Source organism: bacterium (assembly GCA_016786595.1).
Lineage (GTDB): Bacteria > Bdellovibrionota_C > UBA2361 > SZUA-149 > JAEUWB01 > JAEUWB01.
This window is the reverse complement of sequence record JAEUWB010000045.1, coordinates 57,672-115,342: the sequence shown is the minus strand read 5'-3', so window position 1 is coordinate 115,342 and position 57,671 is coordinate 57,672. Positions and strand designations below refer to the sequence as shown.

The 57,671-nt window shown below is 43.4% G+C and carries 47 protein-coding genes (2 of these 47 cut by a window edge); 30 read left to right on the top strand and 17 right to left on the bottom strand.

Annotated features, from left to right (window positions below; genetic code table 11):
• Nucleotides 1-997 carry the 5' portion of a leucyl aminopeptidase gene (locus JNK13_07015; protein MBL7662486.1) on the bottom strand. It extends 575 nt beyond the left edge of the window, so the window shows 997 of its 1,572 coding nt (coding positions 1-997); the start codon lies at nt 995-997; the stop codon falls past the left edge of the window.
• Nucleotides 998-1,086: 89 nt separating this feature from the next.
• Here JNK13_07015 and JNK13_07010 point away from each other — a divergent pair, with 89 nt between their 5' ends.
• From JNK13_07010 to JNK13_06990, 5 genes are read left to right on the top strand one after another with little or no spacing between them, the layout of a single operon-like run.
• Nucleotides 1,087-1,851, top strand: a complete 765-nt coding sequence (locus JNK13_07010) for an ABC transporter ATP-binding protein (GenBank protein ID MBL7662485.1) — start codon at nt 1,087-1,089, stop codon at nt 1,849-1,851.
• Nucleotides 1,848-2,609, top strand: coding sequence for an ABC transporter permease subunit (locus JNK13_07005; protein ID MBL7662484.1), 762 nt, complete (start codon nt 1,848-1,850; stop codon nt 2,607-2,609). The genes JNK13_07010 and JNK13_07005 overlap by 4 nt, the downstream gene beginning before the upstream one ends.
• On the top strand, nt 2,606-4,120 hold the full coding sequence (locus JNK13_07000; GenBank protein ID MBL7662483.1) for a Gldg family protein: 1,515 nt from the start codon (nt 2,606-2,608) through the stop codon (nt 4,118-4,120). Before JNK13_07005 ends, JNK13_07000 begins: the two co-directional genes overlap by 4 nt.
• A gap of 5 nt (nt 4,121-4,125) precedes the next feature.
• Nucleotides 4,126-5,487: a DUF4340 domain-containing protein gene (locus tag JNK13_06995; GenBank protein ID MBL7662482.1), complete on the top strand. Its 1,362-nt coding sequence runs from the start codon at nt 4,126-4,128 to the stop codon at nt 5,485-5,487.
• A complete protein-coding gene (locus JNK13_06990) occupies nt 5,484-7,940 on the top strand; it encodes a PBP1A family penicillin-binding protein (GenBank protein ID MBL7662481.1) in 2,457 nt (818 codons plus the stop codon). The genes JNK13_06995 and JNK13_06990 overlap by 4 nt, the downstream gene beginning before the upstream one ends.
• A gap of 179 nt (nt 7,941-8,119) precedes the next feature.
• On the opposite strand, the gene JNK13_06985 is transcribed toward JNK13_06990, so the two are convergent.
• The gene (locus JNK13_06985) at nt 8,120-9,841 is read right to left on the bottom strand and encodes a hypothetical protein (GenBank protein ID MBL7662480.1); all 1,722 of its coding nucleotides are present in this window, start codon (nt 9,839-9,841) and stop codon (nt 8,120-8,122) included.
• 90 nt (nt 9,842-9,931) lie between these two features.
• Between JNK13_06985 and JNK13_06980 the strand changes: the two genes are divergently transcribed.
• A complete protein-coding gene (locus JNK13_06980) occupies nt 9,932-11,608 on the top strand; it encodes a hypothetical protein (GenBank protein MBL7662479.1) in 1,677 nt (558 codons plus the stop codon).
• The gene (locus tag JNK13_06975) at nt 11,605-13,842 is read left to right on the top strand and encodes a type IV secretory system conjugative DNA transfer family protein (GenBank protein MBL7662478.1); all 2,238 of its coding nucleotides are present in this window, start codon (nt 11,605-11,607) and stop codon (nt 13,840-13,842) included. The genes JNK13_06980 and JNK13_06975 overlap by 4 nt, the downstream gene beginning before the upstream one ends.
• A gap of 39 nt (nt 13,843-13,881) precedes the next feature.
• Here the strand turns inward: JNK13_06975 and JNK13_06970 are convergent, their stop codons facing one another.
• A complete protein-coding gene (locus JNK13_06970; protein ID MBL7662477.1) occupies nt 13,882-14,490 on the bottom strand; it encodes a hypothetical protein in 609 nt (202 codons plus the stop codon).
• 259 nt (nt 14,491-14,749) lie between these two features.
• On the opposite strand from JNK13_06970, the gene JNK13_06965 reads away from it, so the two are divergent.
• From JNK13_06965 to JNK13_06930, 8 genes are all read left to right on the top strand, one after another.
• Nucleotides 14,750-15,199: a peptidylprolyl isomerase gene (locus tag JNK13_06965; GenBank protein MBL7662476.1), complete on the top strand. Its 450-nt coding sequence runs from the start codon at nt 14,750-14,752 to the stop codon at nt 15,197-15,199.
• Between the two features lie 6 nt (nt 15,200-15,205).
• The gene (locus tag JNK13_06960; GenBank protein MBL7662475.1) at nt 15,206-15,730 is read left to right on the top strand and encodes a hypothetical protein; all 525 of its coding nucleotides are present in this window, start codon (nt 15,206-15,208) and stop codon (nt 15,728-15,730) included.
• A gap of 87 nt (nt 15,731-15,817) precedes the next feature.
• Complete coding sequence (locus tag JNK13_06955; GenBank protein MBL7662474.1) at nt 15,818-17,035, top strand: DNA photolyase; 1,218 nt, start codon at nt 15,818-15,820, stop codon at nt 17,033-17,035.
• 3 nt (nt 17,036-17,038) lie between these two features.
• Complete coding sequence (secA, locus tag JNK13_06950; GenBank protein MBL7662473.1) at nt 17,039-19,717, top strand: preprotein translocase subunit SecA; 2,679 nt, start codon at nt 17,039-17,041, stop codon at nt 19,715-19,717.
• Nucleotides 19,718-19,827: 110 nt separating this feature from the next.
• Entirely contained in the window at nt 19,828-20,712 is an 885-nt protein-coding gene (locus JNK13_06945) for a zinc ABC transporter substrate-binding protein (GenBank protein ID MBL7662472.1), read from the top strand.
• A 14-nt stretch (nt 20,713-20,726) separates the two neighbouring features.
• Nucleotides 20,727-21,545 (top strand): ABC transporter ATP-binding protein, encoded by an 819-nt coding sequence (locus tag JNK13_06940; GenBank protein ID MBL7662471.1) that lies wholly within the window; start codon nt 20,727-20,729, stop codon nt 21,543-21,545.
• Nucleotides 21,546-21,547: 2 nt separating this feature from the next.
• The gene (locus JNK13_06935) at nt 21,548-22,369 is read left to right on the top strand and encodes a metal ABC transporter permease (GenBank protein MBL7662470.1); all 822 of its coding nucleotides are present in this window, start codon (nt 21,548-21,550) and stop codon (nt 22,367-22,369) included.
• 193 nt (nt 22,370-22,562) lie between these two features.
• Entirely contained in the window at nt 22,563-23,060 is a 498-nt protein-coding gene (locus JNK13_06930; GenBank protein MBL7662469.1) for a hypothetical protein, read from the top strand.
• Nucleotides 23,061-23,187: 127 nt separating this feature from the next.
• Here the strand turns inward: JNK13_06930 and JNK13_06925 are convergent, their stop codons facing one another.
• The 3 genes from JNK13_06925 to JNK13_06915 all read right to left on the bottom strand — a co-directional run bounded on the left by JNK13_06925 (nt 23,188) and on the right by JNK13_06915 (nt 25,821).
• Nucleotides 23,188-23,793: a nucleotidyl transferase AbiEii/AbiGii toxin family protein gene (locus tag JNK13_06925; protein ID MBL7662468.1), complete on the bottom strand. Its 606-nt coding sequence runs from the start codon at nt 23,791-23,793 to the stop codon at nt 23,188-23,190.
• A 268-nt stretch (nt 23,794-24,061) separates the two neighbouring features.
• Entirely contained in the window at nt 24,062-24,442 is a 381-nt protein-coding gene (locus JNK13_06920; protein MBL7662467.1) for a helix-turn-helix transcriptional regulator, read from the bottom strand.
• 305 nt (nt 24,443-24,747) lie between these two features.
• Complete coding sequence (locus tag JNK13_06915) at nt 24,748-25,821, bottom strand: hypothetical protein (protein MBL7662466.1); 1,074 nt, start codon at nt 25,819-25,821, stop codon at nt 24,748-24,750.
• Nucleotides 25,822-26,718: 897 nt separating this feature from the next.
• Here JNK13_06915 and JNK13_06910 point away from each other — a divergent pair.
• Nucleotides 26,719-27,906, top strand: coding sequence for an ATP-binding protein (locus JNK13_06910; protein ID MBL7662465.1), 1,188 nt, complete (start codon nt 26,719-26,721; stop codon nt 27,904-27,906).
• A gap of 66 nt (nt 27,907-27,972) precedes the next feature.
• On the opposite strand, the gene JNK13_06905 is transcribed toward JNK13_06910, so the two are convergent.
• The 7 genes from JNK13_06905 to dnaA form a co-directional block, all read right to left on the bottom strand.
• Nucleotides 27,973-28,122 (bottom strand): hypothetical protein, encoded by a 150-nt coding sequence (locus JNK13_06905; protein ID MBL7662464.1) that lies wholly within the window; start codon nt 28,120-28,122, stop codon nt 27,973-27,975.
• A 246-nt stretch (nt 28,123-28,368) separates the two neighbouring features.
• Nucleotides 28,369-29,364, bottom strand: a complete 996-nt coding sequence (locus tag JNK13_06900) for an NAD(P)-dependent glycerol-3-phosphate dehydrogenase (protein ID MBL7662463.1) — start codon at nt 29,362-29,364, stop codon at nt 28,369-28,371.
• Complete coding sequence (gene gyrA / locus JNK13_06895; GenBank protein ID MBL7662462.1) at nt 29,361-31,874, bottom strand: DNA gyrase subunit A; 2,514 nt, start codon at nt 31,872-31,874, stop codon at nt 29,361-29,363. The genes JNK13_06900 and gyrA overlap by 4 nt, the downstream gene beginning before the upstream one ends.
• Before the next feature lie 212 nt (nt 31,875-32,086).
• Complete coding sequence (gyrB, locus tag JNK13_06890) at nt 32,087-34,555, bottom strand: DNA topoisomerase (ATP-hydrolyzing) subunit B (protein MBL7662461.1); 2,469 nt, start codon at nt 34,553-34,555, stop codon at nt 32,087-32,089.
• Between the two features lie 183 nt (nt 34,556-34,738).
• The gene (recF, locus tag JNK13_06885) at nt 34,739-35,887 is read right to left on the bottom strand and encodes a DNA replication and repair protein RecF (protein ID MBL7662460.1); all 1,149 of its coding nucleotides are present in this window, start codon (nt 35,885-35,887) and stop codon (nt 34,739-34,741) included.
• 18 nt (nt 35,888-35,905) lie between these two features.
• Nucleotides 35,906-37,024 (bottom strand): DNA polymerase III subunit beta, encoded by a 1,119-nt coding sequence (gene dnaN, locus JNK13_06880; GenBank protein ID MBL7662459.1) that lies wholly within the window; start codon nt 37,022-37,024, stop codon nt 35,906-35,908.
• A gap of 320 nt (nt 37,025-37,344) precedes the next feature.
• Nucleotides 37,345-38,793 (bottom strand): chromosomal replication initiator protein DnaA, encoded by a 1,449-nt coding sequence (gene dnaA / locus JNK13_06875; protein MBL7662458.1) that lies wholly within the window; start codon nt 38,791-38,793, stop codon nt 37,345-37,347.
• Nucleotides 38,794-39,366: 573 nt separating this feature from the next.
• On the opposite strand from dnaA, the gene JNK13_06870 reads away from it, so the two are divergent.
• From JNK13_06870 to JNK13_06860, 3 genes are all read left to right on the top strand, one after another.
• Nucleotides 39,367-39,744 carry a hypothetical protein gene (locus JNK13_06870; GenBank protein MBL7662457.1) on the top strand — a complete coding sequence of 126 codons (378 nt, stop codon included), beginning with the start codon at nt 39,367-39,369 and terminating at the stop codon, nt 39,742-39,744.
• A gap of 114 nt (nt 39,745-39,858) precedes the next feature.
• Entirely contained in the window at nt 39,859-40,632 is a 774-nt protein-coding gene (gene atpB, locus JNK13_06865; protein ID MBL7662456.1) for a F0F1 ATP synthase subunit A, read from the top strand.
• Between the two features lie 48 nt (nt 40,633-40,680).
• On the top strand, nt 40,681-40,992 hold the full coding sequence (locus JNK13_06860) for an ATP synthase F0 subunit C (GenBank protein MBL7662455.1): 312 nt from the start codon (nt 40,681-40,683) through the stop codon (nt 40,990-40,992).
• 255 nt (nt 40,993-41,247) lie between these two features.
• Here the strand turns inward: JNK13_06860 and trxB are convergent, their stop codons facing one another.
• The gene (gene trxB / locus JNK13_06855; protein MBL7662454.1) at nt 41,248-42,171 is read right to left on the bottom strand and encodes a thioredoxin-disulfide reductase; all 924 of its coding nucleotides are present in this window, start codon (nt 42,169-42,171) and stop codon (nt 41,248-41,250) included.
• A gap of 67 nt (nt 42,172-42,238) precedes the next feature.
• Here trxB and JNK13_06850 point away from each other — a divergent pair, with 67 nt between their 5' ends.
• The 10 genes from JNK13_06850 (at nt 42,239) to JNK13_06805 (ending at nt 48,339) form a co-directional block, all read left to right on the top strand.
• Complete coding sequence (locus tag JNK13_06850; GenBank protein MBL7662453.1) at nt 42,239-43,147, top strand: hypothetical protein; 909 nt, start codon at nt 42,239-42,241, stop codon at nt 43,145-43,147.
• Nucleotides 43,140-43,880, top strand: coding sequence for an SDR family NAD(P)-dependent oxidoreductase (locus tag JNK13_06845; protein MBL7662452.1), 741 nt, complete (start codon nt 43,140-43,142; stop codon nt 43,878-43,880). Before JNK13_06850 ends, JNK13_06845 begins: the two co-directional genes overlap by 8 nt.
• Before the next feature lie 4 nt (nt 43,881-43,884).
• Entirely contained in the window at nt 43,885-44,058 is a 174-nt protein-coding gene (locus JNK13_06840; GenBank protein ID MBL7662451.1) for a hypothetical protein, read from the top strand.
• 88 nt (nt 44,059-44,146) lie between these two features.
• Nucleotides 44,147-44,809 (top strand): hypothetical protein, encoded by a 663-nt coding sequence (locus JNK13_06835; GenBank protein MBL7662450.1) that lies wholly within the window; start codon nt 44,147-44,149, stop codon nt 44,807-44,809.
• A 2-nt stretch (nt 44,810-44,811) separates the two neighbouring features.
• Nucleotides 44,812-45,183 carry a 5-carboxymethyl-2-hydroxymuconate Delta-isomerase gene (locus JNK13_06830; GenBank protein ID MBL7662449.1) on the top strand — a complete coding sequence of 124 codons (372 nt, stop codon included), beginning with the start codon at nt 44,812-44,814 and terminating at the stop codon, nt 45,181-45,183.
• A gap of 4 nt (nt 45,184-45,187) precedes the next feature.
• Complete coding sequence (locus JNK13_06825; protein MBL7662448.1) at nt 45,188-45,874, top strand: aminopeptidase P family protein; 687 nt, start codon at nt 45,188-45,190, stop codon at nt 45,872-45,874.
• A gap of 19 nt (nt 45,875-45,893) precedes the next feature.
• Nucleotides 45,894-46,316 carry a YjbQ family protein gene (locus JNK13_06820; GenBank protein MBL7662447.1) on the top strand — a complete coding sequence of 141 codons (423 nt, stop codon included), beginning with the start codon at nt 45,894-45,896 and terminating at the stop codon, nt 46,314-46,316.
• Nucleotides 46,317-46,403: 87 nt separating this feature from the next.
• Nucleotides 46,404-46,712 (top strand): hypothetical protein, encoded by a 309-nt coding sequence (locus JNK13_06815; GenBank protein MBL7662446.1) that lies wholly within the window; start codon nt 46,404-46,406, stop codon nt 46,710-46,712.
• 306 nt (nt 46,713-47,018) lie between these two features.
• Entirely contained in the window at nt 47,019-47,720 is a 702-nt protein-coding gene (locus tag JNK13_06810) for a pirin family protein (protein MBL7662445.1), read from the top strand.
• Between the two features lie 85 nt (nt 47,721-47,805).
• Nucleotides 47,806-48,339 carry an ORF6N domain-containing protein gene (locus JNK13_06805; GenBank protein MBL7662444.1) on the top strand — a complete coding sequence of 178 codons (534 nt, stop codon included), beginning with the start codon at nt 47,806-47,808 and terminating at the stop codon, nt 48,337-48,339.
• On the opposite strand, the gene JNK13_06800 is transcribed toward JNK13_06805, so the two are convergent.
• The 3 genes from JNK13_06800 to rpsN form a co-directional block, all read right to left on the bottom strand.
• Nucleotides 48,326-50,527, bottom strand: coding sequence for a transglycosylase domain-containing protein (locus tag JNK13_06800; GenBank protein MBL7662443.1), 2,202 nt, complete (start codon nt 50,525-50,527; stop codon nt 48,326-48,328). The two genes, JNK13_06805 and JNK13_06800, sit on opposite strands and share 14 nt — an antisense overlap.
• A 6-nt stretch (nt 50,528-50,533) precedes the next feature.
• The gene (locus JNK13_06795; GenBank protein MBL7662442.1) at nt 50,534-56,443 is read right to left on the bottom strand and encodes a large extracellular alpha-helical protein; all 5,910 of its coding nucleotides are present in this window, start codon (nt 56,441-56,443) and stop codon (nt 50,534-50,536) included.
• 115 nt (nt 56,444-56,558) lie between these two features.
• Nucleotides 56,559-56,864, bottom strand: coding sequence for a 30S ribosomal protein S14 (gene rpsN, locus JNK13_06790; GenBank protein ID MBL7662441.1), 306 nt, complete (start codon nt 56,862-56,864; stop codon nt 56,559-56,561).
• Between the two features lie 316 nt (nt 56,865-57,180).
• On the opposite strand from rpsN, the gene JNK13_06785 reads away from it, so the two are divergent.
• Nucleotides 57,181-57,671: the beginning of a DEAD/DEAH box helicase gene (locus tag JNK13_06785; protein ID MBL7662440.1), read on the top strand. The gene runs 952 nt beyond the window's last position; the window shows 491 of its 1,443 coding nt (coding positions 1-491); it begins with the start codon at nt 57,181-57,183; its stop codon lies off the right edge, out of view.

Genomic DNA, 57,671 nt, shown 5'->3' with positions numbered 1-57,671 from the left:
AAACTTCCTTTCCACTGAGGCTTGTTAAATATGACATCGTCCCAAGCACCGCTGCAGCACCAGACATGTCACATTTCATATCTTCCATGCTCTTGGCCGGCTTAATTGAGTAGCCTCCACTATCAAAAGTGACCCCTTTACCAACTAGGGCAATGGTTTTTTTCTTCGTTTTCTTAGCTGAAGTTTTTCCCTTGTAGTGCAAGTGAATTAAATAAGGCGGGTAATCACTGCCCTTACCAACCCCAAGAATGCCTCCCGCCCCAAGTCGCTCCAAGCCACGACGGTCATAGATTTTGACTTTGACTCGCCCCTTACTAGCACGTGCGATTTTCTTGGCATGAGTTACAAGATCTGCAGGAACCAAATCACTTGGCCCAAGGTTTACAAGGTCGCGCGCAAAACAGGTTGCTTCGGAAATCGCGCGTGCTGAATCTAAAACCTTACGGCTCTCAGCAGGAGATAGATTTAGACCAAAGATAATAACTTGTAGGGAAGCTTTGGTTTTATCTGTAGCTTTACGATATTGATTAAATTCATAAGCTCCAAGAGCTAGCCCTTCAGCTATGGCCTGAAGAATTTGGCTAGAAATCGAGCCCTTAACTTGGGAAAGATCGATCACTAAATGTTCAGATTTTAAACTCAGAGCTTGTCGTAGCGCATCACCACCAAGTCTACGCCATTCATCTAAGCTCGGCCCGGTAAGACTTAATGCCTGATGCGAAAGTCCAGAGATTCTTAAGCTGCATTTCCCAGCAGGCACATTCAGGCGCTTGCCAGCAAGAACTTTATAATCTGTGCGCTTGACCTCGCGAGTGATGGCACCATTCAATTCGTGCTCATATTTTTTAAGATACTTGAGACTTGTCTCATCGGCACCGGGAAGCATCCCGCCTTTTGCCCCCTTAATATTAGACTTAAAAACCGGGACAACAAAGATGTCTCCTTGTGAGAATTGACTAGAGTTTATGTGAAGATTGTTTTTTGCTGAGATTTTCATATATTTATACCAAATCAATTGCCCTACTGATTTAGCATAATTTGGCAAAAGAACCAGGCAAGAACAAGGTGTTGAAATAATCGCAGTAAATGATAACCACAGAGCTTCTATCAAAATCTTATGGTTCCCAATTTGCTGTAAAGCAGGTCTCATTTCAAGTTGATTCTTGCCGAGTCGTTGGCTTACTTGGTCAAAACGGCGCCGGGAAAACAACACTACTTGAGATGCTGGCCTCGCTCTTGCGGCCCGATAGCGGGAAGATTGAAATCGCCGGAATTAATTTATACAAAAACCCTCGAGCAGCTCGACACTTAATTGGCTATTTACCCGACCAACCGCCGCTCTACCCTGAGCTAAAAGTTAACGAGTATTTGAATTTTGTAGGGCGTTTGCACCAAATCTCAAAACCCGAGCTCAATTATCGCATTGAAGAGGTTTTAGAACGCTGCCTTCTGACTGAAGTAAAAAATAAATTGATTCACACTTTATCCCGTGGCTTTAAGCAAAGAGTCGGACTAGCACAAGCAGTTTTGCACAAACCCAAACTAATTCTGCTTGATGAACCAACTTCAGGGCTTGACCCTCAGCAAATTGTTTTAATTCAAGACTACATTCGTGAACTTGGAACAAGGCATACAGTGATTTTAAGTTCACATCTACTTGCCGAAGTCCAAACGACCTGCACTGAGGTGCTTGTTATGTCACATGGAGAGATTTCAGCTCGAGGGAGTGTTGCTGAATTGACCCGTGAACATTCTTTAGAAGATCTATTCTTTAAGGCAACTTCAGGAATTAGAGAAAAAAATAACGCTGACCACAATCTTCAGCTGATTAAACAAGGCCAACAAGCATGAAACCAGTTCTAGTAGTTGCCAAAAGAGATTTCAGTTCGTTTTTCTATGCACCGCTGGGTTGGGTAGTGATTACTAGTGTTTTATTTTTATCTGGGTACTTTTTCTTTTCATTTGTCGCTCAGTTTAACCAGGCAGTGGTGCAAACTGCGAAAATTCCAGGGATTGCGCCGCAAACACAAATTTGGATCGTTTACCCATTCTATAAAACACTAAGTGTAATCTTATTATTTATGCTGCCACTGCTTTCCATGCGCTCTTTTGCCGAAGAAGCTCAGCGGGGAACACTCAAGCTTTTATTTACATCAGCAATCTCCAACCAAGAGCTCGTCTGGGGAAAGTTTCTTGGAACTGTTTTTATTACACTAGTAATTCTCTCTACCGCATTTATTTTTCCACTACTGCAAGTCTTTTTAAGTGCCACCGAGGTTGCTCCACTTTTCACAAGTAGTCTGGGGATTGTGCTCTATGCCTTAGCTCTCTCAGCACTTGGACTATTTGTTTCGGCAATAACCAAAAGCCCATTACTGGCGGCACTTTTAAGCTTTATCTTATTTTTTATGTTATTTTTAATTGAAGGTGCTGTGGGAAAACTCCCACCGCTATGGGCTCCGATTATTTCCTACATTTCACCGACTGCCCAACTGGATAGTTTTTTAAAAGGAGTGCTTGATTCTAAAAATATCATTTACTTTTTTAGTGTAATCGCTTGCGGCGTTTTTTTGGCTGAACGCGTAGTTGAAGTAAAAAGGCCCTCATGAGTGAGCTAAATTCTTACAATCGCCAAGCTCTGCGCAGTATCTCTCTAGGAGTTGCTGGAATTGTTTTTCTTGGCATGGCCTTGGTACTAAGTCTAATCTTTAAGCGTGAAATATATTATCTGACAACGATTCACTTTGTCGCAGGCGTAATCTGTTTAGGGATATATTTTTTCGCACACGGCTTAAAGATTTTTCGCTCAGAAAGGCGGCAAAAACACTTAGTCCATAGCATTCAAGCTTCAATTTATAGCGGGATTTTTTTACTACTTGTTGCAATCATTAACTACGGGGGAGCAAATTATTCACTGCTGCGTATCGATACTACTCGACAAGGCGTAAATACTCTTGCTCCACAAACCAAAGAATTACTAAAAAATCTAGACTCAGAATTAACAATCCGCACATTTTTTTTAAACCGCATGCCTCCTGGTTTTGTGCGCGATCTAGTTCAACAACTTTCCGCAGAATCCAAGCAAATTAAAGCAATTTTTCTCGATCCTGAGCAAGAACAGGAACAGGCACTTCGATTTTCAATTCCGCGACCAGAAGTGGCAGTCGTTAGTTATAAAGAAAAGTCAGTTTTGGTTGATAAAGAATTAAGTGAACAAGAATTCGTAAATGCCCTTGAACGCTTAGTGCAAACCAGAGAAAGATTTCTACAAATTGCAGTTGATTTAAGTGATGTTTCGGAAAAAGGCTTCAGCACGCTGAGTGATTCACTTAAAGAGGAAGGATTCACAACTTTGGACAAATTAGAGTTTCGTGCTAGTCCAAAATCAGCTGCACCTTTACTACTCGTCTCCGGCGAAAGAGACGAGACTCTATTCAGAGAGCAAGCTTTAGCTCATTTTAAAGCTGGCGGTTCGGGGGTGCTACTCTATGAACCGCTTAAGTCTAATTTACTGAATACGATTGCGGAAGAATTTGGCTTAAAACTTGGTTCAGATTTGGTAGTTGATTCCAGTGAAGAGGATGGGTCTTATGGAATTCGACCTTTAGTCAAAGAGTTTAGCATTCATGAGATTACGGAAGCTTTAAAGGGAGCCGTGCGCCTGACTTCAGCAAGCTCCATTCTTGTTAACAAGTCTTTGCCTGAAATGAAAATTGTCAAACTCTTACAAACTAGTCCTGAGAGTTGGGCTGAGACAAATTTAACAAAACTCTTAAGTGACTCCGCGGAAGCAGGATTAGACGAGACCGATATCAAAGGCCCAATTACAGTAGCTGCAGCAATTGAACGAGATGGGCAGCGTGTTGTTGTGATCGGAGACTCGGATTTTGCACGAAATAAATCAATCCGTGAGCATTTTAATCGCGATTTAGTGCTCAATGCCTTGCGTTGGACACTTGGAGAAAAACCACCAACTGTCATCCGCGCAAGAACATTTGCTGAATCGCGCACAGAAATTCCGGCGTCAACAATCCAGCGACTTTTTCTGCTAACTACAATTATTATTCCTGAGTTGATTTTGCTGAGCGGATTGATTTTTTGGATTAAACGTAAAAGTTAAATTTTATGTCGCTCGCTAAATCACTCTATATGCTTGCACTTGCTTTTGGTTTACTGCTGCTTTTCGCCAAAGTTAACCAAAGCCGAGTTGAGCAAAGCCAGCAAGCATTTCGTAACTCTGCCTTACTTCAAGGGATCAACGAAGCAGAGATTCAAAGCATTAGCTTGCGGTCTAACGCTGGAAGTTGGGCGCTTAGTAGGAATCAAAACGCAAAATGGATTTTCCAGGATAAAGCCGAGCTCACAACTGGCTTAGACAGCTCTGAGCTAGTCGACCAAAAAGCTGCCAATTACTTAATTCACGTGCTGAGCAATACCAGCATTGAAAACACGCTCGATCAAGCTAATCCAAGCGAAACTGGCCTCGCCGAACCCAGTCTTGAGATCCAAATTAGTACAAATCAGAGCTCCAGCAACATCAAGCTTGGTAAAGTTCATCAACTTTCAGGCCGAGTCTTTGCTAGTGTGAATAACTCCAAGCAAATCTATCTCATCGATGCGCGTAATGCAGCCGTATTCAACAAGTCAGAGTATGAGATTCGTAATAAACTACCCTTGGACCTTAGTAAGCAAAAAATTAAAAGTATTAAACTCAAACGTGCGGCAACTGGAGAAATTAATTTCAAAGTAATTGGCCAGCAGGTTCAAGTTCAAGCTGAACTAGCCAGCTATCAGACAAGCCCTGAAATTTTTAATCAGCTGATCGATATAATTTCTAACTTTGAAGTGCTGAATTTTGTTGATCATCCAAATATCTCCGAGCTTCATTCGGCGGGATTTGATCACCCCTTATTAGAACTTGAAATAGTTTCGGAAGTAGGTAAAAAAATTGCCACCTTAGGCAAGAGTAAAACTCCTAATCGCTACGTACTTAAGATTGAAGGACAAGAAATTATTAGTCAAATTCGAGCCACTGGACTTGCTCGTCTACTTGAGCATCCACTAAATTATATCTCAAACAATTATTTTGCAGACCTGCATCCGAACCAGATTAGGCAGATTGAATTAAGCGACTCTAGCAAAAAAACTAAGTCTATAGGGCAATCCGACAAGAATTTTAAAAGCTCTCTTGAGCAAGTTGTTAGCCTGCTATCCACAATTCAAGTCATAAATTATGTGGGCGAAGCAAAGCTAGAAGAAAATGACGAGCAGCGCGGAACATTTAAACTTCAGGTAGCTGATAATAAAGATAGCTACTTTCTTCAATTGGGTTCTAAAGTTAAAACTGCGGTTGAAAGTGTTGATGCCCCGCACTATGTAAAAATGCGGAGCCCAAGTCAGCCTGAAGTCAGAGGAATCATCGCAGCAGCAGATGTGCAAGCGCTAGAGAAAACGCTCGCTAATCTACTCACGATAAATAATCAATGAAGCGTATTTTAAAAATTCTCTTTATTCTTGGATTGATTGCAAGTGTGCTTGCTGGAGTTACAGCCTTCTTCATCGGTTCATACTATTATCACCGTCTCACGCGCGACTTGCCAAAGATTGAGCGCTTAAGTGACTATGAACCAGAAGCTGTCAGTGCAATTTATGCTGAAGATGGAACACTTGTGGCAGAAATCTCAAAAGACGGCATGCGTCGCTACCCTGTAGAGTTCAGTGAAATTCCGCAATTAGTAAAAAATGCCTTTCTAGCAGCAGAGGACGAGAATTTCTACCATCACAAAGGAATCGATCTGATTAGCATCCTACGTGCGGTCTGGGTAAATTTACGTCACAAGGATCATAAGCAAGGCGCATCAACAATCACTCAGCAGGTTGTAAAATCTCTCTTGCTTTCACGTGAAAAAACATACGAGCGCAAGGCTAAAGAGGCAATTTTATCTTACAAACTCGAACAGCATCTAACTAAGGATGAAATTTTCTCAATTTATCTAAATGAAATCTATTTGGGGGCAACTGCATACGGTGTTAAAGCCGCAGCCCAAGTCTATTTTCACAAAGAATTAAAAGATTTAACAATCGGTGAGGCAGCTTTTATTGCTGGACTTCCCCCTAAGCCAAGTTATTACGCTGATAAAAAGCATCGCAGTGATGCCTTAAATCGCAGAAAATATGTCTTGCGACAACTTTTCGCTAATAAATTCATCAGTAAGGAGGAGCATGAGCAAGCACTCGCAGAGGAGTTAATAATTTTCCCTCCTGACGATAATCGAATTTTCCATGCTCCGTATTATGTCAGCCATGTGCTCAGGCTGAGTGAGGAGAAATTTGGCACCCGCATGCAATCACCAGGTGGGTTTCGCATTGAAACAGCTTTAGATTTAAAAGCCTATCAACTTGCCGAGGCTGCAGTGAAGCGTGGAGTGGAGGAGTCGGATAAGCGCCGTGGTTTTCGTGGACCAATCAAACACTACGAAGCAGCTGAAGTGGAAACTACGCTGGAAAAGCTGGCCAAGCAGTTTACTACTGAGACTGATTTGCAAAAATTAGTGCCACGAAAAATTTATCGAGCATTAGTTTCAAGCATTGATAAAAAATCAGGAGCAATTGTCGTTTCACTGGGTGACCGTGAAGGAGAAGTATTTGCCAAAGAAAATAACTGGGCCAAAAAGCTAATTAACGCAGCAGACAATTCACGAGGGATTGAACTACCAAGTTTCTTACGCCCGGGGGATTTAATTGAAGTCTCATTGTTTGAACCTAAGCAAGAAGCTAAGCAAACCGGAGAAATTGATCCAGAGTCAGGCGCTCAACTTACTACGGAGGAAGCAGTTGCTGCTGAAGAAATTAAACAACAACTGACAGCATCGGGGAAAATTCATTTAATTCTTAATCAAACACCAGAACTTGATGGAGCTTTTAGTTTAATCAATGCCTTAACTGGCGAGGTCAAAGTCATCATTGGCGGCTATGATTACAAACGCAATCAGTTTAATCTGGCAACTCAAGGCTTACGTCAACCCGGGTCTTCCTTTAAACCTTTTGTTTATTATACGGCAGTTGATCGCCTAAATTATACTCCTTCCACAATCGTTCCCGATTCGCCAATTAGTCTTGTTGCTGGGAATGGTCAGATTTGGAGCCCAGGAAACTTTGACGGAGAATTTCTTGGTCCAATTACACTACGCACAGCACTGCAAAAATCAAGAAACGTGGTCTCAGTATATCTAATTCGCCGCACCGGACTGCAGCCAGTCATCGAGAATGCTCATAAAATGGGAATTACTACGCCAATCAATGAAGATCTATCAGTTTCATTGGGGACTGCCGAAGTGCATCCGATTGAAATGACGCAAGCCTATGGGGTGTTTGCCTCGGGAGGCTATTTAGCTGACCAGCTTGTGATTAAGCGTATACTCGACCGTCATGGCAATGTCTTTTACGAACAAAAGCCGAAGCAAGAAAAAGTCATTAATGAAGACTCGGCATTTATCATGGCACACATGATGAAAGGTGTAATTGACCGTGGCACTGCAACTATTTTGAAACAATTGAATCGTCCGATTGCAGGAAAAACTGGAACAACCAATGAGCATATGGACACTTGGTTTATTGGTTACACCCCTGAGTGGACTGCTGGAGTTTGGGTTGGATTTGCTGGACAAAAGCGCACAGTTGGGCGCATGGAAACTGGTGGCAAAACAGCGGCTCCGATATTTTTATATTTTATGCAGGATTTTTTGAAAGATACCCCTGCACTTGATTTCCAACCTCCTGATGGAGTTATTCCGATTGCTGTAAATGTAAGTTCAGGGCAGCAAGTCGACCCGAGTAGTGCTGAGGCATTTATTGAATATTTCAAAGCTGGGACTGAGCCGGGTATGGGAGACTATCAAGCAGAAATTCCCCAAGACTATTTAACAAATCAAGATTTCTAGAGCAGATCCGCTACCAGCGTTTCAGGATAAGCTGCTGCTTTTTATAGCTGTATTTTACAAATGTGAGCCGCCAAAAGGCATGCGCACTCGAAGAAAAGAGGCGTTCATGCTTGATATTCATACAAAGATTAATAAAATTAGCAATCTTAAATCTGAGAAATATCATGCACAGGCTAGATTTATCCATTTCCTGCGTTACGCATGTACTGTGTGCCAGAAATACGCAGCAAAAAGCGAATAAATTCATCATTGCTCGACAAGCGCTGCACGAGCTCTTCAAGCAAAGCATGGTCAGCACTCAAAGTAAGCCAGGCATTACGGATCGCAATCTCAATTGCCTGACAGAGTTTCTGATCTTCATAAATACGTTGATGCACAAATAAAACTGACTCTTGCAGGCGTGCAGGATTATTTTCCTGATCTAAAGTGACTGTGCGATTATAGGCTTGATTGAGCGCATAGTGTGGAAAGAATAAAATCGCCCGGCGCTCTGGATCGCCCGTAGCAAGTACTTTTGCAGCTTCATCAGGTTCCATGTGAAAAGTCTTAAACTTTCTCCCCGGCACTGCTCCACTAGAAACAAGGCTGTCGTAATAAAAAGAAGAAGTTGAAGGATCATCTTTGAGATAAGAAATCTGGGCAGCTGAGTTTTCTTTTTTATTGTTTAATGCTTCTTCCGGCGCAAGCATACGATGACTTAAAGCGGGCATCAGCATCAGTGGTCGATAGGTCTTGCCTTGGTCTCGGGCAAGTAAGGTCCCGGTGGGCCCAATTCCCAAAATACAGATGTCTGGAAGGCGCGTGAATTGGCCCTTAAGGAAGCGTCGCACAATGTCGATTGCGTGAGGAAAACGATATTCAAGTACTAAATTATAAGCACGAACATCTTTGAGGTACATTAAGAGTGGCCAGGTTGCAGGCGCGCTAGCAGGTGCAGCAAAATAAAGCGGTTCTTTGCGATCTAAAATGCGCTCAGCAAAAATATTATCCTCGATACCAAGACGCTCACTGACGAGGAGTGAGTGGTTAACTTCAGAAAGTATCCTAAAAAGTTTGTCTTTATCCCTACCGAGTACTTTCATAAATGAAGGACTTTGGTAGAGACCTCTCAGGCTTGCAGTGATGAATTTTGGATCAAAAATATCTGTGTGCTTAAGCATTGATACAGTATCGCGGCATAACTCTGCCGCAATGATTTTTCGTTCCTGCTCAAGAGCTGCTGCTGCCGGGGTTTGTGCCTTTAATCCAAGCAATGAATCACTTGCAGTAGTCTTAACGTTACCATGAATTTCCCAGTTGCGCTGAATTGCTAGAATCAACTGGTCAAACTCTAGGGCTTGAACTAATTCGCGGTCGCGACCAAGGATTTGAATGCGGTCATATGGTAGCATCTGCTGGTTGAGGGCAATGCGCACTAATCCGCCATTTTTACGCTCACTATTGCTGCGCCGAAATAAGCGTAAAGCAATTAAATTATCGCGCCGGTCTCTTCCAAAAATCTCCTCGAGCCAGCGTGGCTGCTTTGTTAATGCATAGTCTAGCGAAGCTGCAAAGCTGCCTTGTGCACCTTCAATAAAGGCCTCTTCAGTTTCACCGTTAAGTAAATTTAGCTTTGCTTTTAAAATTAAAAGTGCCGTCGCTTGAACCGCTGAAGTCCATTGAAAGGTAAAGCGCTCGTTAAATGCGCCACCATTTTTCCCCCGCATTGAGCGTCTTTCTTCAACACCTAGTAAGACGTGGCGGAAGCACACCGCTTGAAGTTCAGGAGTTGAATTGGTGGAAAATCTTAGTGTCAGTTTAGACATAACTTCATCAGCAAGCGAAAATGCTCCCGCATCTTCTCGATGCAAAATTTTTGCCTGCCCGATGCTAACTCGAGATGTGTTTGAACTGAAGCTCATCTGAATTCTAATCTGAATCCTTACTCTAGGTTATGCAGAAAAAGCCCAGTATAGTTTCCTCCAGGAAAAACAAGCGAAATACGAGGGAACATGACCAAAAACTGTCTGCTTACAAATACAAATTTTACTATAAGTGACAGAGACTTAAGCCTCTATGATTCACTGGGCCTTAACCCACCAACATTATGCCCTGAGGAGCGATTACGCAGGCGTATCGGGCATAGAAACTTTAGAAGTCTTTATCACCGTCAATGCTCCAAAACCCAAAAAGCATTAATCTCGATGTATCATCCCCAGTCTCCGCGCGTGGTAGTGGATAACGCATGGTGGTGGTCTGATGCCTGGGATGCAAAAGACTATGCTCGGGATTTAGACTTAAGCCAGTCCTTTTTTGATCAATATCGAGCATTGGCTGAAGTGGTGCCGCACTACGGACTACTTAATGTAAAGTGCGAAAATAGCGATTATTCGAACTTCGCCTTTGAATCGAAGAATTGCTATCTAGTATTTGGTTGCGTGCGCAATGAAGACTGCCTCTATGGGCACATTGTCTGGGATTCAAGAGACTGTATTGATTGTCTTTATGCCTATCGCTCAGAGCTTTCAGCACACTCAGTTGATATCGTAAATTGCTATAAAGTTTTCTACTCACTTGAAGCAATTAATTGTCAAAATTGCTACTTTCTCTTTGATTGTCAAAACTGCAAGCATTGCTTTGGCGGGGTAAATTTAAGAAATGCCGAATACTGCTTCTTTGGCGAGCAATGCACGGCAGACGAATATTTTAAACGGCTGGATAAAATCTTCCCACTTACAGATGGAGCCGTGCGACAGGGAATGGAGTGGCTCGTTCAAGCAGCAATGCCACAAGCTAGTTATCCAGAGTTTTTTGGTTCACAAGTTGAAAACGTTTCGGGGAATCATCTTTACGAGGCAAAAGATCTAGAAAATTGCTTTGATGCAAAAAAATCCGAGTGCGCAAGTCACTGTTTTACGGTTTGGGGTGTTGAAAATTCAGCTGATATTTCGTTTACTGGCTCGCCAACCCGCTACTGCGTCGATGCGCTGACACTTTTTAATGCAGAACGCGTCTATTATTCACAAGTAATTAATAATTGCTATGATGTCTATTACTCTGAGCACTGCTATGGTTCGCATGATTTATTTGGTTGTAATGGATTACGTAACGCTGCCTATTGCATTCTCAATCAGCAATATACAAAAGAAAAATACTTTGAAGTTAAAGCAAAACTAATCGCGGCAATGCATCAACGTGGCGAGTGGGGTGAGTTTTTTCCATTAAAAGATGCGCCTTTTGCGTATAACGAATCCATTGCTAATGAGTATCTACCGCTAAGCCAAGCTGAAGCAGAAAAGCGTGGGCTACACTGGAAAAATGAAACTACCAGCGAAGTAAGATTCTCTAAGCCCCACTTGAATTTTGAAAATATTAGTGCAGTAGAAAACCAAATTTTAGAGCAACAATTTAGTTGCGCTGATTCTGGAAAGGCTTATCGAATTATCCCACAAGAACTTGCATTTTATCGTCAAGAGGGCTTGCCGCTTTCCAAGCTCTGTCCCGACAGGCGTCACGAACTCCGTATGTGCTTACGCACCATGCGTAAGTTAAGCCTAGGGCAATGTAAAAAATGTAACTCTAACATTAATAGTGCCCACCTCCTGCTACCCCAAGCTCAGACCTTATGCATGGAGTGCTATCAAGCTCAGGTTTGGAAGCAACAAACAGAAAAAACTGAAGCCCAATGATCAATTCACTAATCGAAATTCCTCAATCTGAAGCAACGCCAGCGGAAATCTTCGATGATTTTTTCTCGCGCTTGCACGAAGCATTACAGCAGCAAGAAATTGCCTTTGAAATTGCGGCAACGTCTCAGAACGTGTCATTTGGATTTGCTACAAAATCTCCAGCTGTAAGTGAGCTAACTAAGGGACTGCTTTATGCCCATGCACCCAGTGCCAATATCAAGACAGCTAAAGACTTCTTAGAATTAGACAAGCTCAGTAGCCAAACACAATCACTTGCGCTGGACTACAGGCTTAAGCATAACCAACTTTTGCCTCTCAAAGATTATAGCGAGTTTCAAGGTGATTCATTGGCAAGCCTACTGAGTGCATTGTCGCGTTGTCTGCCCGAGGTCAGTATCGTCTATCAGATTCTGCTTAAGCCTGCCGAGGAAAGTGCGCTCTACTATCTACGCGTAGAACTGTGGAAAAAATTAATTGCCCTGACACTTAAGTGCATTCCTAAGTATTGGTTTAAGCGCGGACTAGCTGCAACAATCCTTGGGCGGCTGAGTGAGAAAAGTCGCAAACGTCTATATTACGCAAATTTGAGAATTATTATTCAGGCAGTTAAGCATAATACTGACACTGATTTAGACCTCAATCCAATTGCTGCTGCACTTGATGGAGCGCTTTCAAATTTCAACACACTTGATTTAAATCAATTTACTAAGAAAAAATATCGCCATATTCCTGGAGCATTTCTGGCACGAAAGTTAGTAAGTCCTTACTTGCTTTCAACTCAAGAGTTGGCTGGATTATTTCACTTACCAAGTGAGAAAGACTTTCCCAATGTAGTGCATGTGCTCTCGACTAGACAGGCTCCGCCAAAAGAACTGCCCAGCGACAAACGCGATCCAGAGATATCATTCTTCGGGGCTACAAATTATCGCGATCAAAAAACGATTTTTGGCATCAAGCGTAACGATCGCCGCAGGCACTTATACATTTCAGGTAAATCTGGCTCGGGTAAGTCAAAATTACTAGAGCTTTTAATTCGTAACGATATTATGCATGGGCAAGGGGTTGCCGTGATCGATCCACATGGAGACTTGGTAGATAATATTCTAAGCTACATTCCTGAGCGTCGTATTCAAGATGTGATTATTTTTAATCCTGCCGATCTCGAGTATCCAGCAAGTTTTAATCCTCTCGAGCAGGTCCCTGAGGAATTAAAAATGCGGGTGACGCTTGGATTTATTGAAATTTTTAAAAAACTCTTCGGATCAAATTGGACCCCACGGCTAGAGCACGTGCTGCGTTACACCACATTGGCCTTACTCGATACGCCAGGCACGTCAGTGCTTTCAATTCTACAAATGCTGACTGACAAGCAATTTCGCCAAATTATTGTCAGCAACTGTAAAGACCAAGTGGTAAAAAGTTTTTGGACTACGGAATTTGCGGGTTGGTCTGAAAAATTCGATAGCGAAGCCATTACTCCGCTAATCAACAAAGTCGGGCAATTTGTGGCTACAAATATGATCAGAAATATTGTCGGTCAGCCAGTTAACCGTTTTAATTTCCGAGAAATCATGGATCGGAAAAAAATCCTCTTGATGAAAATCTCCAAAGGAATTCTTGGCGAAGAAAATGCCTCACTGCTCGGAGCAATCGCAGTCACAAAGTTCTATCAAGCGGCGCTCTCGCGAGCAGATACGCCAGAAAATCAACGCAGCGACTACTATCTCTATGTTGATGAGTTTCAAAATTTTGCTACTGAAACTTTTGGTGAAATCTTAAGCGAAGCACGTAAATATCGCTTAAATTTAACAATTGCCAATCAATTCCTGGGTCAGCTTGATGAAAAGATGCGTAGCACTGTGTTTGGCAACGTTGGCTCGCTTGTTACGTTTCGCGTTGGCGCTGAAGATGCTGAGCACTTAAGTTTAGAGTTTAAGCCACGCTTTAGTCCACGTGATATTATTAATCTTGGGGTGCGAGATTTTATTACCAAAATCTCAATTGACGGCGAGGTTAGGGAGGCTTTTTCAGGCAAAACCTTGACGATTAAGCCACCTGCAGAAAATTTTTGTGCTGCCTGTATAAACTTCTCACGTGCAAATTACGCGCGGCCGCTTAAAGAGGTCGAGCAAATTTTAGCACCGGGCTTTAAGTCAGGGAAAAAACTTCTAAGCAGAGAAGAATTGAAGAAAAATAATTTAGAGAGTGCTGATTTCAAGGAACCCTTGATTTAAAGGGTTCCTTGAAAGACTAACGCTCGATAGCAAAGCTGGCTACGGCGCAGTTACGGCCCAAGTACCCCAGGCATATATTGGTAATAAGCCACTATTGCGATAAGCGTAAAGAGCTACTCCTTGTGGAGATGCCAAAGTCCCAGCTCCTCCATTCGCATCAAAAACATGATAGCCGGTGCTACCCGCAGCAATATTTCCAGAATAGCCCTCATAGATACACAAATAGCCTGGCGCCGCAGTTGGGTTACTTGCACTCCCTGCACAATTTGCAGTAGGAGCACCGCCATAAGTAGCCAGTCGGATAATCTCGACTGCCGGCGCAGTAGCAAGGGGCTTTGGAAACGAAATTGTTCCTGCCTCATAAGATACAGTAGAGCTCTCCAGTCCACTAATATTCCAGAATCCAGTCAGCGTAACTCCCGAAGAAAGAGTTCCTCCGGCAGACTCCGTGGTCATTACCGCAGTATAGCCAGATGGGCATGTTGAAGTTTGAGATACTAATAATCGCGAAGCTTTAACTTCGACTTTACGATTCTTTACTGAATACTTTTGTTTATTCTTTGCGCATAAAACAATCGCCTCTGCGCTTGGAGTGCAAACGCCAAAAGCCAAAGCGCAGATGATTAACAAACTGTAGACTTTTTTCATATAATATTATTCCTTTCTGTGCTGGTAACAGACAATCTCTGCCAATTTAAGTGAGGGTACGTATAACTTAACTAAGTAAAGGAAGATAGGTTCAAAATCTTGCATATTCAATCAGAGCCAAGTAAAATCATGGGCTATGAATCCGCTATTCAAAACACGATCACAAATAGCTCTAATAATTGGATGTATTTTAATGACAACAAGCACTGCTCAAGCTGAAGATAAATTGCCTTTCCCCATTCCTAAAGATGGCAAGGGCTTGCCGCATAAGGCAGTAATAAAAACCTCTAAAGGTACGTTTGAGGCAGAGCTCTACGCTGATGAAACACCTGTAACTGTCAGAAATTTTCAGTTCCTTGCAGAGCGTGGATTTTACGAAAACTTAACATTTCACCGCCACGACCCTGGATTTGTGGTGCAAGGTGGAGACCCCAAAGGCTCAGGCCTAGGTGGGCCCGGCTATACCCTACCGCCTGAACACTCTGACACACTTAAGCATCTACGCGGGGTGCTAGGTATGGCGCGACTTCCCGACCAAGTAAACCCTGAGCGGAAATCAAATGGCAGTCAATTTTACGTAGTACTTGCTGAAAAAACTCCACACCTCGATGGACTCTATACTGTATTTGGTAAAGTTACTCTGGGCATGGATGTTGTTGACGCTTTGACTGTTGGCGATAAAATTCTTTCTGTGAAAGTTTCAGAATAAGCGCAAATGCAGCTCCTCGATTACGCCAAAGAAAAACGCGCCCCAGAAACACTGATCAAACGCCTCTTAGAGCTCTACTCTAGCCAAACACGAATTGAACTTGTTGATGCAATTTCGCTATTACAACCAAGTATCGGGAATCTTGATGAGATTTCAAGGCTACTAGCTGACCTCGCCACTAGAGATGGGAAACAAGTTGAGCTCATACTGACTGAGTGCCAACTCAGAGAAATTATTGCGCTTGAAAACTTATCGACCAAAGATAAACTTAAAAAATTGCGCTTGAACCTAGAGCGCCTACGCTATCCTGAGCGCTTAAAAATTTTCGAAGCGCTTGCAGTAGCTCAAAAAGAAATCGTTAATGAATACGGGTTAAAAATTGAATTCCCGCAAGACCTCGAAGGCACAGAACTTAATTTAGAATTAAAAATCAAATCCCCAGAAGAACTTATAACCGTAGCAAAACAACTAGAATTGCTGGGGAATGCCTCTACCATCAAAAAGATGTTTTCGCTATTAAGAGGTGTCTAGAAGTGCTCGCGGGAAGCTCTCTTGATGCATTAGTTTCATTGCTTATTTTTACGTGAAAAAGCGCCCGAACGGACTAGATTGAACACTATGACCCGAGAATTTTGGCCAAGTAAAATCCTAATTTCACCTGAAGCCAAAGATGATGCGATCACAAAGCGTGTAATTCATGGATTAAATAAGCACACCGAAATCAATGGAACGCAAAGAGAGCTTGTTTACCTAGACCATCCCCTCGAAGGCGACCCACTTGGAGCAAACTCGACAAATGAAAACCCCATTTCACGCTTCAATCAAGGTAAGCGCACGCTTTTAATTTCTCACTACAAGGGCCAGTGGCTAAAACCCTGCCCAGGCACGCAAGAACACGTCTGCTGTAATCTTTGGATTGTTAACCCCGGAGAAGGCTGCCCGCTAGATTGCACTTACTGTTATTTACAAAATTACTTATTAAGAAATCCAACACTTAAAATTTATTCTAATATTGATTCACTGCTAGGTGCACTTGAGACTCAAGCACTTGGAGCACCAGAGAGATTTTTCCGCGTGGGCACAGGAGAGGTGATTGATAGTTTGGTTTGGGATGAGTTAACGGGTCTGACTACGGATTTAGTTCCTTTTTTTGGTCGCCAAAAAAATCTGACTTTAGAATTAAAAAGTAAATTTGATTATGTCGAGAATCTAGTTAACTTAAAAAACGATCACCGCGGGAATACTGTTGTTTCCTGGTCAGTTAATGCGCGTTCTATCACCGAGAAAGATGAAGCCTTTACAGCACCTCTAACTAGTCGCATTCAAGCTGCTGCACGCGTTGTGGCTGCTGGATATCGCGTGGGATTTCATTTTGACCCGATGATACACTTTGCTAATTGGGAAGATGAATATCTTGAGACAGTTAAAGAAATTTTTAACACGATTGATTCTCGGCGCATTGCATGGGTGAGTCTCTCGACCTTAAGATATAAGCCTAAAATGCAAGAAATTATGAAATCCCGCTTTCCGCAGAGTAAAATCCCTTATGGTGAGCAGTTTCTTGCGGCTGACGAAAAGATTCGCTACATCCAACCACTACGCCTGAAAATGCTGCGTTTTATGTGGCGCGAGCTAAAAGCGCGTAACCCCAATCTACCTGTCTATCTTTGTATGGAATCAAGCACAGCCTGGAAAGAACTCGGTAGTGATGGGGAAGGGCTAGCTGGGGAGGAACTAAGCTTCGCAGGACTTCCAGGAACGCGTCCCGAACTAGTAGAAATATTTTCCCGTAAGAAAAAGCCGGCCCAGCAAATACTTTCGGGAGGAGAGCTTTAGATTGTGATTAAATCACTTGTATATAAAATTTTTGGATCAAAAAATGAACGCGAACTTAGGCGCCTTTGGCCGATTGTTGAACGGATTAATACTTTCGAATCAACAATGCAACAAAAGTCCGATAGCGACTTGCAACAAGTAACACTCGAATTAAAATCACGCCTCAGTAAAGGTGAAACATTAGACGAGGTCCTGCCTGAAGCATTTGCTGCAGTTCGCGAAGCTTCTAAGCGAGTGCTGGGCATGCGGCACTTCGATGTGCAGCTACTTGGCGGGATTATTCTGCACCAAGGCAAAGTTGCTGAAATGAAAACCGGCGAAGGTAAAACCCTTGTCGCGACTCTACCAGCATACCTTAACGCACTCTCTGGACTTGGAGTGCATGTGGTCACCGTTAACGATTATCTGGCAAAACGTGACTCCGAGTGGATGGGTCGAATTTATTCTTTCCTCGGACTTTCTACTGGCGTTGTCGTGCATAGCATGGGGCATAGTGAACGTAAGATCGCCTACAATGCCGACATTACCTACGGTCAAAATAACGAGTTTGGTTTTGATTATCTGCGCGATAATATGAAGCTTGAACTGGAAGAAATGGTGCAGCGGCCGCATAACTTTGCCGTCGTTGACGAAGTCGACTCGATTCTAATTGACGAGGCGCGCACACCTTTAATTATCTCTGGTCCAGCTGATGATGCAACTGAATCATATCTTCAAGCAGATAAAATTGTGCGCAAACTTTCAGTTGATCGTGATTTCACGGTTGAGCTCAAATCTAAACAGGTCTTACTGACCGATGAAGGCGTAAAGCGCGTTGAAGAGCTCCTGGAAATAAACAATCTTTACGATCTGCAAAACACCCAGACCGTTCACCATGTAACTCAAGCCCTAAAAGCCCATGCAACGATGAATCGTGATGTTGAATATGTTGTGCGCGGCGGCCAGATTATTATTGTCGATGAATTTACGGGACGCATGATGCCCGGACGCAGATGGTCCGATGGACTACATCAAGCAATTGAAGCTAAAGAAGGGGTAAAAATCCAGCAGGAAAATCAAACCTTAGCGACAATTACATTTCAAAATTATTTCCGGCTTTACAAAAAACTCTCCGGTATGACAGGCACAGCAGACACGGAAGCTGTTGAATTAAAGAAAATTTATAAGCTTGATGTTGTCGTTGTCCCGCCCAATAAGCCCATGGTGCGCACAGATAACCCCGATGTAGTTTTCCCGGCCGAGCGCGGAAAACTTCGTGCTGTCTGCGATGAAATTGAAGAGCTCCATGAAAAGGGGCAGCCCGTACTTGTTGGCACTGCAAGCATTGAAAAGTCCGAATTGATTGCTAAAATGCTAAGTGAGCGTGGCATTGAGCATAATGTGCTTAACGCTAAAAACCATGAGCGTGAAGCAGAGATTATCGCGCAAGCTGGGCGCCTCGGGGCAGTGACAATCTCTACAAACATGGCCGGCCGTGGAACTGATATTTTGCTTGGGGGTAATGCTGAATTTTTAGCGGCAGCTGAAGCAGAGACTAAGGATCCAGCAGACCCAAATTTTCAAGCTGCATTAGTCAAATATCGCGCCGAGTGCGAGGCCGAGCACGCAGAAGTAATCGCTGCAGGCGGGCTACATGTGCTTGGCACCGAGCGTCATGAAAGCCGCCGCATCGACAATCAGCTGCGTGGGCGAGCAGGCCGTCAAGGCGACCCGGGATCATCCAGGTTTTACGTTTCCCTACAGGATGACTTAATGAAGCGCTTCGGTGGTGACAAAATGCAAGCCTTCATGGAACGCGTTGGCGTGAATGAAGATGATGCCGTTGAAGGTAAAATCGTAGCAGCTTCGATTGAACGCGCCCAAAAGAAAGTTGAAGGCTATCATTTCGATATTCGTAAGCACCTGATTGAATATGATGATGTGATGAATAAGCAGCGTGAAGTTGTTTATTCTTTACGTAATAAAATTCTACGATCCGTGGGAGTCCGCGAAGAAATCGAGCAAATGGCGGGAGATGTCATCGAAAATATCGTGATGCTACATGCTGACGAAAAAATCCCTACATTTGAGTGGAATTTGCAAGGGATTTTTGACAGTTTCAAAAATATCTTCGGAGTAGATTTGCCACGTGAGGAATTAAAAGACAGGCAAGAGCATGCCGGTAAAGAATTTGCCCAAGAAATTTATGATCATGCGCATGAAATTGCGCTTTCGCGCCTGGCAGAGCGCGCCACACATTTCGGCCAAGACCGCTTAGATAAGCTGGCTCGAATTGTATTTCTACAAGCGCTTGATCATTTCTGGAAAGAACACCTGACAAATATGGAACACCTCAGAGAAGGCATTGGACTTCGCGGCTATGGCCAGAAAAATCCACTACAGGAGTATCAAAAAGAAGCTTTTGATATGTTCACTAGCATGATGCACTCAGTCAAGACTGCTGTAACTCAGCACGTCTATGTGCCAGAACTTCCAAGTGATCAAGAAATTAGAGAATTAGAAGAACGGGAACGTCGCCATCAGGAAGAACAAGAGAAGCGTGCGGCGACAATTCATGAGGAACTGCCTGGGGCAAGTTCTCAAAATCCTGAAGAAAAAAACGAAGAAGAGCTTTCTGGGAACCGCCACGACCGCCGTCGCCTGGCACGAGAAAGCAGAAAAACTAAGCGCCGCAATCGTTAATGTGTTTACGGAACTCTCAACAACTGTCATCGCGAGCGAAGCGTGGCAATCTCCCGCAGAGCGGGCCAGCATTGCTGCCCGTAATAATTAACAGGGCGCCACGATCGCCGATGCTCCCTCGCGATGACAAGTCTTATCTTAATGGCTGTCTTTACCTACTCGGCATTATTTGCTGTTTTATTTTTCTAGCAGGCTGTCAAGAACCTCCTCGTCAATTAAAACCTGTCGTCTTGGTCTCGCTTCCTCCACTGGCTAATTATTTAGCTGAGATTTTTGGCTCAGAGTATGATTTCGTGTCGCTACTAACTGCAAATCAGGGTCATGAAGTTTTTGAGCCAAATTTAGCTACAGTCAACAATCTAGCTGCTGCAAAAGTTTTGGTGATACTTGGCCATGAGAATCTTGCGGCTGAAAAGAAGTGGCTTGAATACACGCAAGCGCAAAACCCTTCAATCAAAGTCGTCAATAATATTGGCGAGTTTGCAAGTCTAAACTCAGAGGATGCCCATCTTTGGCTTGCGCCCTTAAATATGTTGAAACTTGTGCGCTATTCAACGGCCGAACTAATTAAAATTTTTCCAGAAAAACAAAGTGAAATTGAGAAGCGCTTAAATACGGTTGTTGCCGGAATCAAGAGCCTCGATCTACTAACCAGAGAACGCCTTAAAAATTTAAAGCTAAAGTCATTTATTGTTTTTCACCCAGCCTGGGGTTACTTTGCCGAGCAATATGGCCTCAAACAAATTCCGATTGAGGAACATGGCAAGGAGCCAAGCATAAAGTACCTCGACAAATTAATTGAAACTTCACGAGCCGAAGGTTTACGAACTGTTTTTATTGAGCCACAAATTCCGGTTGAAAACGCTCGCCAAATTGCACAAAAACTTGGAACTAGCGCTAAAGTGGGCTCGGTTCAGGTGATTGATCCCTTAGCCCCAGATTATGCTAAGAATATAGAGTTAATGACGATCTTACTAACTCAGGCAGCTTCCTAGTAAGCAAAGCAAAAATGGAAACAACCCCCACTGTAAACGATCTAACCGTGAAAGATCTAAGCGTAACGCTCGGTGGTAGGGTGATTCTCGAAGATATAAGTTTTAATCTTGAAGCAAATTCTTTTGTCGGGATTATTGGACCAAACGGGGCAGGTAAATCTGTTTTTTTAAAAACGCTCCTCGGACTAATCACACCAAGCACTGGCACGATTGAAATCTTTGGCAAAAGCGTCACTGCCGCGCGTGGCTTAATCGGCTACGTGCCACAATTTGCTTCATTTGACAGAACTTTTCCAATCACAGTTCGGGCAGTGGTCGAGATGAGCACACTTGCCCTTAAAACTTTAAGTGCGAAGGAAAAAAGGGATCGTGTCGAAGAAAGCCTCAAGCGCTTAGAACTCGAATCTCTGAGTAAGAGAGAAATTGGCAAAATCTCGGGCGGGGAATTACAGCGCACACTAATCGCTCGGGCCTTAGTGCTTAAACCAAAGCTTTTGTTACTCGATGAGCCAACGGCAAATCTTGATTTGCCGCGTGGTCAAGGGCTTTACCAGCTACTCGAAGAACTTGCTCAAGAGTTAAGCATTATCCTGGTCTCGCATGATATCGGGGTAATTGCGAAATATGTGAAAACAATTGCCTGTCTCAATAAGTGCTTACATTTTCACGGGCAAGGGGAAATTCCACACGATGTGTTTGAAAAAGTCTATGGTTGTCCGATTGAACTACTTGCCCATGCTCATCCAGACCAGGTCCACCCGCACCGTGTCCTCGGGCCACATGCTGCACACCAGCTTGGCCCAGATGGAAAACCCAAAGGAGGCTGCTGTTAGAGATGGAGTTTTTTGCCTCACTGAGTTTCCTTGAGCGGGCGCTGATTGTTGCGGTATTAACTGCTTTTTATGCTGGCCTGATTGGCACGTTTGTTGTTGCTAAACGCATGTCTTCTGTTGCCGGAGGAATTTCCCATGCTGCTTTTGGTGGAGTTGGACTGGGGTTTGCGCTGGGGATTAATCCAATGTTTGGGGCGCTTTGCTTTGCAGTTGCTGCGGCGCTAATTATTACTGAAATCTATCTTCGTCGTGGTGAGGTTTTAGAGACCTTAATTTCTGCGTTGTGGTCAATTGGGATGTCGCTTGGGATTTTATTTATTGCACTGACCCCGGGATATGCGCCAGACCTGATGGGATTTCTTTTTGGCAATATTTTACTTGTTTCTCCGGAATATATTTTAATTACTCTTTTAACTTTAGTTGCAGTGCTGGGTCTTGTTTATTTAAGATTTCCGGAACTTCAAGCTGTGACTTTTGATGAAGAGTATTCAACGGTAATTGGCCTGCCGGTCAAGCGTGAGCTAATGCTTTTGTTTGTGTTGATTGCAATTAGTGTTGTGCTTTTGATGAAAATTGTTGGAGTGGTTTTAACAATTGCTCTTTTAACGCTTCCTGCGGTAATTGCCCGGCGCTATACGACGAGCTTAAAAGGCATGATTTTTGTGGCAACTCTTCTAGCCTTAGGCACAAGTATTTTAGGCATTTTATTGGCTTATCAAGCTTCCGTGCAGTTTAATTTAAATCTCCCCACGGGCCCCTGTATTATTCTTTTAACTTCGGTGCTTTATCTAGGGTCACTTTTAAGCCAGGCCGACCAAAGGTAGTAAGTTTTTTAAAAATACGCTAAACTCTGTCAATCTTTCTCATTTCTCTTTTGGGTAGTTGGATTCAATTAAGGTTTTCAAGAGCTGGGCGTGTTTAAGGTTGCTGATTGATTTTAAGCACTTTAAACGCGTCCAGTGAATAGTTCTGCCCCTAGAGGCAAAGCGCTAAGTCCTGGCCGCGGAGTTCGAAAATATGAAGAACCCGCTAAAATGGGCTCTCCTGATGGCGATGCTTTTGGGCCTGATTGGCTCGGCACTCGCCCAAACGAGAGGCCCCACGTACAACTACAGGCGACAAACGATCGACGTCGGCGCACGGATTGGCGATGTCCAAATTCGGCAACGCTTCCAGATCGCCAACGATTGGTCTTCCGTTCGTAGTAGCGACACCTACGTTGCAATCTACGACGGAAATCGTCTCGTCACTCGCCTGCGCTACAGCGATTACCAGCGCGACCGAAACCGCTACGATCGTTATCGCGTGGTGCGCGACGAATGCCCGCCGGCTTATGCAAGTCCGCGCTATTCCCCAAGTGGCAGGTGCAACAACGCTAGCTACTATGGGTATGGCGGCCATGCGGGGTTTTACGACCCTAATCAGTCGCCGTATGGACATAAAACGACTATGCAGCCGTGCAATTCGACACTGCGTAATTCGACTTCGCGCAATTCGGCAGGAAGAAGGAGGTGATGCGGATATAAACTGATCCAATATCTCCTGTCCCTACAATCAGCCCAGGGTTTCGATTATCTCTTACCCTGGGCACTATTTTTTTGAATGAATCCAACTCCCTACTTTTTGCTCATCAATCAAAATACTACTTAAATCGCTTTAATGCTTTTGGGGCAAAGGATGATATTTCTCGTGGAACGATTAACGCTAAGCTTTCACATTGTCCCGATAAATAAGCTAAATCGAGGTTGTGGTTGGCAAGGAAAATAGACTTTAAATCATCCAGGTCGCTAAAGCGTGAAGGCTCGATAGCGAGGGAAAAAAGCTTGGCTACGATGATATCTTCTATCGTAATTGTCGGCAATTTAGCAAAGCCATAATTAAGTAAATTATCTTTGGCCCGCTCTAAAGCATTTTCAAACCAGGGAAAAACCGGCAATAAAAAATCTATTGTCGAGCTGAGTTCTTGACCCGGCATTTGACCAATTATCAACGCGACTTTCGAGGGGAAATCTCTTCGCTGCGAACTAATCCAACCAACTACGACTTTATAGCCAATTTTATTGATGATTTTTTCCGCCGTTTTTTTAGTTTGTTCGAGTGAACGATCTTTAAAAAGTAGGTCTGCGTCGTTTGTAAGCCTCGGTCGGCTGCGGTAATAACTTGCTGCAAGGCCTCCACAGACTGCATAACGACAGTCTGTTTTATTAATTTCCTGATATACTTTTTCTAAAAGTTGAAGTGGTGTCATAAAATTTGCAATAGCGCGTCGGCACAGCAGCCATCATTTCCCCATGTTATACCAGTTTGCAAAAAGATTTTGGATAAAACTGACGATTTTTGCAAACTGGTATATAAGTTGTGTCGCAGACACAACCAGTAAATAAATAGCGTTTCCCTTTTAAAAATAAACTCATACATAGCTGATCCACCCGGAGGGAATATTTTTTATAGCTCAGCTGTGTTTGCTACATATCCAAAATAGTTATGGGAAACGCTATAGTCATCGCTCCTGCGCTTTAAGCGTTATCAACTTTTTTAAGTTGCTGATAGGTCTGAGCAGTCTGATCAATCCAGCCGATAGTAGATTCGAAATTTTTACTGAGCTTAAGTGCTCGTATTTTAATTTCTTGGCTTGCACACTCGGAGAAAATTTTACCTAAGATTTCTTGTTCGCTTTCGGAAATTACTAATTTACAAAAAAGCTTGTTGCCCTTTCGTTTAGTCTTGATGATTTTTTCCGTGCGTAAGCGCCTGAGCGCATCTTGAATGCCGCCAGGAGACAGTCCGGTAAGGTCGACGAGTTCTCTTAGAGTTTTTTCATGTTTAGAAAGAAATAAAACTCTTACAACTTGCATCCAGGCAGGAGAAATAAGGTTTGATAGTAGAGTAGATTTCACGCATTAATTGTATGACAAATCATACAATTAATCAAGACAGCTATTTTGCCTAGGCAGAAACTGGCTGCATCAATCATTGCAGATGCACTGACATAAACACGGATGTGCGTAGTGTACATTCAATTAGTATTGGTTGGCTGATTTGAAAATTCCGAGATTTTTATGAATAATTAGAAAAAAGAGGGGATCTCACATTCATTAAACCTTGTGGTCGAACTAGTGCAAGATCCCCAATGAAGATCGTAAGCGAAGCTTCAAGTCAGTGGTGATGGAAAATCCAGAGCACCACTGACCATGAGCTTAACTTATCCGCCGGAGCGATGGCCGTTTCCACGAGCGCCCGTTGTGACTGGGGCTGTGGTTCCGGAGCGATGACCTGAACTGCGACCGGAACTATGGCCTTGACGACCGTTCGCTCCGAGAAGAGTCATGGCAGCCTGAGTGAATTGAGCGTTGCGCCCAGGAGCACCAAGAGTGCCAACGGTTTCGCGCACCGTTCCATCGTCACCGACTGCAGCGATGTTCATTGCCATTCCGACAAGCGACGCCGTAGAGGGAGATCGTCCCGTTCCACCGCCGGATTGGCTGTGGCGACCGCCGCCGCCGTTGTTGATGAGACCAAACAAGTCGATCCCATCGCCGGTGACTAGGTCGAGGGCGAGGATTCCGAGCGGGATCAGCCAAGCAGAGTTCTGCTTGAACCAGTCCTTCTTTTTCGGAACACCGACACCGCCGTTCATCGTGACACCGCCGCCCATCTTTGCCTTGTACCATTCGTCTACCGTCATGTAGATCTCGCTCCCGTCCGGGGCGATGACCTTGACGAGACCCATGTTGGCCTTAACGACCGTCATGTCGGCCTTGAGGTTTTCCACATCCTGCAGGAGGTTCCAGAGGATGGGGTATTTCTGAAGGTCTGCGACTGTCGGATTTGGATTTGCCAGCAGGGCATCCAGCGCGCATTTGCACTGAACATCGGCCGGCGAACCTCCGCCTACGCACTTGGCGTCGACGTAAGCCTTGAACCACGCCAGATATTCGTAAATGTTCTGAATGTGGTCTCGGCTCTGCCCGGCCGCAACCCACGCATCCTTAAGCGTGATATTGCGGATCGGAGTGCTCGTCGGGAATTCGACGGCAACCGATGCGATTGCCTTGGCGCCAGGCGAGAGCTCGAAGACTCCCGTCTGGGGGTGCGCCGTCGTGTTCTGCTGAACACGCGCCTGGCGCCATTCGTCGAAGGTCTGGCCAGCTCGGCCACCAGCCGGAGGCTGGTTAGTTTGGGCGAAAGCGCTCGTGGCCATGATAGCCATGAGCGCGAGAGTGACGAGATTGCGGGCGCCGAAGCGGTAGCCCGTCTTGCTGCTATTGAACTTCATCTTAGTGTTTCCTTGCGCAAGGAGCCTCACGATGAGATGTCACTGAGCATAGCTCTTCCTTGGGGGAAATTGCTTTACTCGAGTGCTTTTCAAAAAGCTGAAGTGAAGAGAATGTGGGTTGGTAGTGCCCGCTAGAGCAGGTTCGCAATGACACAGTTTAACAATGACGAAAGAATTTACTGTCATTGCCAACGACCTAAAAGCAGTTTGGGAAACGCGGCTATCTGCTTGCGCTTCGTGTCATTGCGAAGGAGAACAAACTTGTTTGTTCGACTGCGGCAATCTGTTAACTTAATATGAAAGTATAATATTAATTGGTGAACAGATTGCTTCGCTTTCGCTCGCAATGACAAGTAACGCAAACAGATTGCGGCACGCACAAGGGAGCAAAGCAGAACGTATCAGATTCGTTCCTCACAATGACGACTATACGATGATCGTACCTCACATTCACACTCACTGGCACTTTCTCAAAAGCACCCGAGTAATGAAAAAACCTATCCACCTATGCCCTTCGACAAGCTTAGGGACTTTGGTGGATGAAATTTCCTGTTCGGAAATTTCAAAACCTAAATTAAACGTGAGATACCCATATGAAAAATGTAAAGAACAATACAGCCGTTCTTTTTTTTAAAAGGTAATGACTGTAGTACCCTGTTATGGGCACTAGTCAGAAATTCGTGAGCTATTATATTGGTTTTTTAGAAAAATTGATAGGTTTAGTGAGTAAATATAGCTAGTTAAAGGATTTGCATAATTTCATTATAATTACAGTTAGTTATGTAAATTATCTACCCATGGGAAACATTCAGCATAACTTTCCATCAGCGAATTGATAAATAGTCATGACTTTTTATCAATTAACTGATAAAAAGTCATGTTAAGGATATAGAGTCTATGGAACACCGAGCTACGCGCTATCTAGAGCAGATCATTACTACTGATGCACTCGCACAGAATAAAATGGCTTTTATCTCTGGGCCGCGTCAGGTAGGAAAGTCTACTTTGGCAAAATCAATTCTCAAACAACAATTAGAGAATTATTTCTTATACGAACACGAAGAGTTTCGTCGCGCCTGGAGTAAGTCTCCCGAATCTGCAATTGCCACACGTAGCAGTAATACAATTGTGCTTGATGAAATCCATAAAGACCGGCTTTGGAAAAGAAAGCTTAAAGGATTATACGATCAACACGGCGAAAAAATTAAATTCATCGTGACTGGCAGTGCCAGGCTAGACTTATATAAAAAGGGGAGCGACAGTTTGCTTGGCCGCTATTTACCCTATCGACTACATCCTTTAACTGTCGCCGAAACAAATAACCCAATTTCAGTAAAAGAATTATTCACCAGATCAAATCTAAAATACCCCTTGGAAGACTTACTCAACTTGGGAGGATTTCCTGAACCCTTGCTAACTGGAAAACATGAACTGGCCGCGCGTTGGAGCAGATTAAGATTAGACCAACTAATTATTGGCGACTCCCGCGATATTCTTAATATCTCTGACATCCAAGCTTTTGGTGTATTAGCTGACTTACTGCCACTGCGTGTGGGATCTTTGCTGTCAATCGAAGCCCTCAGGGAAGATGTCGGGAAGGCCTACGCAACAGTCAGAAGCTGGGCCCAGGTGCTAGAGACTCTTTATTATTCATTTACGATTAAGCCCTGGGCACAAAAAATTGCGCGCTCACTTAAGGCTCAACCTAAATTGTATCTTTACGATATTTTACGAATCCCCCAAGGAAACACAAGCCAAAGGTTAGAAAATCTTACAGCGCTGCACTTATTAAAACTCTGCAACTATTGGACAGATACTGCTCAAGGCGAATTTAATTTGCATTTCATCCGTGATAAACAAGACCGGGAAGTTGATTTTATTATTGTCAAAGACAAGCAGCCCTGGATGTTAATTGAATGCAAATCAAATACAACAAGCCCAGCAAAAAACCTGCTCTATTTTAAAAATTTGCTTAACCCGCAATACAGCCTGCAGCTAGTTACAGCAAAGAATTTTGACCGGAAACTAGCAGAGCAAGGTGTCCGGATTGTGAGCTATGAAAAATTCTTCTCGGAGCTAATTTGAGGTCAATCTTCGGTCAGACTGATTGTCTCGACTACAGCTTAAACAACAAATATTTTGGCACTCAGACTAAAAATCCGAATGAATGGTTTTGCCCTTTTCAACGACCGAGCGTGCCGCGTCGCGAATGGAAACACCAGTTTCGATTCTGTAAAGAATTAAAAGCTGGGTAAAAAATACAATCACCAACATAAAGGCGATAAAACGTAAATAGGTCATAGTGCTCGTGAAGTATATGATAAATACAGTCTAAGGCAAAAGAATTATTATGCGGCATCTTTCTCTTCAGCTTGAACTAATCCTTTCCCTGATCCGTTAGATTACTACTAACTCGTGTGGATAAATTTTGTCCCGTCCTGAAATTTGTCCACACAAGTTAGTAGTAGCCAAAAAGATAAGAGTTAAGGTTAAGGGGAAGTATAAGTTCAAGCCTAGGCCAATGGGTTAAATCTAAACCCAAAAAAACTACTCGCTCCCACGCGGGCGGGAGAGGATGGATTTCATGGCTTGTTGGGGAGTCTTTTCCCCACGAATTATTGAATAAACTTCTTTAGTAATCGGCATCTCTACGCTGTAACGTAAAGCAAGCTCCGAGACGTGCTCAGCAGACTTTACCCCCTCTGCCACTTGTCCTAATTCCTGCAAAATTGCCGTCAAGCTCTTGCCCTCGGCAAGGCCTAAGCCGACGCGACGGTTACGACTTAAGTCCGTCATCGCCGTTAAAATCAAATCCCCCAAACAACCAAGACTTGTCACCGTCTCAGGCTTAGCCCCACAGGCATTCATTAAGCGCGCAGTTTCAGCAATTCCACGAGTAAGCAACGCTGCTCGAGCATTTGCCCCCGAGCCCAGTCCGTCCACTATACCCATGGCAATTGCAATTACGTTTTTAACAACTCCACCAAGCTCCACTCCAACCACATCATCCGAGGCATAAACACGGAAAGTCTCAGCATGAAAGACCGAAGATACAAGATCAGCTAAATCAGGGGACTTACTGGCTACAGTTACAGCTGTCGGTAGTGAGCGAATGACTTCAATCGCAAAGCTTGGGCCAGATAAAACAGCAATGCGCGAATCAGTTAGCTGATCAGAAAATTCCTCGGCTAAAACTTCACTCATTGTTTTAAGCGAACCATGTTCAAGTCCCTTAGAGGTAGAAACCAGTGGTGCGGTTGAAGGAATTTTTCCATTAATCTTTTGCGCAAGCTCGCGAATGCCTTCGGAGGGAATAGCAAAAACAACCATGCCCACATGCTGCAAGGCTTGCTGGAGGTCCGCAGTAACTTCAAAGTCAGGAAGCGTTTCAGTCTTGAGATAACGCGCGTTGGTGTGGGTTTTTTTAATCGCTTCGACGAGCTCAGACGACCTGCCCCAGAGAATAGCTTTCTGCCCAGCGCGCGTAAGATGGGTTGCAAGTGCTGTGCCCCAACTACCAGCGCCTAGGACCGCGATTTTCATTCACTGGCCTCTTCTTCTGACTCAGCAAGCTTGGCAACGGCAGCAACTTTTTCGTTCTCTTCTAAGTTAATTAAGCGCACGCCTTTGGTGTTACGGCCAATGATCGAAATCGTCTTAACAGGAATACGAATGACGTTACCACTTGTGGTGATAATCATAACCTGGTCGTTATCTTTAACATCAGCAGAGCTTACAACATTACCATTACGCTCATCGGTCTTGATGTCGATGACACCCTTACCACCGCGGCCTTGAGTGCGATATTCATCAATTAAGGTGCGCTTGCCGTAGCCATTTTCAGAGACTGTGAGTAAGGCAACTGAATCTTTAAGCTCAGCTTCATGCTCAGCGCTGACCTTACCTTCGGCCTCTTCTTGATAGACTGTGACAATATTTACAACATAGTCACCCTCATTCAGGTTCATGGCCCGCACTCCGCGTGCAGTGCGTCCCATCACGCGCGCTTCACTTTCGTGGAAACGAATCGACATGCCATCTTTACTTTGTACGATAATATCGCGCTTGCCATCGGTTAACATGACGCCAATCAACTCGTCGCCTTCGTCAAGATTTGTGGCACGAATTCCGCCGTTTCTCACATTAGAAAAATCCATCAAGTCAACGCGCTTAATATAGCCTTCGCGTGTAACCATTACGACCTGTTTTTCGTGCTCAAAGGTGCGCACTGGAAGGATTGCCGAAACTTTTTCACCTTCCTGCAGCTTAATCATATTGACTAAAGCCCGCCCACGCGCGGTGCGCGCAGATTCAGGCAGTTCATAAACTTTAAGCCAGTGGAGTTTGCCCTGACTAGTAAAGACTAAGAGGTAAGCATGGGTTGAAGCAACAAAGAGCTGAGAAACAAAATCTTCAGCCTCTTCATCAAGCTTTTTCGTGCCACGCACACCCTTACCGCCACGGTTTTGCGCTCGGTAAAGCGACGGTGAGCAGCGCTTGGCGTAACCCTTGTGGCTGATTGTCACCACCATGTCTTCTTCAGCAATCATATCTTCAACGCCAATGTCCGAGGCATCTGTCTCGATTTGAGTGCGACGTGGGTCGCCAAATTTCTCGATCACTTCCTCAAGTTCTGTAATCACAACATTGTCGACTTCTTTTGCACTGGAGAGAATTTTCTTTAAAGCCTGAATTGTCAGCTCAACTTCCTGGTATTCATCCTCAATTGCTTTACGCTCAAGTCCAGTTAAGCGACGTAGTGGCATATCGAGGATATGCTGAGACTGCACTTCGGAAAGTTTAAAGCGCTGTTGTAAGGCAAGTTTTGCGTCTGCAGTTGAATCAGAAGCTTTAATTACCTTAATTACTTCATCGATATGATCAAGTGCAGTTCTTAAGCCTTCTAAAATATGTAAACGCGCCTCGGCCTTGCCTAGCAGGTGACGAGAACGTCGGATGATTACGGTTTGGCGATGCTTAATAAACTCTTGTAAAAGCTCTTTGAGGCCCATCACCTGGGGCTTACCGTCAACAATCCCCAACATAATCACCCCGAAGGTGCGCTGCATTGGGGTTAACTTCATCAATTGATTGAGTGCTACATCGGCAACTGCATCGCGCTTAAGTTCTACCACTATCCGCATTCCGCGGCGGTCCGATTCGTCACGTAACCGCGAGATGCCTTCGATTTTCTTTTCATTCACAAGCTCGGCAATTTTTTCAATCAGCTTTGCCTTGTTTGTCTGGTAGGGGATTTCATCAATAATAATTGCTTCGGCTTCGCGCTTGCCGGTCTTTAGTGTTTCGTAGTGCACTTTTGAACGCAGCTGCAAAAGCCCTCGGCCAGTTTGATACATTTGGCGGATTGGAGCTGCGCCATAAATAATTCCAGCCGTTGGAAAATCAGGGCCCGGAACAAATTCCATTAATTCCGAAACAGATAGATCCGGATTTTTAACAAGCTCAATTGCTGCACGGGTAATTTCTTGAAGATTGTGCGGTGGGATACTTGAAGCCATACCCACGGCGATACCCTCAGCACCATTAATTAAGAGATTGGGAATGCGCGATGGCAAGACCACCGGCTCATCAACGGAGCCGTCAAAATTAGGGCTAAAGTCAACCGTATCTTGGTCGATATCAGCCAGAAGCATTTCGGCAAGAGCTGTCATACGTGACTCTGTATAACGATACGCCGCCGCTGAGTCTCCATCGATTGACCCGAAGTTTCCTTGCCCGTCAATTAGCGGATAACGCAAGTTCCAGCTTTGAGCCATGCGCACCAGCGCCTGATAAACCGGAGCATCTCCGTGCGGGTGAAAGTGTTTTAAAACTTCACCGACAACACCGGCACACTTTGAAAATTTGCGATTAGAAAGCAGTCCCTCACGTAGCATCGCATAAAGAATGCGGCGATGCACAGGCTTAAGTCCATCACGGACATCGGGCAGTGCTCGTCCAATAATTACGCTCATTGCGTAATCAAGATAAGAACCTCGCATCTCTTCTTCGATTGTGACGGGGATAATGTTTACGTTTGTTGTATCATCCATAATATTTTGTTTCGGCTTTGATTTTGACTCAAATACTTCGTTACGGAAGATTTTTCCGGTCCGCATGTATTACAATACATTTGCGGTCCTCGAAATTTTCGCGCCTGGTCTTTGAGCCATCTCAAAGCCAAAACGAAATATTAAAGCGCTTAATATTTTTAAAATTTAAACATTACTGCTTCTGCAGATTTCAAAGACAGCTCCTTTCAGCTTTAGATATCCAAGTTTTTAACTTTTAACGCGTTTTCCTCAATAAATTGCCGCCGTGGTTCAACCACATCTCCCATCAGGAGAGTAAATAGCGTGTCGGCTTCAACAGCATCTTCAACGCGCACCTGCAAAAGTGTGCGGTGCATAGGGTCAAGTGTCGTTTCCCAGAGCTGTTCAGGGTTCATTTCTCCTAAGCCTTTAAAGCGCGTGACTTGGAACCCTGATTTTCCACGGTCGAGCACAAAGCGACGTAATTCAAAAACTGAATTAATCGACCGCGTCGCGCCCTTTTGATCATCAGAATTTAGCACATAGGGCGGCTCGCCAAGAATGCGCAGCTTCGCAAAAGTTTCCTGCAGCACAGTAAAATCTTCGCTGTCACCCACACTTTCAAAATCGATACGAGACTGTCGCGTGACGCCTTCTTGTTCCGTTGTCAGTAAGATTGCAAAGCCACTATGCTGCTCATCGGGAATTACCGCAGAGGAAACAAGCTTTAGTCCCCGTGTGCGCTCTTTAATCCAAGTCTCGATATTTGCGGCTAGTGCCTGCGTTTCCTTTTCGTCAGTAAGGGTTTTTCGCGAAAAATCTTCGGCCGCAGCAACCGCAGCAACAACTTCCCGCTCAAAGCCGTGTAACTCAAATACTGAGAGGATTGAATTAGCATCACTGATTGTTTTTAGAACTTGTTCTAACTCATGCCCAGAGAGCTCAAGCTTTGACTTATCGCCCTTGACCTTAAGTCCTTGGATACCAGCATTAACAATAAAAACCTCAAAAGCTCGCTCATCGTGTAGGTAGTTCTCGCTTTTGCCCTTTTTAATGCGATAAAGCGGGGGCTGGGCGATGAAAAGATGTCCGCGCTCGATTAATTCTGGCATTTGGCGGAAGAAAAACGTAAGCAGCAGGGTGCGAATGTGACTGCCGTCAACGTCGGCATCGGTCATAATTACCACTTTGTGGTAGCGCAATTTATTGACGTCGAAATCATCCTTGCCGATACCACAGCCAAGGGCAGTAATGATTACGCGGATTTCTTCAAAGGCAAGCATTTTATCAAAGCGCGCCTTTTCAACGTTTAGAATTTTACCTTTTAGCGGCAAAATCGCTTGGTTGGTGCGGTCACGTCCCTGCTTGGCAGAACCTCCGGCAGAATCTCCCTCTACTAAATAGATTTCACAACTTGCAGGGTCTTCATTTTGACAATCTGCTAGTTTACCTGGGAGTGAAAATCCCTCCAAGGCTCCCTTACGGCGCACTAAATCGCGCGCGCGCTTGGCTGCTTCACGGGCGCGCTGCGCCTCGAGGCCTTTGGCAATAATTAATTTACCAATTGAAGGATTCTCTTCGAGATAAGCTCCAAGCTTTTCTCCAAGTAGAGATTCAACTAGCCCCTTAACTTCACTATTGCCGAGTTTCGTCTTAGTTTGTCCTTCAAACTGTGGCTCGGGAAGCTTAACGCTGATAACTGCAGTTAAACCTTCACGCAGGTCTTCACCTTGCAGATTATCTTTTGCGTCTTTAATAAATTTATTTGACTGCGCATATGAGTTAAAAGCACGAGTTAGTGCGGTGCGAAACCCCGCCAGGTGGGTGCCGCCTTCGATGGTATTAATGTTATTTGCAAAGCTAAAAATCGATTCGTTATAGCCATCATTATACTGCACGGCGACCTCGATGCTGATGCCGTCCTTAGCCCCGGTGAAGTAAATTGGCTCAGAAAATAGCGCTGCTTTAGATTTATTTAAATGCTGAACAAAGCTCCTAATGCCGCCTTCATAGTAAAATTCTTGCTTACGCCCAACACGTTCATCTTCAAAGATGATCCTGATGCCTGCATTGAGAAACGCAAGTTCTCGAAAGCGCGTTGCTAAAATATCGTATTTAAACCCGTCGCTATCAGTGAAAATTTGCTTATCGGGTAAAAACGTAACTCGCGTGCCACGTTCCTTGGTGGTGCCCACTTCCTTAAGAGGGTAGGAGGGTTCGCCGCGCTGATACTCCTGGAAAAAAACTTTTCCTTCGCGTTTTACTTCAACAGAAAGTCTTTCGCTAAGGGCGTTTACTACTGAAACGCCAACTCCATGAAGGCCGCCTGAAACTTTATAAGCTTTGTTTTCAAATTTTCCACCGGCGTGTAGCTTCGTTAGAACCACTTCAACTGCACTAACTCCTTCGGTCGGGTGAATATCAGTTGGAATGCCTCGGCCGTTGTCTTCAACTGTAATTGAGCCATTAACATGGATTGTGATGTTAATCGTGTCACAATGGCCGGCCATTGCTTCATCGATTGAGTTATCAGTGACTTCAAACACTAAGTGATGATAGCCGCGCTCAAAAGTATCCCCGATGTACATACCGGGGCGCTTACGCACGGCACTTAAGCCCTCGAGGACGCGGATTTGATCTGCGCCGTAGGCGTCAGAAACTCTTGTATCAATTGAGTCAGTTGCCAAAGTTACCTCGTTCATAATTTTAGGCTCTTAATTGTTGAGAAAAAAACTTCATATACGTATGTAGAACCCAATAATTTCAATAGATTGGGCTAGGAAATTCAAAGATTTCTTATAGCAGTCTGAGGCAGATATAGCAAATCAATATCATTAATAAATTCAGATAGTTAGAAGCATTTTTTTAATTGAAATAAAGCTTTTTTAAAGCTCTATCAATTGTAAGCCTTTTTGCGAGTTTCCAGGGTCTGTTTTGATCGAATTTTTTCCAATTTCTGAAAGTTCAGGGTGGGTCAAAAAAAGCTGTGTATCGAGTGCCTCCACAAGTTCAAAGAGAGCTTTTTTCCGTTTTTCATCAAGCTCAGATTCGATGTCATCTAGTAGTAGCACAGGGTCTTCTTTTGTTTTTTCTCGGATGTATTCGATAAAGGCAAATTTAAGCGCAAGCACCAAACTTCGTGTTTGACCTTGCGAAGCGTTGCCTTTTGCCGAACGCAGTCCCTGACCGACATCAAGCAAAAACTCATAATCGTCTCTATGGATGCCGATAGCAGTGCGCACCGCACTTCTATCTCCGAGGCGACTCTCTGCAAAAAGTTTTTCTGCAGCTAGTTCCGAAATAATATTTCCTGACTGGTCAATGAAGATTGTTTCATAGTTTAGCGCGGCTTGCTCCCCAGCGTGGTCTGCAAGATGAGCATAAAATTTTGAGAATAGTGGAGAAAGTTTAGTGAGTTCTTCGCGGCGAATTGCTGCAAGCTTTAAACCTTCATTAATTAAGATACTCTCCCATTGGGAAAGCTGAGCGTTTAATTCTCGTTCAGAGATGGGATGATGTTTGACCTCGCGCAGTAAAGCATTTCGTTCCTGTAGCGCTTTTTCATAATTTGTCAGGCTTAGGCCATAAAGCGGAATTGTCATCGTAAAGATGCGGTCAAAGGCATCACGCCGGTCAGCGGGAGGGCCTTTAATTAAAAACAAATCATCGGGCGAAAAATCAACTACTCGCACAACTCCGTAGAAATCACTTAAGCTCTTTTGTCGATTATCGTTAACAAAAAATGATCTGCGGCCATTTTCAATTTGAAAGCGCACTTGTTTAAGGCCATCGCGAGTTTGAATACTGCCTTCAACGCTTGTCGGCAGGGAGTCCGGCTTTTGCCAGTGCACTAAATCGCGGATTTGCACTCCGCTACGAAAGGATTTTCCAACTGCAAGCACAGAAAGTGCTTCAAGGACATTTGTCTTCCCAGAGCCATTCTGTCCGACTAAGAGCACGCTGGGCGAATCAAAGTGAAAAACGCGCTCGTCGTAATTTCTAAACCAGCGTAACCTTAAATCTCTAATTTGCACTGCTCGGTCTGTTGCCTACTATTCGGCATCAAAACGCATGGGCATAATCACGCAGGTATAATCCTCACCACTATCAGTAGCAAAAACTCCCGGTCCCCATTCGCCATTTAATTTCGCGGTAACGGATTCAGTTTTACCCATTGCCGTAAGCATTTCCATTAAATAACGGGCACTAAAAGCAACGCTAATTTCTTCGCCATCAATTTCAACTGGAATCGATTCCTCGGCTTCTCCAAATTCTGAACTTTGTGAAGTAAAAGACATTTGGCCTTGTGCAAGTTTAACCCTAAGGCTTTTTGATTTATCTGTAGTTACAAGCGAAGTGCGCCGAACAGCAGCTAAAAAATCTTCCTTTGCCACCTTAATTGTTGTTTTGACTTCATTGGGAATTACCTGGCGATAATCTGGAAATTCCCCATCAATTAACCTAATTCCTAAGGTGAGATTGCCACTTTTCACAGTCAAAAAGCCTTCATCGAGGCCAAGCTGACAAGCACCTTCGTTACCTTCGAGTATCTTTTTAAGTTCTAAAATACCCTTACGCGGAACGATTACGCCCTTTTTTGGAGAAGTCATGCCTTGCGAGGGGCGATCGACCACGGCTAGACGATGTCCGTCTGTAGCGACAAAGCGTAGTGTTTTATCACTATCAACTGTCTCTAGAAAAACGCCTGTTAAATTATAACGTGTTTCATCGCTAGAAACCGCATAAATTGTTTTATCAATGGCTTGGACAATTCCATTGGCATCCAGACTAAAAAGCGTTTTAGCGTTGGTTCCCATGATTGATGGGAATTCGTCGGATGAAATGCCATTAATTTTAAAATGCGAAGCGCCAGACTCAATTTCTAGACGTTCGCCTTTTTGTGCTTTTAAGGTAACTGTTGGGGCAGGAAGTTCGCGGACGATTTCAAATAAAAATCTTGCGTTTACGGTAATGCTTCCTGGGGTTTTAATTGTTGCCTCTGCTGAGCCCTGAAAACTAACTTCCAAATCTGTAGCTGTGACTTGTAGATTAGAATCTTGCGCAGTGAGTTTCACGTTTGCCAGAATTGGCATGGTGTTACGCTTTTCAACGATTGTTGTGGTTAGACTTAAAAGTTTACTTAAGGCTTGGGTGGAAACTTCTAACTGCATATCGATGTCCTCACTCTACGGATAATTATTAATTAGTATATATTAAAAACTAGTATTAGTTGTAGTTCCTGTGGATGTGTTGAAAAAGAAGTTAACATCTTGAAAATCATAAATACTGCTTGTGGAAAGATAAAAGCAAATCACTGAACTTACCCACGCTAATTCACAGCCATAAAATTTAACATAAAACTAAACTGAGCCTTATCAGTAGTGAAATAACAGTTAGCCAACATACTTATAAACAACTTATCAACAGAAAATAATCGATATATTACAACGAAAAATTTAAGTTATTTCAATAAGTTAAGCACATAAAAAGTCTATTGAAATAGATTTTTTCCACAGCGTAACTTGTCCTCCACACTACGCAACTCACTAGAAAACTTAGAATCTGTTTTAATTCTCTCCTCAACTACTTGGATTGCGTGGATAACTGTTGAATGGTCGCGACCGCCAAATAAAACGCCAATTTCAGGATACGAAGCTGGAGTAAGTTTGCGACATAAAAACATTGCTACTTGGCGTGGTTGAGCAATATTTTTTGTGCGTCTCTTCCCTAGTAAATCCTTAACTGTGGTACCGTAAAAATCAGAAACACCACGCTGCACAAGTTCAATTGTCACAGGGCCGGTTTCTTCAGGAGCAAATGAATCAAGACAGGAGGTAGCAGTGTCAAGATTAAGCGGTAAGTTGCTAAGAGACGTAAAAGCAAGAACGCGGTTTAGTGCCCCCTCTAATTCCCTGATATTACTGGTAATTCTTTTCGCAAGTAATTCTGAAACCTCTCGAGGAAGGATAATATTTTCTAATTCTGCCTTCTTTTCTAGTATTGCTAAGCGCGTCTCAAAACTTGGACTTTGTAAATCAGCAGAAATTCCCGAAGCAAACCGAGTACGTAGACGCTCTTCTAAGCCAGTTAATTGCTGCGGAATCTTGTCCGAAGTTAGAATGATCTGGGCGCGTTTGCTGTGGAGCACGTTAAAGGTGTGAAAAAATTCTTCCTGGGTACATTCTTTGCCAACTAAAAACTGAATATCATCAATGATTAGCAAATCCAGTGAGCGATAACGCTCCTTGAACTGTTGCATGCGGTTCGTGCGAAGTGCAGTGATTAACTCATTAACGAAAAGCTCAGATGAAACAAAGAGAACCTTTTTGCCACGACGCTTAGCGGCATTTCCAATTGCAGTCGCTAAATGGGTTTTACCCAGCCCTACGCCACCATAGATAAAAAGTGGATTGTAAAACGTGCCAGGATTTTCAGAAATGCGTAGCGACACGGCATGCGCAAACTGATTACAAGGTCCAACTACATAGTTTGAAAAATTATAACGTGGATTAAGTGTGGAGGTGTTATCAGTTAGATGACGCGTTTCTTTTTGTGTTTCTTTTAGCCCTTCAGTAGTTAGAGCTGGTGAACTTAGTTTGGATTTGCTGTCAGTTATCTCAGTCTGAGCTGACGAGGCGCCAACGGTATAAATGATTGAAGGGACTAAGTTAGAATCATGTAGAACATCATTAACCGCAGCAGTTATCAAGCTGCCATATTCATTCTTAATATATTCCTTAGTAAAAGTATTACGGCATGCAATCGTAATTTGTATATCTTGATTATTAACCGCAGTTGTAACCCTTAACGGCTTAATCCAGGCAGCAAATAACGATTTTTCAATTTTTTCTTCGAGGACTAACAGCGCTTCAGACCAGATCGACCCTTTTGGCCTTACTGTAAACGCTCCTCGGCTGTCGAATTCGACTCCAAGATTCATAATTAACAACTTAACAACACTACAAAAACAACAATAAGCGAATAAAATTATTAGAGGGAAAAACGTTGATGATAAACGCTTAAGGCAGATGCTTCCCAAGCTTGTAAGCTAAAAGATGCTTGGAATTAAGCGTGCAACATGGAGCACTACTATAAGGTAAATTTAGGTGCGACCTTAGACTGGAGAGCACGAGCGCGTGTGAATAATTAAGCAACGATCTAAATGATGAAAAAAGGCTTCCGATCATAAAATTTCTAGAATTACCTTGTCTATCATGTAGCTCATTCTGTTGACGAATCATACGCTTATACACCCTTAGACCTTCATTTTACTTCTACCGCGGTTCATGGCTAAGTACTAAGTTTTACCATTTTGCGCGTCTGACATTCTTACTCCTCCTGAGTGCAGTTGCAATCTTGTGCAAACTTAGTTGAGTACACTTAAAGTTGAAGTTTTAGACATTTCAAGGTACTGCGTACGAAAAAAAATTTTGAAGAAAAAATTATTAACGCTATAAAGGCAGGACCCTGGAAATCGTCTGGGACAAAATAAAAAATCTGTACAAGAAAATCAGTGTCTTACGTTTTTAAAATTCGCACTTTCTCGTCAACTCTTGTCTACGTTGCCTGCGTGGAAATAATTTTTGCGCTGTGTGTACAAGAAATTATTTCCTATCAAATTTTACCGCTAATTTTTTCACTATTGCTGACTGTTCTTAACGTTTGGTTTTGGGAGCTCGTGATGAGTAAAGTATTTTTTTCCCGCGACAGAAATGCTGCTGGCGTTGTGGGTATTATGGCACTAAAAAACATCTCTTTTGCATTAATCTTGGTTTCCTTGTTAGTGAGCTTTCCTAATGAAGCTGCTCTGATTTTACTGGGAAATGCCTTACTTTTAACGTCTGGGACCGTAATTTGGGGGCTACTTGAGCGGAAGCGGAAAATTCGGTAGACAGCTTGCGCGCAGAGCGAAGCTTTATGCTTAGAAGTAGGCAAGAGCTAGGCAGGGCAAATTTTATTAACTAGCTCTGAAATTTTTATTCAGGAATAATTTTATTAGGAATCTATGGCTGGCGGACACGGATTAAATTTTGTTGAGGCTCTTGTTGGATCTGATTACGAGACTATTGGATCTGCTTTGGTTGCTACAGGACTAATCTCGGTAATTGTTCTAGTCGGTAAGTCAGTCGTAACAAAAGCTTTAGCTAAGAGCCATACTGATAGCAACGCCTTGGTTCCTGATTCTAAGTTATCGTGCCACTCTTTTCTTGACGTATTGATTAGTTTTTTACGTTCACTCTCTGACTCTGTAATGGGCAGAGAAAACCGCAAGCATTTGCCGTTTGTTGGATCACTATTTTTCTTTTTGTTCTTTATGAACTTACTCGGGCTTATTCCTGGGTTCTCCGCACCAACCGATTCGTTAGTTTTTAATCTTGGCGTTGCTGCGGTTGTGTTTCTCTACTACAATTTTTGGGGACTTAAGGAAGTCGGGCTAAAGAACTACCTCAAGCATATGTGGGGCCCAATTTGGTGGGCGGGGTTTTTATTATTTCCGATTGAATTAATCAGCCATTTTGTGCGCCCTTTATCACTAAGTTTGCGACTATTTGGCAATATGACGGGGGATCATATTGTCCTTTCTGTCTTTACCGATTTGACTAAGGTAATCATTCCAGTAATCTTCTACGGCCTTGGAACTTTTGTCTGCTTTATGCAGGCGTTTGTGTTCACGCTTCTGACAATGGTGTATATCCGCTTTGCCGTTGCTCATGAGCATGATGAGCACGGTCACGATGAACACAAAAGTTCTCATGGAGGCGTAGAACAACACGCTTAAAAAACGTTTTTTAGTTATTACGTAAGTTTGAAAATTAAGGAGAAAAATATGCTACGTAAAGTTTGTACAGTTTTATTTGTATTGTTTGGAGTCGCTGCTCCAGCATTAGCTGCTGAAGGAGCAACTGCAGGGGGCATGGATTCTTTTGCTGCACTTGCTGCAGGCCTTGCGATTGGTATCGCTGCGTTTGGCGGTGCAATTGGTCAAGGACGCACTGCCTCTAGTGCGCTTGAAAGCATTGGTCGCAATCCTGGTGCTGCCGATCAAACATTTACTCCAATGATTCTTGGTTTAGTTTTGATTGAATCACTTGTAATCTATGCGCTAGTTATCGCAATGAAATTAGTAGGCATTTTCTAAAGTTATTTTCAGCATCTTGCCTTGAGGCAAGTTCTAGAAAATACTTTATCTCCCGTAGCCCTAATTTCTTAATTGGGCGAAGGGCGATAAAAAATTAAAACCCGCTGTGGCGTAAAGTCCAGCGGGTTTTTTATTGTATGAACATCTTTGAACTTGTCATGCCGACGCAATAAATTAGAGATATATCTTCGAAACTTGAGGAAACTGTGAATTTAGAGCAATTCAAGTTTTTATCTGGCGTAAATAGTGAACGTTCTAATGTCCAGATAAGTGTCGTTCAGCTTCAATTGCAGCCATACAGCCAGAGCCGGCAGCAGTGATCGCTTGCCTAAAGACGTGATCTTGCACATCCCCACAGGCAAATACGCCTGGGATATTTGTTTTTGTGCTTGCACCTGTTGTTACTAAATAGCCGTTATTGTCCATTTCAAGTTGGCCTTTAAAAAGGTCCGTATTTGGCTGGTGGCCAATCGCATAAAATAGCCCCGTAGCGGGCATTTCTTTTTCACTGCCGTTTACGGTATCTTTCAAGATCACAGCCGTTAAGCCAGATTTTTTGTCTCCCAAAAGCTTTGCTATTCCAGTATTCCAAAGTACTGTTATTTTTTCATGGGCAATTACGCGCTCAGCCATAATTTTTGATGCACGTAGTGAGTCTCTGCGGTGCACGAGATAAACTTTTGAGGCAAACTTGGTCAGAAATAAAGCTTCTTCGCAGGCCGAGTCGCCGCCGCCAACAACTAAAATTATTTGATTTCTAAAAAATGCCCCATCGCAAGTCGCGCAAGTTGATACACCATAACCCATTAATTCCCATTCTCGGTCTAGGCCAAGGGTTTTTGCTGAGGCACCTGTTGCGATAATGACTGTTTTTGCTTCAAAAGTTTGGTCGTCGCAAACTACGGTTTTCCGTTCAGCAGAGAGTTTTACTGAAGTTGCTGGTTTTTGTAGAAATTCTGCGCCAAAATGCTCAGCCTGAGCACGCATTTGATCCATTAATTCTGGGCCCATGATGCCCTGAGCAAAGCCTGGGAAATTTTCAACCAGGGTTGTCGTTGTGAGCTGCCCGCCGGGCTGTGGACCATGAATGACTAACGGGTTAAGATTTGCGCGGGAGGCATAAATTGCGGCGGTTAGCCCTGCAGGCCCGGAACCAAGAATAATTACTTCACGAGTCATATGCCTCCCAGTGTTCTTTTGCAGAATTCTTTTGAGAACTTCATAACGTTATATGGAAATAATCTAGATGACAAGTCAGAGTAAAAGCCAGCGTTTTATTTATACTGGTCCTCCAACCAGAATCGATAAGGCAGTGCGAGATCGTTATCCAGAACTGGGTCGGCGTAAGATTCATGAACTGTCTGAGGCAGGACTAATTTTCTTAAATGGTAGAGCCGTTCAAGCTGGCGCGGAAGTAACTGGGGGGCAGGAAATTGCAATCATAGAATTTCCTGAAAAAATTAGGTTACGACCGGAACTTGTCAGTAGTCACGAAAAACTTGAAATTATTGTTGCAAATGAAGAGCTATTAGTAATTGATAAGCCAAGAATGCTGCATTGTATACGCTTAAAGTTCGATGCTAGTTTGACATTAGCAGATTTGATCGCACACTTTCATCCCGAGACGCTAAGTGCCTCAGCAGATTTACGGGAGGCTGGGTTAATAAATCGCTTAGACTTTTATACCTCTGGACTAATTCTTGCGGCACGTAATGCTGAAAGCTACAAAAAATTTCGCGAAGCCTCGCTTGCAGGGCAAATTACAAAGACCTATCTACTTTTAGTCGAAGGGCATGCCCAGTTCGACGAAACTCAAGTTGCTACTCCGATTTACACTGAAGATTTAGACCGTAGTCAGGCACCAACTAAGTTTAAACTTGTCAAGAATTTCTCTTTGTATGATTCTCCTTGTGCAATTCTCGAAGCGCAAAGCACTCGCTTTGCACGCCATCAAATCAGGCGTCATGCCAGTGAGCTTGGACATCCGCTAGTTGGTGATGCTCTCTATGGATCAGAGCAAGAGCTTAGTCAATTAGGGCTTGGAGAAAATCAGGGTTTTTTGCTGCGATCTATCAAACTAGAGTTTAATCTTGATACTAGTTTGCCCAAAGTTATTCAGGCTGAGGCTGGGGAATTTTTATTTGAAAATGACTGAACCAATGGAATCAAAATCTTCCAGCGCATTTCGACCAGTTGCCTTAGTGACAGGCGCTGGCAGACGTTTAGGGCAGGCCTTTGCTGTTGGACTTGCAAAAAAAGGCTTTGATGTCGCAGTCCACTATTTTACTTCTCAGGCCGGTGCACGTGATACAAAGTCGATGGTCGAGCTTTATAATGTGCGGGCAGAGACAATTTGTGCAGATTTAACGACGGTTGAGGGAATTGAAACATTGCAGCGCGAGTTCTATCAGCGCTTTACGAGAATTGATGCGCTGATTAATTCATCTAGTCCATACCCAGATCCGGAACTATTACTGGCACGACACTCACTTTTAGAAGAAGACGTTGAGACTTTCAATCAGGCGATTGCGATTAATTGCCGCGCGCCGTTTTTTTTAATTCAGCGCTTTGCTCCCCAGTTAACCACAAGTCCCTATGGGGTGGTGGTAAATGTTTTAGATGAATCAATTGATGACCCTTTTCTTTCGCGCGCTGCGCACAGTGTAGCAAAATCAGGGCTTTTTGCTGTGACAAAGCTTGCAGCGAAAGCTTTAGCAGGAAATGTGCGCGTGCATGGACTTGTTTTGGGAAATATTCTCCCACCCGATGGCTTGTCAGGGGCAGACCAAAAGAAACTAGATTGGCGCACTCCGCAGGAGGCGGTTGAAGCTTTGTGCGAACTGGTGACGGTTGAAGAAAAGAATTCATTAATTGTTGAGGTCAAGTAAGGGCATGAAAAAGTATCTAAGTGATTGGCCATTTCGTATTGGGTTAATACTTTTTATTTTCGGCTCAGGCCCGTTGATTGCAATTATTATTTTAGCTGAACTTGAAATTTGGTCAGATCCAAATCCCAATCCAGTTAGGCCAGGATTATTATGCGCACTGACACTTTGGCCGCGGTAATTTGTATGGACATTGGTATTTGGCGCGTTAAACGTTCAAAAAATATTCCCTAGTGTAGAAACTTCAGGCAACTGTATTAGGAAAAAGTATGAAAATTAAATTTGCTGACGATGTAAAACAGGCTTTCCCGCGACAATATTCTGCAGTCTTTGGGCCGGTGACAGTCCCACAAGATTTAATGCTGGTTAAAGATCTTAGCGCATCTTTAGCTAAAGCTTGCGAGGCAAAATTTCCTAAAGATTCAATTGCGCTGCCTGAGCAAGTCAAACACTGGCGCGCGCTGTATGCGCAGATGCAAGCTCCTGGCGGAACTGAAGCCTCAGTGGCCGCACTTTTTAAACGCTACAAAATGAAGCACATGCTTTGGGAGATTAACCCCATTGTTGATTTCTATAACTGGACTTCGCTTTTAAATTTAACTCCCATGGCAGCTTATGACTTAAGCGGGATTAACGGGGACCTGGTTGTAAGATTTGGACGTGAAGCGGATAGATTTACGCCGCTTGGCAAACCCGAATCGGTTGAGGTGCCGTTAACGACGGAAGTTGTCTATGTCGACAGCGAGAAAGTAATTTGTCGATTTTGGAATAATAAAGACTCGCACTTAAGCCGTATTCAAGATTCTACTCGTGAGCTTATTTTCGTTGCGGATATAACGGCCGACTCTTTTGAGCAAGCTCAAGCTGAAATGTCGAAATTCAGTAGTTATTTAAAGCCTATTTTTGGCGATTTTTATTCAAGTCTATCTTAGTTATGCCGCACGTTTTAATTGAATGCTCCGCCAATATTAGTTCTCGTCCAGAGCCAATTCTACTCTTAAAAAAGATCGCTAATCTATTGCCTCAGCTTGGACCATTTAATCAGCGAGACATTAAAAGCCGTATGATTTATCATGATCACTATTGCTGTGGGGATGGCGCAAAAAACAAAGCATTTATTCACCTCGAGCTTTCGATTTTAAGTGGTAGGCCAGATGAGCTTAAGAGCCAAGTCAGTAAGGCGCTGGGAGACTTATTGCTCAATGAATTTGAGCAAGCTCTGCAGGGACTAGATTATTCTATCACTGTAGATATTAGAGAATTAAATAAAGCTTGCTACACAAAAATATTGTCTCCGGAAATGTAGTTCTATGCCATCACAACAAGAATTAAAAAAGACGGCGCTCTTAGCTGTGCAAAAAAATGCCGCAGCGCTTTTTCATGAGGTCGAGACACGGGGATTTATTCAGCCCGGAATCTCCGAAAAAGAATTAAATCAAAAAATTTACGATCTAGCCTTTGAGTTATTTGGAATCAAAAAATATTGGCACAAACGCATTGTCCGCGCAGGTAAAAATACTCTCTGCCCATACCGAGAGAATCCACCGAATTTAGTGATCGCAACTGATGACATAATTTTCTTCGACTTTGGCCCTGTATTTGAAGAGTGGGAGGCAGATTTTGGTCGCACTTATGTGCTGGGAAATGATGCTGCTAAGTTAAAAATCATGTGTGATATTGAAGCTGCCTGGTATGAAGGTAAAGTCTTTTTTGACTCTAATCCAAATATTACAGGAGCTGAGCTATATAGCTATGTTCGGCTCTTAGCGGAAAAATACGGCTGGGAATTTGGCCAAGATATCGCCGGGCACTTAATTGGCAATTTCCCACACGAAAAAATTCAAGGTGAGGAAATCATCAATTATATTCACTCTGAAAATAAAGAGCGGATGCGCAGTCCAGACAACCAGGGGAATTCACGGGATTGGATTTTAGAAATTCATTTTGTTGATCGTAAAAAAGAAATCGGCGGCTTCTTTGAGCAGTTATTAACATAAATCCAGGCCGAACTTATCTATGAAAAGCTTTACTACTTATTTAACAATCAAAACTCCACGCAAGCGTGAATACGTCAATATTACTGCTTTAGTTGAGAAAGCTCTACTTCAAAGTAAAGTGCAAGAAGGCTTGTGCTTGGTTAATTCCATGCACATCACTTCAAGTGTTTTTATTAATGATAACGAATCTGGCCTACATCATGATTTTGAAAAATGGTTAGAAGAACTTGCTCCTTTTAATCCAAGCCCTGAATACTACCATCACAATCGCACCGGCGAAGACAATGCCGACGCCCATCTTAAACGCCAAATCATGGGCCGCGAAGTTGTAGTGGCAATTACCAAAGGCGAACTTGATTTCGGACCCTGGGAACAAATTTTTTACGGCGAATATGATGGACAGCGTGACAAGCGCATCCTTGTAAAAATTATTGGAGAGTGAGAATCAATTAAAGAAAAAATCATCAATTGCCGATAGTTTAGGATGAATGAAGTTGCTTGCTAACTAATTCACACCGATAACTATGCTATGAAATATTTTCTTGTTTTCTTTGCGCTCTTTACTAGTTCTTGCCTGCTAGCTGAAGAGCCAGTGCAATATGCAAGTCGCATTGTTAGCCAAGGAGAACGTTGCAATGAGTCTGGAGTGCGTTGTGAGGCAGGCTCGGTTTGTATGGGCTTTATGCATATTTCAAATCTTAAAATGCAGTTCAAGGCTTGTCAGATTCCTTGCAAAGAAGATTCAGATTGTCCAGGCAGCCAGCGCTGCGGCTCGATTTCCGATGGTAGACATTCAGTTTGCTTTAAAGTGAGACCTGGTCAAAAAATCCTCAGATAGATTAAAGGGCCGATCTCGGACAACCTCTTCGTCACGGGAAATTTTTATGGTCCCCTCGTTTATTTCAATAAAGTCGGGGCCCAAAAAATTCCCGTTCCTCGATCTTGCCTCGACCTCAGCCCTTTAATCACACAACGTGGCCACATTTTATTTGTGCCGAACTTTTATGTTCGTTTTTACAGTAAAAATTATCTTGAACGATCTCAACAAAGTTTTCAAAATTGATTGAGGATTTTTTTGTGTCCGTCTGTGGGAACTTGCTCAATTCGTAGTTAGTGCTTACAAGCTCTATCAGGAGAAATGTCTATGCAAATATCACATCGAAAATCCGCAGACAGAGGTGGCAGAAACTTTGGCTGGCTAAATGCTAAACACACATTCTCCTTCGGCGATTACTACGATCCAAATCACATGGGCTTTCGCTCACTGCGCGTAATTAACGAAGATATTGTGCAGCCTGGGATGGGCTTCGACCCACATCCACATCGGAATATGGAAATTTTTACATATGTTATTTCCGGCGCACTAACTCATCAAGATAACTTGGGATCAATCGGTAGATTAAAACCAGGTACAGTGCAATTTATGTCTGCCGGAAAAGGCGTAATCCATAGTGAATATAATGCTTCGGAGACAGAGCCACTGCATTTGCTGCAAATTTGGATTATGCCGGAGAAAGATGGTTATGCTCCGCGCTATGAAGAAAAAGCAATTAATCGAGAGGAGAGAACAAATAAACTCATGACTTTACTTAGTCCAACTGGTAAAGACGCTTCAATCCGCATCGGCCAGGATGCATATATCTACGGAGCTATTCTGACTTCAGGCAAAACAATCGAGTATCAAACTGCGTTAGAACGCGGTTTATACATTCAAGTCATTTCCGGCGATGTTGAGCTTGGAAATGTAGAACTTTTCAGTGGAGACGGCGCTGCCATTCAGAACACAGAGCAAATTAAGCTCGAAAGCAAAAATGGCGCAGAATTTTTGCTCTTCGATTTGAAGTAAAAAAGCCTCACCGACGCAACATTACCCTTCAAGCGGTCGATAATTACGTAATGGTAATTTAGATTAAAAGAGAATTGAGGGGGGTATGAAAACAAAATCATCAACAAATACAGAGAGTTTAATACACCTGGTCAGAGACCAGCGCGTTATTTTGGACAGCGATCTAGCGTTGTTATATGGCGTACAGACTAAGGTCCTCTTACAGGCAATTAAGCGTAACAAAGCAAGGTTTCCTCAAGATTTCATTTTTATGCTTACATTTCAAGAGGTTATAAGTTTGAGGTCACAAATTGTGACCTCAAAAAGTGACCCTCGCGGAGGACGACGCACCGCACCGTATGCCTTCACAGAACAGGGCGTTGCAATGCTTTCAAGCGTGCTTAAAAGCAAAAATGCAATTCAAGTTAACATCGAGATCATGCGCACTTTCGTAAAGTTGCGAAATCTTGCTTTGACCCATGAAGATTTGGCAAAAAAATTAAACAACCTCGAGCAAAAGTACGATCAAAATTTTAGGGTTGTTTTTGATGCGATTCGTCAAATCATGGCCCCAGAAAAATGTCCGGAAAAAAGACGCATCGGCTTTATGCATTCAAACAATCAGCTCACTTCACAGTAAAAGCGACTTGCGGTGTTTGTATAGTTTTGTTGTTACAATTAGCAAGCTTCAAATCGGCGTGAACTATGTGGCGCCCCTTTTCGAGATTCCACAAAAAAGTTCTACCGTTAGGGATAGATTTTCCTACTTCTTTATGATCGACAAACCAGATTACTTCGCTGGGCTCAACGCTTCTTTCAATAGTAAAAGGAAAAGCTTCATCTGCATCTGGAATGCGCGGGTCGCGGGCAAGGATTAATCCTGGTGATGGTAATTCAAGATGCACAGGTCGAGTGCAGTGAGCATCACTATGCAAGTTGTTGTCTAAGGCAGCTTGGCTGCTTGCCTCTGCTTCCGAAATAAAATACTCAGTTGCAGACTTGCAGTTACTTGTCTGTTGGGAATTTAAGCAAATCTCTTTTTTGATTAATTTAGGACTTTGCCATAGTGGTTTAGAAATACTTTGCCTTTCTAGTTCTGCAAAAATCGCACGTAGCACTAAAATTGGGCCTGTTGCACCGGTGATTTCGGTCATTGCAGTGCCATCTAAATTGCCCAGCCAAACTCCAGCTGTATAATTTCTGGAAAAACCAACTGCCCAAGCATCGCGAAAATTGGATGATGTTCCAGTTTTTACCGCAGTTTGCACAGGGAAATTTAGCAAACTGTTGTGGCCAAATTCTAGAAGCCTAGCACTTGGGTCAGACAAAATGTTGGCAATAATGGAGCTTACTTCAGGGGAGAAAATCCTTTGCGGCTTAGCTTCGGGCTGGCTAATTAAGGCTTTTAACTCACGTCTTAGACCTCCAGAAGCTAGGGTATAATACGCGCGCACTAATTCATAGAGGCTGACTTCACCATTGCCGAGTGCCAGACCTTCTCCATAATAATTTGCATCTTGCATGAGTGAATCAAAGCCAAGCTGCCTGAGAGTGTTATAAAGCTTAGCTACGCCGATTGTACGAGCGGTAAGAATTGCAGGGATATTTAACGAATTTCCCAAAGCTTGACGCATGCTGACAGGGCCATAATAAATCTCGCTAAAATTTTTATATTCCTTAAGACCAGCTTGCATCCCTAAGGCAAGCGGCGAGTCGTTAATGATTGTATTTGCTTGATAGCCTTGGCTTAAGGCTTCTGCATAGACAAAAGGTTTTAGCGTTGACCCCGGTTGGCGCTTGACTAGTACAGCATCATAAGACGGCGCTGCTTTGGAGGCGCTTGCAGTGACCCAGCTTAGAATTTCGCCAGTTTGATTTTCTACGACGAGTAATGCGCCGTGCTTAGCGCCGAGAGTAGCGAGATTTTTTAGCCGCGTTCTTAAAATTCTATTAAGTTTTTTCTGCAGTGTTAAATCTAAGCTGGTGCGCAGAGCTGCTGCGTTATCTGTCTTGTCTTGAATGGACTGTCTTGCGAAGTGGATAAAATGTGAGGCATCAACGGCAGCACTCGGGGCTGCAAATCCAAGTGGTTGCAATAAATCCTGCTCTGCAAGTCTAGCAGCCAGTATGCTTTGACTTGAAGCTAGACGCTGACTGAGAAGTTCGATGCGGCGTTCAAGTAATTTCCTACCACTCTGATTGATTGTTGGGTCAAACTTACTCGGTGATCTAACAAATACGACAAGTGCTAGCATTTCTTTGAGTGAAAGCGTTTCTAAGTCTCTGTTAAAATATGTTAAGGCAGCTTGCGTAACGCCACGGCGGTTGCGTGAGTACGGGACTTGGTTCAGGTAAAACTCTAATATTTGTGCTTTAGTAAATTTTTTCTCAAGCTTACGAGCCTCAACTAGTTCTAAAGCACGTGACCAAAAGGTCCTTTCGCGCGGATGTAACATGCGCACAACTTGTTCACTAATTGTACTTGCACCACGTGAAGCTGACTTATCCATTAGCCGATTAAAGACAGCACTAGCTAAAGCTTTAAAATCATTTCCCTGATGAGAAAAAAAGCGTTGATCCTCGGAAAAAATAAAAAGCATCTGAAGAGTTTCAGGAATTAAATGTAAAGGAGTTTGGTAATTAATATTCCAGCGATTTAAATAAGATTCAGTCAGGGCCGTGCCAGAGCGGTCGAGCAGCCGAACTTTTCCTGTCACGTTATTTGTTAGCACCAAGCTAGCTGGCAAGGGACGCAAATCTGCAATAAATAATTGGGTGAGAAACCCAATACAAATCCCAGAAATGACAGCAGAAATACGTGCTTTCACCAGTGTTTATTCGACAATAAGTTTTTCAGCACCCCAAGCACCAAAAGTTTCAGGGTGATACATTTCCTCGGCTTGACTACCTAGTACGGTAAAATTCCCTTCAGCAATTGCCTGTGCGACGTAAGACAAATGGTAGTTCCCAGGCGGCAAGTAATCCGAGTAGAAGCGCACTACGTCGTGTTTAATCTCTTGGTGGTAAAAACTATAACGCGTGCTAGCAAAGTCTCTCCAATCATAGAAGCGGTGCCAATAAGAACCTCCAGCATAGGTCCCTGCGTCTTTGTCAGCGTCTACCGTAGAAGCTGTTTTTATGTCGCGATTGACGGGCTCAAGTCCTGCCGGGATTGGATCGCTGACAACAACAAAGTGTCTAGTTGCAGGTAGTGACACAAATAAATCAACACGGACAATCTCTCCGCGTTTGATTTTAAAGGGGCTTTGCAAGAGTTCAAATTTCCCGTTTCGCTCAACGCTATACTCACGACGAACTTCAAGACCAGCAACTGTGGGCTCACTTTTTAAAGTCAGCGGGGCAAATTGTAGTTGTGTGGTGAAGTAGGTTCGGCCAACGCCACTACGTAAAACTTCAATAGAGCCTGATTGACCAAGATCGTTTGCTGAAAATGGACGAGTTAGCTCTTGGGTTGGCGAGCGCTGATCGCTAAAGGAAATTTTACCCAGAACGCTTCGATATTGACTGCCAATGTGCTGATTAACAGTCCAAACCCCTTGCGGTGGGACTGCTTCAAACAAATCACTATAATCAGCCAAAGCCTGCATGCAGAAGATATTTTCTTGAGTGTTTTCCCAGTGGTCTCTATTCTTTCTACTCTCTGTAATAAAGCGCACGATCTTTGGTGCCATTGTCGTTGAGAGAATGCTTGCTAAGTTACTTGCTCGAGCTTTTCTCTCAGCACTAAGTAGAGCTTGTAGCACTGCGCAGTTATCGCGTAGTGGTGTCGTAAGCAATAAATCAAAGCCTAGAGTCTCGATTGGCTCAATAAATTGGAGTTTATCTCCAGTTTGATTTGCTTGCCCAAGCAGCATGCTGGTTAATTCTTTCTGTAGATCCTCAGCATTGTCGGTTGAGTTTAGACTTGCCAAGAGCATGTGAGCCTTACCAAAGAGGCTCATCTGCGGGATTGCTTCTTTGAAGCGCATTAAGTCAGATCTGGAAACTTTTTGATGTTCGGATAAGGCTGCTAGAGCAACGGCACGGACAGTTGCCGCCATTCCAGCAGAATAAAAATCGGCGCCGATGTTTTGTCGTAGCAAATTAGCTAAGTACTGATGGAGATTTTCCTCAACATCGCGAGGTGGTTCGAAATTTCCAAGTCGACGGAAATAATTAAACCCGACTGCGACAAAGGCACTGAGATAAGGGTCAGTATAGCGATCTTGGGCTGTGTAGTAGCACATCCCGCCATTTGGTGCTTGAAATGATCGAACGTCTTTTAAGAATTGCTCGGGCAGAGTTTCATGACCATCCCAGGCAAATGTTGCAGGCAAGTATGGTTTTAAACGTTGAAACTGTGCTGCTAAGACGGACTTTGTTAAGCGCTGCTCGAGACAGAGGTAAGGATAATCGCGTAAATAGCGAAACGCCCCTTCTAATCCTCCGAGGATTGTTGGACTTAAAATTACACGCAATCCACCCACGTCAGTGCGAATGTTTTCTGGGATTTTTACTGGAGTAAACGAAGAAAGATCATCAAATGAATTAGTTGAAGCACCAATCTCGAGAGTATAACGTTTATGCACTTTAAGTTTTGTGCTTAGTCCATCACGGTCCTGCTCATCTTTTGCCTCAACTTCAAACTTAAGCTCTCCGTCTTTAACTACACTAACTGGGAAAGTTACATCACCGCGTTCAAAAGGCTTAAGGGTTAATTGCGATTCTTGATTAACCGTATTTTCAAGTGGTCCGCTGACTTTAACTCGAACGTTTATCGTGCGCTCTGCCGCTCCTCTATTAAGTATGGTAAAGCGGGCTGTAAAATTATCTCCTTCAAGCACTTGGTTAGGTAAGGCTGGGCGAATTTCAGTATTTTGGTTCACGGCAACAGCGCCTTCACCAAGACCAAACTTATCTGTCGGAGTAACGGCAATTGCTAAAATCTTCCAACTGGTTAGATTGTCTGGGGCGTTAAACTCAAAACTGGCTGAGCCATTCGTGGCTTTAACGCCTGGATTCCAATAGGCCAAATATTTAAAATTTGAACGGGTTGCAAAATCTCCACCGCCATCCCCGGCAATTTGTGCGCCCTTTTTCTCATAACTTCTCTTTCCGACAAGTTGCAGCAGTAGATTGTAGTTTGAAAGATCAAGTGCGTCGAGGCTGTAGAGCCCAGCATAGGGGTCAAAAAACTTAATGCCTGTTTGTATTAAATCAAAAACTGCTTGATCTAACACTGCTACAGCAAATTGAATTGGCTCCTGATTTTGAGTCTTCGCCCGGGCACTTAAGTTAACTTTAATACTTGCTCCAGGCTTAACTGTTTTTACTTCGGGGTTAACTTTTACAGTGAGTTCCTTGGCGGAATCACGAACTTCAATTTTTGCATAGCCCATGCGCATGGCCGGCTTGCCCAGATCGATCTCGCCCTCAACTGGCTGGTCCACTCTGGGAGACACTGCAACTACTGACAAATAAAATCCTGGAATTAAATCTTGATCGATTGGAATTGAAATAATCTCAGTATTGTCGCTGAGTGTTTTTACCCAATGCTTAATCACGCCGTAACGTTCGGTTGTGATTAGAGCGCGTGCTCCAGGAAAGGGATTTTTGATGAAAAACCTTGCGGTCTCGCCAACTTTATAACTTTTCTTTTCGGGAATTAAATCGAGCTTGTTAGTTGGCTCAGTCTCCCAAATCACACTGCCCTTGCCGATTACCCAAGTATAAGCAGAAGCGGAATGAGATTTCTCACGCGTGTCGTTAATTGAAGCAACAATTTGATAATCCCCTGGAGCAGTTGGTTTGAAAGTGCAATTTACAGCAGTATTGCTTGAAATCAGATCACAAGTATGAACAGTTTCTTGAACTTCCTCAAAGTGCGTCAAAAAGGCATTACCTGCGCCTTTAACGCGTGAAGCCTTTCTCGTGTAATGCTTAACCTCGGCTTTAATGGGAACTCCTGCGGCAAGCGCGCCATGTTGATCAATTACGACAACTTTAGCTGCAAGCTCTTTTCCCAGCGTATAGGTCCAGTCATCAAATTTTACTCCGACATAACGATCCCGCCCGGCATAGGGCGTTGAAACCTCGTTTGCAATAAACTTTCCGCGATCGTCTTGGACTGCAGTTTCGACTAAGAGCTTACCATATAAAACAGCATTATCGTCTGGTAGTTGGAAGCTTGTTTGTAAATCACCCAACTCCGTTAAATCATTTTCAGCTTTAAAGATTTCAGTAAGCGTTCCATAATTGTCGTCAAGATTATAGGAAAAGCCCATTGCTCTTGGATCTAAATTGTCAAAATTCGAGCGCTTGAGCCTTGCCGTAATTCGCGTTGGGGCCTTTCCATAGGGACCTCCGGCATGAAATGTAGCTGAACTTTTAAGAGCAACAGTATCGCCACTGAGGTAAGTCTTTGGTGCCAGGTCAGTTTGAACTTTAAATGCTGCCGGAGTGAAATCTGTGACAAGCACACGCAGCGGTTCCCAGCGGCGACTAAATTCTACAAAACGGGTCTCTTCCCAGGTTTGATCGCAGGTTGAAGAAATGCAGCGTTTACGATCGCCAGGAAATTCAGCTTCGAGGACAAAACGATACCAACCAACTACGCCAGTTTCTGGTACTAGAATTTCGCCGGCGATTGACCCAAATTCATCAAGTGTCAGGTTTTTATGCTCCCAAATAACTTTATCTTGGGGATCTAACACTTTAAGTAGATAGCCTGACTGGGGCGCTTTAATTAGAGATTGATTGCCATCTTCGCGTAGATAGATCTTATACTGAATTTTCTGTCCCAGGCGATATAGGCCTTGAGGAGCTGTGCCCCAAGCTTTAATATGCCCATACTTTGGCTTAATTTCTCGTTCAATCCAATCAGATCCAGTCGTTCGAGGGTAGAGCATTAATTGCTGACTTGTGGGCAAGAGTGCAAGTTCATCGCCCTTTTCGACCCAAATTTTAAAGACTGGCTGGTCAGCGTCATACAGTGAAACTTTGTTGTATGGATCTAAAACTTTAAGCCCCGGTAGGATTGCCAATCCATGCGCATCAGTTTTACTTGAAGCTAGCGCTGGTTGGAGCGCAGTGTGAGAAAAAACTTTACCCAAAGTAATATAGACATTTGCATCGTTTACTGAGCTTCCATCTTTAAAACGTGTCACCCAAACATAGCTATTGTGGTGGCCAAGTTTGACGTGAACACTAAAGGGAGTGACCTGCGTTAGGAATTTTTTCTCGTAGTAGTTTTCAACTGTTGGTGTGGTTTGAATCGAACCAAGTAATGTTCCAGACTTCCCGCGTAATAAACTCCTGATATTGAGTGGACTATAATAAGAAATGTCCTTAACTGAATTAATCGGGATGTGCAGCGATTGGTTCTCAAGTAATCCTTGTGCGGAGAAAATATCGTATTTTAAATCAATTGATTCGAGATTTTGTACGGCAACAGGTAAATGTGAATCGACATCAGCCTCAAGAAAGCTAATTTGTGAATCAAAGACAAAGCGCGGTCGACGGTTAGAAGTTAGAAAAGAAAATTCTATATCTTGCTCAAGACTGCGGCCGAATTCATCGCGGATAGCATGCTTGTCTGCGCTAATACTATATTTAGTTTTAGCCTTAAGCCCCATAGGTAGCGGCAATTCATAATCTTCATTGTGCTGATGTGCGGCATGTAATCGCGAGTATGAATATACACTATCCCAGGGGTCTTCTGTGCTTTCGGTATTTTGTTGCGCTGTTATTTCTTTACCGATGCGTGGGTGGATTTTGAGCCCTGGTTGGACTTCTTCCTTAATTGCAGGAACCGAAAAAAGAAGCCTAACTTGTTTTTGGGGATCACAACTACTCTCTTCAGAAATTTTATCACCGGGCATAATCATTATTTCTAAGGAATCGCCGCAGGGCCAATTATCGTGACTACTTTTTTGAGTGGCTGAGCAACATTTTATCCCGCTAAACTTGAATGCGCCAAATGTGTCAAAATGTAGGATTTCACGATCCTCGATGCTAAGCTCTGGACCGCCAAGTGATTTAATCCCGGGCTTGATTTGCACAGAAATACGACTGTCAGCTGGAAGTTCACTTGCAGGCTCGAAATAAAAGACGCGCTGTGGCAAGGCCTCATCTTGCGGGTCCTCTGGATTTGCAGCGCGAAAATTAATCGACACGCGACCACGGTCGGTTTCAAAATAAAGTGATTCCTTAACAGAATTTGGATCAACTTCTTGACTGAAGTGAATACTTAAAAGCGGAGTTGTCGGTCCTTGCCACTGACGAAAATTAACATATTTCACTTTTGGCCGTTCGGTAATAAAACTAAAGCCTTGATCGCTTAAATTCAATTCTTCAATGTATTTCTTTGTTGCCGCGGCAATTTTTTTAGCTTCAGAACTGGAAGTATTCTCAGATATTTTTAAGTTATACTTAGTAGCTAGTTTCATTGCGTCAGCTTCGGCAAGCTCGCAACTTAGCGTTGTCGTATTAAGCCAGCGCCAGTTACAATTAAGGTTAGGTGTGAAACTAAATGGAACTTCCTCTTGAGTGCGGTCCATTTTTCCCACAGGGACAACAGGCTCGAGAAATTGAAAGACGATTTGTCGTGTTTGCTGGATATCTATTCCATCGGGCGAGAGACGTAGCAGCTTAGGTTGAATTTCTTCTGCGACGACTAATGATGAAAATAAAAGTGAGCATAAAATAACTTTAAAGCTAGAAAGCCTTAGAGTGGGGATCAGCATAAATTAAACCTCTTGAATGAGACTTCAGAGGTAAATCTACTTTACTGCATTAAACTCGGAAATAGGTTGAGAGCAGAATAGGAAAATATTCTATGTGCTCTGTTGGTTTGTCTTTCTACCAGCTCGCTTTCTTTACACCAGGTAATTCCCCAGTGTTTGCTTTTTTACGAATTTCAAGACGGCAAAGACCAAACTTGCGGTAAACGCCACGTGGGCGCCCAGTTAGTTCACAACGGTTACGGATTCGAGTGCGAGAAGAGTTTCTAGGCAGTGACTGAAGCTTCATTTGCGCAGCGTCACGATCCTCGAGAGAATTCTTGGGATTACGAATTGTCTCTTTAAGTGTGCGACGTAATTCAGCATACTGAGCTACGAGCTTAATTCTACGTTTATTCTTTTCGACACTACTAGTCTTAGCCATTGTCCTTAGTCACTTACTTATTAAGTCTAAAATCTTTAAGAGTGGCGCAAACTAGAATAGTCTCCGTAAAGAATCAAGAGCTAGCAGGCAAGTTCAAATAAGTTAAATGTAATCAATAAGTTATTTACGATCTAAATATTGCATTTCTTATCAATAATATGTTATAAGCCTTAAATCTGTGCTTTGAAAATTTCTAAGCACTATTAATATATATCGAAATTCTGACCTATTTTTCCCTTAAATAAGGATAGTTTTTAGAACTCATTTTGGTTCTCAACTAAATGGTTAGTCTCGATCATTAAAGTGGAGAACTATTGTGAAAAACCAAACTAGGCATTCAGTGCCATCAGAACCAATATTGCATAAAAAGCATGCGCCTATCGACCCCTCATCTGACAAGTCGAATAATTTTGCGCAGTTTGAAATGCCACGCGAAATTCTTAAGGCAGTCATTGATACTGGCTACACTGAACCAACACCAATTCAAGCTCAAGCAATTCCTTTAGGCCTAAATCGTAAAGATATTATTGCTTCTGCGCAAACAGGTAGTGGAAAGACTGCGGCATTTATGTTGCCAGCGCTAGCGCATTTAACTAAGCCCTCGACTGTTAAAAACTCACGTGGCCCACGGGTGCTAGTGCTTACGCCAACTCGCGAGCTTGCTCTCCAAGTTACGCAGGCTGCAAAAACTTACGGGAAGTATCTTCAACATTTAAAGACGGTAAGTATTGTTGGCGGAATGTCCTATGACAGGCAGCGCTTTAGTATGCGTGGTTTTGTAGAAATTATGGTGGCAACCCCGGGACG

Excerpts from the sequence above, each read along its gene's own strand:
- JNK13_07010 (MBL7662485.1), top strand. The coding sequence starts at position 1,087 with ATGATAACCACAGAGCTTCTATCAAAATCTTATGGTTCCCAATTTGCT.
- JNK13_07005 (MBL7662484.1), top strand. The coding sequence starts at position 1,848 with ATGAAACCAGTTCTAGTAGTTGCCAAAAGAGATTTCAGTTCGTTTTTC.
- JNK13_07000 (MBL7662483.1), top strand. The coding sequence starts at position 2,606 with ATGAGTGAGCTAAATTCTTACAATCGCCAAGCTCTGCGCAGTATCTCT.
- JNK13_06995 (MBL7662482.1), top strand. The coding sequence starts at position 4,126 with ATGTCGCTCGCTAAATCACTCTATATGCTTGCACTTGCTTTTGGTTTA.
- JNK13_06990 (MBL7662481.1), top strand. The coding sequence starts at position 5,484 with ATGAAGCGTATTTTAAAAATTCTCTTTATTCTTGGATTGATTGCAAGT.
- JNK13_06985 (MBL7662480.1), bottom strand. The coding sequence starts at position 9,841 with ATGAGCTTCAGTTCAAACACATCTCGAGTTAGCATCGGGCAGGCAAAA.
- JNK13_06980 (MBL7662479.1), top strand. The coding sequence starts at position 9,932 with ATGACCAAAAACTGTCTGCTTACAAATACAAATTTTACTATAAGTGAC.
- JNK13_06975 (MBL7662478.1), top strand. The coding sequence starts at position 11,605 with ATGATCAATTCACTAATCGAAATTCCTCAATCTGAAGCAACGCCAGCG.
- JNK13_06970 (MBL7662477.1), bottom strand. The coding sequence starts at position 14,490 with ATGAAAAAAGTCTACAGTTTGTTAATCATCTGCGCTTTGGCTTTTGGC.
- JNK13_06960 (MBL7662475.1), top strand. The coding sequence starts at position 15,206 with ATGCAGCTCCTCGATTACGCCAAAGAAAAACGCGCCCCAGAAACACTG.
- JNK13_06955 (MBL7662474.1), top strand. The coding sequence starts at position 15,818 with ATGACCCGAGAATTTTGGCCAAGTAAAATCCTAATTTCACCTGAAGCC.
- JNK13_06945 (MBL7662472.1), top strand. The coding sequence starts at position 19,828 with ATGCTCCCTCGCGATGACAAGTCTTATCTTAATGGCTGTCTTTACCTA.
- JNK13_06940 (MBL7662471.1), top strand. The coding sequence starts at position 20,727 with ATGGAAACAACCCCCACTGTAAACGATCTAACCGTGAAAGATCTAAGC.
- JNK13_06935 (MBL7662470.1), top strand. The coding sequence starts at position 21,548 with ATGGAGTTTTTTGCCTCACTGAGTTTCCTTGAGCGGGCGCTGATTGTT.
- JNK13_06930 (MBL7662469.1), top strand. The coding sequence starts at position 22,563 with ATGAAGAACCCGCTAAAATGGGCTCTCCTGATGGCGATGCTTTTGGGC.
- JNK13_06925 (MBL7662468.1), bottom strand. The coding sequence starts at position 23,793 with ATGACACCACTTCAACTTTTAGAAAAAGTATATCAGGAAATTAATAAA.
- JNK13_06915 (MBL7662466.1), bottom strand. The coding sequence starts at position 25,821 with ATGAAGTTCAATAGCAGCAAGACGGGCTACCGCTTCGGCGCCCGCAAT.
- JNK13_06910 (MBL7662465.1), top strand. The coding sequence starts at position 26,719 with ATGGAACACCGAGCTACGCGCTATCTAGAGCAGATCATTACTACTGAT.
- JNK13_06905 (MBL7662464.1), bottom strand. The coding sequence starts at position 28,122 with ATGACCTATTTACGTTTTATCGCCTTTATGTTGGTGATTGTATTTTTT.
- JNK13_06900 (MBL7662463.1), bottom strand. The coding sequence starts at position 29,364 with ATGAAAATCGCGGTCCTAGGCGCTGGTAGTTGGGGCACAGCACTTGCA.
- gyrA (MBL7662462.1), bottom strand. The coding sequence starts at position 31,874 with ATGGATGATACAACAAACGTAAACATTATCCCCGTCACAATCGAAGAA.
- gyrB (MBL7662461.1), bottom strand. The coding sequence starts at position 34,555 with ATGAACGAGGTAACTTTGGCAACTGACTCAATTGATACAAGAGTTTCT.
- dnaN (MBL7662459.1), bottom strand. The coding sequence starts at position 37,024 with ATGCAGTTAGAAGTTTCCACCCAAGCCTTAAGTAAACTTTTAAGTCTA.
- dnaA (MBL7662458.1), bottom strand. The coding sequence starts at position 38,793 with ATGAATCTTGGAGTCGAATTCGACAGCCGAGGAGCGTTTACAGTAAGG.
- atpB (MBL7662456.1), top strand. The coding sequence starts at position 39,859 with ATGGCTGGCGGACACGGATTAAATTTTGTTGAGGCTCTTGTTGGATCT.
- JNK13_06860 (MBL7662455.1), top strand. The coding sequence starts at position 40,681 with ATGCTACGTAAAGTTTGTACAGTTTTATTTGTATTGTTTGGAGTCGCT.
- trxB (MBL7662454.1), bottom strand. The coding sequence starts at position 42,171 with ATGACTCGTGAAGTAATTATTCTTGGTTCCGGGCCTGCAGGGCTAACC.
- JNK13_06850 (MBL7662453.1), top strand. The coding sequence starts at position 42,239 with ATGACAAGTCAGAGTAAAAGCCAGCGTTTTATTTATACTGGTCCTCCA.
- JNK13_06845 (MBL7662452.1), top strand. The coding sequence starts at position 43,140 with ATGACTGAACCAATGGAATCAAAATCTTCCAGCGCATTTCGACCAGTT.
- JNK13_06840 (MBL7662451.1), top strand. The coding sequence starts at position 43,885 with ATGAAAAAGTATCTAAGTGATTGGCCATTTCGTATTGGGTTAATACTT.
- JNK13_06835 (MBL7662450.1), top strand. The coding sequence starts at position 44,147 with ATGAAAATTAAATTTGCTGACGATGTAAAACAGGCTTTCCCGCGACAA.
- JNK13_06830 (MBL7662449.1), top strand. The coding sequence starts at position 44,812 with ATGCCGCACGTTTTAATTGAATGCTCCGCCAATATTAGTTCTCGTCCA.
- JNK13_06825 (MBL7662448.1), top strand. The coding sequence starts at position 45,188 with ATGCCATCACAACAAGAATTAAAAAAGACGGCGCTCTTAGCTGTGCAA.
- JNK13_06820 (MBL7662447.1), top strand. The coding sequence starts at position 45,894 with ATGAAAAGCTTTACTACTTATTTAACAATCAAAACTCCACGCAAGCGT.
- JNK13_06815 (MBL7662446.1), top strand. The coding sequence starts at position 46,404 with ATGAAATATTTTCTTGTTTTCTTTGCGCTCTTTACTAGTTCTTGCCTG.
- JNK13_06810 (MBL7662445.1), top strand. The coding sequence starts at position 47,019 with ATGCAAATATCACATCGAAAATCCGCAGACAGAGGTGGCAGAAACTTT.
- JNK13_06805 (MBL7662444.1), top strand. The coding sequence starts at position 47,806 with ATGAAAACAAAATCATCAACAAATACAGAGAGTTTAATACACCTGGTC.
- JNK13_06795 (MBL7662442.1), bottom strand. The coding sequence starts at position 56,443 with ATGCTGATCCCCACTCTAAGGCTTTCTAGCTTTAAAGTTATTTTATGC.
- rpsN (MBL7662441.1), bottom strand. The coding sequence starts at position 56,864 with ATGGCTAAGACTAGTAGTGTCGAAAAGAATAAACGTAGAATTAAGCTC.